Genomic DNA, 49,574 nt, shown 5'->3' on the forward strand with positions numbered 1-49,574 from the left:
GTCTCCCTTATTCCTGGGTGCAATTGACCTGTCGCGGGATCATTAAACACCACTTCAAACTCAGTATGTTGACTGACTTTGACCATCCCCCAATCTGTATTGATGCCTTCTTTTAAGTTTTCCCCATGTGAAAAAGTGTTATCTTCAAAACGAGAGCGGGATAAAGCCGTACCGGAACGAATCGATGTATCATGGTTAGAGTCAATCATAAATATATAGTTATCACCCGATTCACTATATATATGACCCGCTTCTCTTTGAATTATATCGCTGATAACATCATTTGGCACACGACCACATAAGCAACCTTGTATCCCTGTTTCATCACTAAATGGCTGATAAAACATGAGGGTTACTGCATCATGAAATTTTGAACTTGAAGCACCTAATTGAAGCGTTCTGCTATCTTTATAAGGTCCATGTAAGTAAGGTTGCTGGCTGCCATGCTCTAACGCTAATCTTGAAACCTGGATATCACCGGGAGGAATTTGATGCGATGAATGAAGCGTATTGCCCTCTAAATCGACAACAAATAACTCACTAAAATCTTGCCCTCGGGTTAACAGCTGCTTTAGTGTTTGAGCCCTTTCTTGGCTATCTTTCGAGGAGAGATATAACGCGGCATCTGCTAGGAATGACCACTGATTCTTTGCCCAAGTTTGTAGTAAGTTCACTCGTGTATTAGCAATATTTTGGAAACTAACTTCTAACTCTTGAGTTCGTGTACGGTTTAAATAACACGCTTTACGCATTGCTATCTTTCCCGTTGTTCCAAACCAAGGAAGCCATCGATATTCATTATGCGTAAGATTCATCGTTACCCTGCAATAGTTAAATTTTCACCCTCTTATGCAAGCAAATATCGCGCCATCAATATTAGCCTATTCCATTGAAAAACAAGCACATTCACCGACATCTAGCACCAATTAAGTGCAATAACTCATTACTTGCACCATTAAAATGCAAAAAATCCCCACTGCAAAACAGTGAGGATTCTACTTTAATAACTCATTATCAGAGCGTTTTTGATATTACTTATTCAGTTTTTCTACGGCTTTCTGAATCGCTGGACCAATTTGGCGCTTACGGGATGTTACGCCATCTAAACGAAGCCATTCAGAGTCAGACTTAAGAGCGAATGCTTGCTCTGCAACAAGAGCATCACTTTCATCAATCCACATTAAGTTTGCTCGTTTATGCTTAGTGTCCGTCACAGAGAAAAATAGGTGATCTAAACCAGTGGCTGTTTTGTGTGCTTTCATTGCCGCAACAAACTCGTCATGACGGTCAAGTAGCTCTTGTGCTGTCAATGTTTCAGCAACACCGATACCAACTTGTTTACCACCATATTCGAAGGTTTTGTAATCCATCGTTAGGATATCTTCAGCTGCGACATTTTTCAGATCTGATTTGGCATTAAGCATCTCTTGACCAAATGCATTGATATCTTTAATGCCCGCTACTTTTGCTAATTTTTCAGCATGCTCACGGTCATAGTCAGTGGTGGTTGCTGACTGAAAAATCACAGTATCAGATAAAATACCAGCCAATGTCGTACATGCAGTAACGGTGTCAAAAGTAACACCTTGCTTTTCTGCAATGTCAGCAAGAATGGTCGCAGCAGAACCCCAAGCTCTAATATCCATCGCTGTCACATGTGATGTTTCTACTGGCTTACCAGCAATCGTATGGTGATCAATAATCGCAACAATGTCTTCTTGATTAACTGTCTCATGTAATTGAGTTTGCTGATTAAAATCAACTAAACCAATTTTCTTATCACTAAAATCATTTAAGACCATAGGTGCTGATGCTTTACAGTAATCAACAACAAATTGACTTTCAGGGTTAATCGGCTCTGGTACCACTGCCGTTCCACCGTAAATAAAAGCAGCGGCTAAAGCTGAAGTCATGCTGTCTGTATCTGGGCTTAAGTGACCCGTCCATACAAGATCATCAACAACATTATTAGCAGGGCGCTGTAAGTCAAAAGCAAAAGCAGTCGATGAAGCAGATAAAATTAATAGAGAAAGCAGTGTCTTTTTCACGATATACCTAAAATAGTCAGTGGCTTGAATTGCCGTTACTATAAGAATATCGCATGTCATTTTTATTACGGCACCGTTGCACAATGATGACAAGTATATAATTCTGTCTAACGTAGCCTTTTCATAACTCTTTCACCATCCAAACATCACAGCCATTATGAATGGTGCCTGCCAATGGAGCCTCTAAGTGCGTAAACCCCTGCTTTTCATATAATTTAATTGCTGATGTCATCGTAGCTAAAGTATCTAAATAGCATTGTTGATAATTTTGAGCTTTAGCAAATACCAGACTCTGCTCTAATAATTGCTGCCCAATACCTAAACCGCGAGCTTTAGGTAATAAAAACAGTTTACGCAACTCACAAACCGATAAATCATCACTAAAAGGCGCAATACCACCACCGCCAACCACTTCTCCTTCTAAGATCGCAACAAAATAAGCACTACCCTGTTCAGCATGATAATGGTTGCTCATATGACTCACCTCACTATCCGATGGACCAAAACCCTCACCGATAGCTTTAAACTCAGTTCCAACTGTTTTTATAATATCAGCGATAACAGAGTCATTTTCCATTTTAATTTTACTGATTTTTATACTCAATATTCACCTTCCCCTTTTCGTTTTCTTGTATGAGATTAATTTGTACATCTGTCTAATTGGAATATAATCTAACCCATTCCAATGTAAGCAATCCATCCTAATTATCCTGAGGTATTTATGCAACATTCTCTTAAATTGATAGCAACTGTATTAATCAGCACGATTGTTATCTTCAGTTCTGCTGCTTTTGCTAAACAAGACAGTTACACTGAAGCCAAATCTAACTTTCAAAAAGCACCTGAAACACTTCATTTTTTTGACCAAGCTTATGGCTATGCCATTTTCCCAACAATTGGTAAAGGCGGTATTGGTATTGGTGCTGCTCATGGCAAAGGGAAAGTATACAAAAATGGGCAGTATGTGGGCGATTCAAAAGTGAGCCAACTATCGATTGGTTTACAATTTGGTGGTCAAATCTATAGTGAAGTAATTTTCTTCAAAGATGCTGCAGCATATAATGAATTCACTAGCGGTAATTTTGAATTTAGTGCACAAGCTTCTGCTGTCGCAATCAATGTGGGCGCTACTGCACAGGTGGGAACAACTGGTAATTCTGCAACAGCAGGACAAGATGGTGGCGCTAATCATGCAGCTAAAACAAATTATGTCAATGGTATGGCGATCTTTACAGCAGCGAAAGGAGGACTCATGTATGAAGCTGCCCTTGCTGGTCAATCCTTCTCTTTTAAAGCAAAATAAAACTTAATCCCAGAAAAGCAAAGTGACTTAATGTATATCAAATGGTCACTTTGCTTTTTACTGTGAGTAAGATTATATCAATCGTAGTAAGTCGCTTATTAAAACGCTACTTCTGATCTCTGAATTTGCTTGGTATTATTAATTTAAATGATTGGCAGCATATTCAGTTAAAGCCGACGATAAACCTTCTAGCTCAGTACTAACATTTAAGCTGGTTGGAAAGTAGAAAGAAATACCTATTTTTAAAGTATTTGCCACTTCTTTTATTTTTAACTGAACTAACTGATTACTATCCACTAACGGCTGAGCTAAGCTACTACTCATGATTGCCCAACCATCATGCTGTATTAAGGTCAATAATACATCATTATTACTAACAAGCCTTTGATCGGCTGAAAGAGAAAATAACTCCGGCATAGAGTAGTAATGGTTTTCACTAATATACTGCTTGGTTATTTTTAAATCACCTAAGGTTACATCCTCAAGATCTAATAGCGGGTGGTTAGGGTGGCAATAAGCTGAGTGTTCATCAGTACCAAGGTTAATAAAGTTAAAAATGCCTTCCGCTGAATGGGTTTGCTTATTTTGCATAATCGCTAAAGCATTTTTATTATTGGTTAATGCATCAATCACTTCATCTCTATTACGATGTAACCAATTTAATTTGATATGCGCAAAATGCTTTTCCATATATCGCTCTGCATATAAAATCAAAGCATTAGGTACTAAAATATCATGGTAGATATCAAAATGTGTCAACTGTGTTTGATAGCGATCGATCAAACGGGTATTTAACTGTTCTGTGCCTTGTACTAGTAATTTTGCTTGGCGGTAAATTGCAAGTCCACTTTCAGTAGCAACCGCTTTTTTACCCTTAATTTCAAAAAGTTGAATAGCATAACTATCCTCAAGCGCTTTAACTTGCTCACGAATAGTTGTGCGATCTTTATTTAAAGCCTTCGCAGCCTGACTGTAGCTTCCCTCTTCAAGTGTTGCACAAAATGATGCTAAGTGCTCATATGAGAACATATCCCTCTCCAAATGATGGCTTTAACCCATCAATATGAATAATTTAGAACGATTATAACTGGTAAGTATTCTTTTGTCGATCACTAGAAGACGCAAGAAAAATAGAATGAACGTTCAATACGATCTTTTCATTAAGACGAATAGTAAGCTAATCAAGTGCTAACCACTTTTCAGCCTCTTCTCTTTCTAAACGAGAAAATGCTTTAATTTCAAGGTTAGGGATTAATTTGCCTTCCAGTTCACTCATCACCTTTACCCAAGCTTGATCAGACAAAACAGCCGCTTTTTTATATTGCTTAATGATCGTAAACAGCTCTGGCATTCTTTTCAGTTCAAGCAAAATAGCATCTAAGGTCGGTAGTTGGTAATCAATGATATCGCAGAGCATTCTCCCTTCTGTTACCCCTTCAGATCCACTCACAAACTGATCCAAAGCGATGAGCATATCTTGTGCGTTGAGCTTGCCATCCATCTCAATATCAAGTCGGTTATCATCTATACGGTTAACGATAAACATAAGTTACCTCTCTTAGATAAATTCGAGCAACACCTATCTCTTACTCAGAAAGAATACCTTTTACATCATAGGCATTCATAAATAATAATTCAGTTGTGATTATTTGCTATTAACTTGAGTGTAATTCATCAAATTTGTGTAAAGTTCACTCTTTTATTTTTCATAAAATGGAAACACCACAACCTAACAGTAAGCCGTATAACATAAAAAAATGGCATATTTACATTTTATTGCATAAAAACGAGACTCAAACCCTATCTATAAACTGTTAATATTTGTAACATGCCGCCATACTTTATTCTATGGGCTCAAAATGAAAAAAATTAACTTTAGGACGATTGACGGTATTTTTATCAAATTGTCCATTAATGATAAAATGTGGATGGTTTTTGCTCTATTTATGATTGCGTTAACCTTCACCGCTAGTTCTCGTTACTTCTCAACCCTTGACCAATTTGAACAGCAGTCAATAACGGCTGTTGAATATAAACTTGCAGGGGTTTTAAGTAGCAGTGATATCAACACCTCTGTCGTACCAAATCTACGCCCGGCTTCATTCGTTGCTGATTCAACCTTTGTTAATGGTATCGCTACTGCCACGGCACAACACTCATCAGGGCAAGCTTACACTTTGTCAGAAAACTTCTCTTCTGCTCAAAAGTCATTTAAGAGTGCAGCCTTTACTACTTTTGCACTGACTTTCCTTTGGGTTATCCCTTTTGCTGTCTTTGCTTATTGGGTTGCTACCTTTATTGGTGGTGCTTTGTGGGATATCTACAGCACCAGCCAAAAGATTGCCGCTGGTGATTTAACGTCTCGTTTAGGGTTTCACGCTGGTAGAGATGAGTTTGGCACTATTGGGGCTGAACTTGATAATGCGATGAATACACTATCAGAGTTAGTTACCACGGTTAAAAATAACGCCGTTACCTTAGAGGATACCTCGGATGCTTTTGAGCGTGATACCCAAGAAAGTAGCGTACAAATAACCAACCAATACGCATCATTGGATTCAGTTGCTACCGCAATGGAAGAGATGACAGCATCAGCAAAAGAAGTTTGTTCTATCGCAAACCAAGCAACGTCACAAGCCGAGCAGGATGCAGCACAAGTGAATGATAGCCGTCAACGTGTTGAACGTGCTATTGAAGAGATTGCCCATCTATCTGAATATATTGGTCAAGCATCAAGCTCTGTTTCTTCTTTAAATGATAATACTTCACAAATTAGTGAAGTAATTACCACCATCAACGGCATTTCAGAACAGACGAATTTACTGGCACTAAATGCTGCGATTGAAGCGGCGCGTGCTGGTGAGCAAGGGCGTGGTTTTGCTGTTGTTGCCGATGAAGTAAGAACCCTAGCAAGCCGTACTCAGGCAGCGACAGTTGAAATTCAAACCATGATTGAACAACTACAGTCTGAAAGCCAAAATATTGCTAAAATTACTGATCAAACCGTTGAACAAGCGAAAAGCAGTCGTGAACTGATCAGCAGCATTGGTAGCGACATCAACTTTATTGCTGATTCTTCTCGTACTATCAATGATATCAGTGTTCAAATTGCCACTTCAGCTCAAGAACAAAGCGCAGTTGCCAATGATATTGCAACTGAGCTATCAGAGATCAGAACTCAATCAAATACCATCAAAAATGTTGTCGAGCAATCTTCTTCAGGTGTTGGTAACTTATCTAATACCACCCGCGCATTAGGTGATGTTTTACAACGCTACCGTACTTAACTTTCATGGGTAGCTAACTTGAATAAATAGACCTCGCTTTAAATTGGTCCATCTTTAAAAGATTAGCCATACAGCAGACACAAATAAGCCAGCATCTACGCTGGCTTATTTTTTATATGAGTAAGTAAGTTTAGGTGTAAATTAATTAACAATTACCTTTTTTTGCTTGCCCTGGAGGACAAAAGCCTCCTGTTGAATGTTTCTTATCTTTACCCTCTTCTTTACTCACTTTCACCTTCACATCATCAACCTTCCCTTCGACACGAGTTAATTGACAACCATTTAAGGCAACCAGTGTTATTGCTAAAACCACTAACTTCTTGATCATCATAGATACCTTAATGCATGTCTCTATTGGTTAAAAACTATAAAAGCCAACCTAACTTTAAAATACGGGTAAATAACGATCCTTGTATCAAAAGTAATTAACTCTCTTCACCTTTCTCAAACCAGCGGTAAACAATACCCGCTAAGATAGCGCCGACGATAGGTGCAACCCAGAATAACCATAACTGCGAGACCGCCCAATCCCCTTGAAACAGTGCAACACCCGTACTTCTGGCAGGGTTTACAGAGGTGTTCGTCACTGGGATACTAATTAAGTGAATCAAGGTCAACCCTAAACCAATCGCTATCGGTGCAAACCCCTGTGGTGCACGCTTATCTGTTGCACCTAATATGATAATTAGGAACATAAAGGTCATCACGATTTCTGTTGTCAGCGCAGCCACAAGCGTATAACCACCTGGCGAGTGCTCACCATAGCCATTAGAAGCAAACCCAGCCCCTGCGTCAAACCCAGCTTGCCCTGATGCGATAAGATATAAAATAGCCGCCCCCACTATACCACCAGCGACTTGCGCCACAATGTATGGAACCAATTCAGATGAGGAAAAGCGCCCTCCAGACCAAAGTCCAATTGAAACCGCTGGATTTAAATGACAACCAGAGATATGACCGATTGCATAAGCCATGGTTAGCACCGTTAAACCAAACGCCAACGATACCCCTAATAACCCTATTCCAACCTCTGGAAACGCTGCAGCTAATACCGCACTACCACACCCACCAAGCACAAGCCAAAATGTGCCAATAAACTCTGCAGCTAACTTTTTCGTTAATTCCATATTTATCCCTTTCGATGCTATCAATAAACCCTTTTTCTAAGCATAGACGGACTCTATAGAAAGTTATGAATTTTCTTATCATAATAAATTAGCAATAAAATTAGAGCCTTCCTACAAGATGAAATACGCTACTGACTATCAAGATCAAATACAGCACTTATCGATGCTGAAAATATGATCGTCTCTTGTAGATACTGCCCAGGACGAGACGCTTTACTTGATAATGAACTGGCTTGAAAACGCTCAATATCACTATTTGCACCATAGCGATATCGGCTTTGATTGGATGTTGAATTAATACTATAAACATCGCCTAATTGCGCACCAAATGCATTCGCGAGTGCTGTTGCTTTGTCTTTAGCATCTTTGACCGCTAATGCCATCGCCTCTTGCTCCAACTCAGTGGGCTTTGATGACTTAAGCTCTATATTGCGGATTTCATTAAGTTTCACCGTTAAAGCAAAATCCATCACATCATTTAATTTATCGAGATTATTCAAGGTTATCTTCAAGTCACGCCTAGCGGTATAGCCCTCTAATTTTTTCTGATTTTTAATCGCATAGGTATAGTAAGGTTGAGTGGAAACATTCGAAGCGGAAACATTTTCTTCATCAATACTAAAAGCACCTACGCCATCTAAAAACTGATTGACCCTATCATCCACCTCTTTTTTAGCTTCAATGCTGGTTGCTTTCATACTGGTTACTTCTAAATAAAGCACCGCGATATCAGGCTTAGCACTCACTTGAGCCGAGCCAGTAATAGAAATGTGTCGATGGTTAGGTAAATTAGAATTCGCCGTTAAAAACGGTGGAAAGAGTAGAAAAACAGCCAATAGTAAACATCTCATTGCAATAGCCTTATTCATTTCATGTATTTTGAGTGTAGCTAAACTTGCTCAACATGTTCATTTGAAAACAAAATATCATCATCTATTTCACCACCCTCGCCTTCCTTCGCTTGAACACGTAGAATAGCTCTCCACAAAAAATCAATAACAAGGGCTAGCTTTGCACACTCTCGCACAACTTCTTAATGGTCAATTAACGGGCACCATTCACCTTAAATTATCTGAACAATTAACGGAACTACCAGCAGAAATATTGCAGCTTGCAGACACCCTTGAAATTCTCGATGTCTCAAATAACCAATTACTTGATTTACCTGCCTTTATCAGTCAGCTTCCACACTTAAAGATTGTTTTTGCCTCTAATAACCTATTCACTCATTTACCGCCTGTACTTGGTCAATGTGATCAGTTAGAAATGATTGGTTTTAAAAGCAATCAAATCAAAACCGTTGCAAAAGAAGCGCTGCCAGCAAAGTTACGTTGGTTAATACTTACCGATAACCAACTGACATCACTACCAGATGAACTTGGTCATCGCCATCGCTTACAGAAACTGGCACTCGCTGGTAACCAATTAACGCACTTACCTGAAACCATGGCTCAGCTTGATAAGCTAGAATTGATCCGTTTATCAGCAAACCAATTAACAGCGTTCCCAGCGCAACTTTTAAGACTACCTAAATTAGCTTGGCTGGCTTTTGCCGGTAATCCGTTTTGCCATCACAGCGATACACAGGGCGCGATCCCATACGTTAAGTCCGATAGCTTTGTGCTGAACCAAGAATTAGGCAGAGGCGCTTCAGGCACGATTTATCATGCACACTGGCATAATAATCAATACAACTTACCTGAAGAGGTGGCAGTGAAAGTGTTCAAAGGTGAAGTGACCAGCGATGGCTACCCACACGATGAATTACAAGCCTGCCTACAAACAGGGCAGCATAAGAACATTGTTAAATCCATTGCACAGGTTGAAGAAGGCAATTACCGCGCTCTTGTCATGGAGTTAATTCCAACTGATTTCTTTAACCTTGGTCTTCCTCCAACGTTTGAAACCTGCACTCGAGACACTTTCCCTGCAGACTTTTCTCTTCAAGTTACTAAAATTGAAAATATTGTTGAGCAGATGTTTAATGTCTTTAATCACTTTCATTCCAATAAAGTTTGCCACGGCGATCTCTATGCGCATAACGTTCTTATCAATAAAGACGCTGAGATGATTTTCGGGGATTTTGGTGCGGCTTCGGTTTATGAATACCTTAATGAATCACAACAGAAAGCGATTCGAACCATTGAAGCAAGAGCCTTTAGTCATTTTATTGATGACTTACTGTCTATTTGTGTCGAAGAAGATAAAGCATCGGCAAGCTACCGCCATTTAGTCAACCTTGCTCGCCTATCTCGTTAAGTATCTGATAAAAATAGAAGGGAGTTGGATTAGCATCATTTACTCCCTTTTTACGCTTTAGCGATTTTTAACACCTTAGTCACTTTCTTTGTATGAAAAGCCTAAAACACCACCTCTTGCTTTATATCCCTCTAATTGCACATCAAAAACATGATCTAAATCAATGTTACTTATAAGTAAAAAATAAATTGAACTTTTTATTCCTTTTGTACCTTGACAAAAAATACCGCATAGAATCTAATACGAATTATTCTCATTACCACTAACATTAAGATTACAGATTATGTCAGGAACTACTTTTTTTAATCGACGACCTCTTGCTGCTGCCATTGCTGTTGTTTGTTCGTCAATCTCATTCAATGCCCTTGCTGAAGACCTATCAACTGATACCGATGAGCAAATGGTTGTTACCGCAACCCGTACAGAAACGTCATTAAAGCAAGCACCTGCTTCTATGTCTGTGATCACTTCAGACGATATTGAAAATAACCCAGGCATTACCCTGGCAGATATCGTTGCAGAAGCGACCAGTGTTGAGTCTGACTTCGATAGTACTCGTGCAGGGCGTCAAGTTATCTCAATTCGTGGTATGGACTCAGACTACACACTGATCATGGTTAATGGTCGTCGTCTAAGTTCAGCAAGTGCCATTATTCGTGGTAATGATTTTGATTTATCCACTATCCCTCCAGACTCTATTGAGCGCGTAGAAATCATTCGTGGTCCAATGTCAGCGCTTTACGGCTCTGATGGCATGGGTGGTACGATCAACATTATTACTAAAGCACCAATTAATGAGTGGCGCTCAACCGTTAGCATGGATAACGCAACTCCTGCTGATGGTGATGGTGGTCAAGAATACTCTGTTGGCTTTACTACCTCTGGTGCATTAGTTGAAGATGAATTATTTGCTCGCCTTTCGGTTAACCAAACCAGCCGTACAGCTTGGATGCCATACTCAGGTGAACATAGTTCTGGCTTTGACCGCTCTGATATCACGGCATTTGAGGCACGCGATACATTAAGTGTACTTGGCTCTTTAAGCTGGCTTGCCACTGATAGCCAAACGCTTGATTTTGACTTTGGCTACAGCAACGATCAACGTGATTCAACAGCTGAAAGTGCTTCAGCGATTACTTTCTCTGACGCAGAAATCATTCGTAACAGCCAAGCAATCACACACAGTGGTTACTGGAGCTGGGGTGATACGCAAATACGTTACTCACGTGAAAACGTAGAAGATAAAAACGCGGCTACAGTTGGTAATTCAACTCGTTCTATCGAAGAATTAACTCAAATTGTCGAAGCTTCAGCTACGATGTATTTAGGTGAAGATCACACCTTAACTTTTGGTGGTGATTACCAACTAGGCCAGTTAACCAATGAACAAGACTTCAAAGATGGCAAAGTCGAGACTTACCAAGCGGCATTGTTCATTCAAGACCAATGGGTTGCAACCGATAAACTCACGGCAACGATCGGTGGTCGTTTAGATAAGCATGAGCAATTTGGTGAAGAGTTTAGTCCGCGTGTTTATTTGGTTCACCAAACGACCAACGATCTCGTGATCAAAGGCGGTATTGGTAAAGCATTTAAAGCGCCATCACTCACGCAAAATAACCCTGGTTATACAGTAACGAGCTGTAAAGGCTACTGTGATTTAAGTGGTAATCCAGATCTGAAACCAGAAACAAGCTGGAACTATGAAATTGCTGCATTGTACTCACAACCGCGTTGGAACCTTGAAGGTGCTTTATTCCGCAATGAAGTCGACAACCTGATTGATCGCGATGAAACCTATTGTGACAATGGTTCTGAGTTTATTGAAGGTAAAGGCTGTCTAGTTGATGGTTCTGAAGACGAGTATGAAATCGCAAGTCGTACTTACACTAATATTGCAGAAGCGGTTGTGCAAGGTGCTGAGCTAGCTGGTCAATTCTATATCAATGACGAGTGGAGCCTATCAGGTAACTACACCTTCTTAGATACGGAAGATAAATCAACAGGTAATCAACTACTTGGTCGTTACAAGCACTCTGGTCTAGTGAAAGTGAACTGGGAACCAACTTACGACTTAACCACGTTCATTACCGCTCGATTCCGCGGTGATCGTGAAGTGGAAACAAATATAGATCAAGACGCTTACACAACGCTTAATGTTGGTGCACTATATCACGTAAACAGTTCAGTTCGCTTGCGTGCTGGTATTACTAACCTAACCAACGAAGCTGTTTCTTCTGAGCTAGAAAGTTTAGGTTATGTTGAAAAGCCACGTACTTACTATGTAGGTATGACTGCTGACTTCTAAGCCAGTAAAACACTAAGTTGACGATAAGCCTATGCCAATGACTTGATTGGTGTAGGCTTTTTTATGTCACTAGCAACAACTTGGTTACGTCCATTCGCTTTAGCAGCATACAGATTTTCATCGGCTTGCTTTATAAGGTTATGAATGCTTTCACCCGGTTCATAGACACAAACACCAATACTTACCGTGACAGGCTCAGCAATCGAAAATTCATGGCTAGCAATCAACAATCTTAGCTTATTAGCACAATATTCCGCTTGTTTGATACTCAATTGTGGGCAAAGAATCAAAAACTCCTCCCCTCCCCAACGTGAAGCCATATCAGTGTATCGTAAGTTAACACTGAGTAGCTCAGCAATATCTTTTAATACAGAGTCACCCGCGAGGTGACCGTAGGTATCATTAACTCGCTTAAACCTATCAATATCAATAAGCAAGATAGAAAAAATCATTCCATCGGTTATAGCCTGCTGATATCGAGCATTTAATTCTAAATCAATTTTATGACGGTTATTTAAACCCGTTAATGAATCTGTGATTGAAAGAGACTCTAGAAGAGAGTTTTCCTGCTCTAAGCGGGAGTTATTTTCTTTAAGGGATACCGAGGTTTTATACACTTCTTGTGAGGTTAAGTGATTTATTTTATCTGATATTTGCTTTATTTCATTGTCGGGGAATGAAAAAGAATTGTCCTGGCACTCTTTTCCTACCGCTGCACTACTGATTTTTTTATGCAACTGTCGAATAGGCAGTGAATAATGTGTATGAAAAAATCGGTTTTGTGCCAAACCAAATAAAATAGCAATAAAAATTACAGCAGTAGCATTCTTAAAAATGTTTTTTAATATTGGCGCTATAATTTCTTGCTTATCAATAACAGTGACAATAACCCAATCTATTTCATCACCATGTCTATAGTAGGCAAGTTTTTCAACCCCATTAGTTGAGTATTCAATCATACCCTCTGATTCGCTATAATCACCACTATGATAAGCTGAAGCAGATAATTCAACCGCATCAAAAAAGTTATGATTTAATTTCAATACGTTGGGGTGAATGATTGCATCACCACGTGGTGTCGTAACAAAAGTATAAGCACTGTTATAAATAGAATCCTTGCTAGTTATCTTATCCAAAATAACATCAATTCGGCTATCAATAGCAATCGCACCAACGGTGGTATTTTGTTCATCGACAATCACTTTTCCTGTCGATAACAACCAAGTTCCATACTTCACATCACGATAGGCTAAACCTGTAAATATTTCCGGCTTCGCATCGATAGCAGCCTTATACCAAGGTCTATTGGTGGGATCGTAATCCTCGGGTGTTTGGTACCCGGATATAACCATGTCTTTATTAATATAACCCGAGTACACATGGGTTATATTTTCATTTATGCGAGTCCATAAACGGTATTCATCCAGCAATTTATTTCTTGCTTCTTCATTACCATAATAAACATCCAGCATATTTTTCGAAGACGATAAGTACTCAACGATATTATTTATCTCTGAAAAGTAACCTTCAATAAAGTAAGTCGTTGCTTGATTTTTTTGTTTGATAAAGCTGTGCGCTTTTTCAATACCAGAACGATAAAGAGTGTATGATTGAAACGTACCAAAGAACAATATTGTCAGTAAAGTAAAGAAAGCGGCTGTTTTTGATAGATCTGTCCATACCGACTTGTTCATATTGCATATCCTTTGCCATCTTAACCAAACCTATTTATTGGTATTTTATTCAATAAATAAGTAGCACACAATGACTATGCATCTAGATTAATAAAAAAAGACCTAAGAAGCTTAGGTCTTTTTATCAATTTCAAAATTAATGTATTTTGTACTGAATCATCTCTTTTACAAAGAGCTTTAGATGGTATAGCGCTTTAGATATAAAAAGCTTCTACCGTACCTTTCAGTTTAATCAAGATTGGTTGTCCACGACGATCCAATGCTTTAGGTGATGGGATCTTTACCCAACCTTCACTAATGCAATACTCTTCAACATCGGTACGCTCTTTACCATTTAGACGAATACCGATATGGTGTTCAAAACACTCTGCCACGTGGTGTGGGCTACGAGGGTTGCCAGAAAGGTGATCAGGTAAAGCTGGTTTAGTATCGCTCATGAGAATGACCTATAAAAATAAAAAGTGCCGTATTGTAGACAATATATCACGAGTGCTCAATAGATATAAAATTTGATCGCTTGGAATACGATTATCAGATCAATCGCCACTACCCAACCATATTAATATGACCGGCTGCTTTAATTTTCACATGCACCATATTGCCTTGCAGATAACTGAGTGGGATCTCACTACGCTCTATAATCGTGACACTGTCACCACAAGCGCCTGCTTCAATAGCAAGTTGCTTTGCTGCCTCTTCTAGTTGCACGATAACTTGATCACGTGATGACGGTTCAATAGACACAATTTTGTCAAACTGACCCGATATTTCCCCAAGAGCAACACCAATAGCGTTCGCGACCTCAAAATGCTGCGGGCGAACCACTTGACTCACGCCTTCCAGATGATCAGGAAATAAGGCACTACCGCCCCCAACCATAATGACCGGGATACTTGCAGCAGAGGTCTTCATTTTATCAATCCCCTCTTCAACATCGCGGATCATTTGTTGATAGACTTGCTCGGCCTGAACTTGACTAATACCAATATCATTTTGTAATAAATGCTCGGCTTGCCACTGTAATTTGCCTGTTTTTAACGCCACATCGGTCAATGTCAGTTCATCACCACCAAAACTGCGCGCAGTCTGAGTTAAGGTATGCCCAACACTTTCCGGCCCCAGAGTTATAACGTCAAATGATCGATTATCAACCGCTGCCTGACTCGGCTCAATACGAACTTTCGTGCCACCACCTATCGCCAGCGCCAAAATATCTGGCATTCGAAAGTTTGTTCTAACTTCACCGATTTCCACCACCAAACTCGACTCACGTGGGTAACCATGCGTCAACACACCAATATCTGACGTGGTTCCACCAACATCGACCACAATAGCCTCTTTCAACTTGGTTAAGTGACTCGCACCTCGAATGGAATTGGTTGGGCCACAAGCGACCGTTAAAATAGGGTACATCAGTGCAAATTGTTGCGACATTAAGGTGCCATCGTTTTGCCCAAAATACGGCGTGGTATCAATATTATGCTGACTCAATGCCGCGCAAAAACCATCAACAAAACGTTTAGCTGTTCCTTGTAAGGCCGCATTAAGAATCGTGGCATTTTCTCGCTCAAGCAAGCCTAAACTGCCGACCTTATGTGAGAGTGAAATATTCACCTCTGGCAGCTCATCTCTCACCCACTGAGCGACTAATAACTCTTGATCACCATTGACTGGCGAAAACACACCGCACAATGCAATCGAATCCACCTGACCTTTCATCTGCTGACAAATTTGACGGATTTCGCTTTCTTGAACATCAGCAATTAAATCACCGTTATATTCATAGCCACCATGCGCTTGATAAAAGTGATCGCCTAACTGCGCCTGCCAAGATGGACTCCAACCACAAAGCGGAGGCACACTGTCACCACTTGGTAGCGATAAACGGATCATACCTACCCTATCAAGCCCTTTACGCTCAACAATCGCATTAGTGCATTGCGTCGTACCCAACATCGCGTGCTTAACTTGTGCTCCAGTCAGATCGGCTTGTTCTAAAAGGGCGCTTATCGCATTATCAATACCTGTGGAAATATCGGCGGTGGTGGCCGTTTTAATTTTTGCCAACACCTTCAAATCAGCATCCAGTAATACACCATCGGTATTCGTACCACCCACATCAATACCTAAACGGCAGTAATCTGATGTTTTATCTTTCATGCTTGCTTCCTTTTAATGCCGATTTCAGATCTTCAATAGGCTGATAGACAACGCTATAACCAAAGTAACCCGGACCTGCCACTTCAATGCCTTTTTCGCTGCGCCATTTAGGATCACAAGGGTACGCAATCAAATCGATACGCTGACCATAACGTAACTGCTCGGTAGTAATCGGTTGACCCGTTCCATGATCAAGAATCGAAATAAGATCAGGCGTCGATGCCAGTAGATTCTCTTGATTCATCTCTAAGCGACTGCGCCCTTTATGTGCCAGCAACAGCTCATTTTGAAATTGAACAAAGACACAATCCACGCCGGTATCTTCAAACTGAGCAAGCTTCTCAATCACGACACCACCCGTTGCAAAGCCACCGTCCGTTTCACGCTGAATATCAACAATCTTGCCACTAATTAAAAGATGACCACCAACAATATCGAGCACCGCTTGAGTACCACTCGTATTATTGTCATTAGCAGTACGGATCGCTTCACCGATTTTTCTCGCTTGCGTTAAGGTTGCCGGTAATGCGCTGCGTTTAAGGTCTCGCCCTTTCATTGGGTAGTCACACATTGCCGCTGATCCCCCCATCTGTTCAGTGATCGGGCGAGCCAGTTTTTCAGACCAAATACCATCAACAGGATAAAGCGTCACAACATTACCGCGTTCATCGGCAAGCGTATTCGGTGCCGACGGCAAATCATCCAAGAAAAAAGTCACCATCTGAGCTTCAGGAAAAGCACGCCCCATCGCATCACAATCCACAACAGGAATATTCTTTTGCGCAGCGACTAAAATAGGAATAAGAGAATTAAACCCACCCACTTCAATCGGAAAAGTAGCGGCGACTTTGGTTGCTAACGCCTTTTCCATTGCTTCAAACGCCACCAGCATTTGATCTTTCGAATTCAACTTTTCAATCGCAACCGTAGGCGCACCAATCATCGAAGCAGGCACCGTCATCCAGTCATCTTCTACTTCATCAAGCGAAATCATACGCACTGGCTGTTTCGCGGTCGCAATCGCCATTTTCGCCATCAGGGAACCACTATAAGGGTCACCGCCACCACCAGTCCCTAATACCGTCGCTCCCAGTGCGATATCATCAATCATTTGTTCGGTAATAATCACTACTGCTATTCCTTATTGCTTATTACTTAAAGCGGTCAACTTAACCAACACCAGATAACAAAAACCCGCAGACAAAATACCGTCTATTGCTGAAATGCTGGTCAAAGAAAATACATCGAAAAACTCAGGCGCCGTACAAGCACTAAATGTGGTACCAAATGCCCAAGAGACTAATCCAGTAAACAACCAAGCCGGCGCTTTTTGAATATTCTCAAAGCTCATCTTGGTGCTATCAATTAAGTAGTATTGGGCAATATACACACCAGCAGCAGGGGCAATCGTGACACTGAGTAGCATCAAGAAATCGGTAAATTTTTCCACCATGCCTAATTGAGCAATACCAATACCAACCAGCGTCATAGCCATCACTAAGATAGGACGTGGGATCGTTGGCAGCACCATAGACATACATAAACCGCCCGACGTAAGATTGCTACTGTTGGTCGTCCATTGCGCAAAAACCAAGACAATAATGGCAGCCATCCCTAAGCCCAAGGTAAAGAACACTTCAACCAAGTCATCTGTGCCGGTCATTTTCATCAAAATCAATGCAATCAGAATAATGGCACTGTTTCCTACCAAGAAGCCGATACCCGCACCGAGAATGGCGTCTTTACGTGTTTTCGCATAACGAGCAATATCTGGCGCAGCAACAGCCGCAAGGATCCAAATAGACATAACAAAAGAGATCGCCTGGCCGAGCGTAAGAGGCTCATCGATAACCGGTGTAACGCCGCCCTGATAGTCCGCCGCTAAGAAAAGACCAATCGTAATTAACGTCACCATCAATGGAACCGAATAGGTACTGAGTTTACCAAGCGCGCGAACACCATAAATCGCCGTTGCCATCATCATTACACTGCCACTCACAAGCGCGGTTAAATGTGAGATAACGATGTCGTACTTCAATAGCGCATCAACCATAATGTAGGCAAAGAAATCGGCTTGAAACGCGAACCAGCCAACCAGCGATACGCCATTAATAAACCCTAAGATCTTACCGCCATTACGTCCAAATACTGCGCTACTGACTAGAGGGGTAGATACGCCAGATTGAAAACCAATATTGGCACACAGCATCGCAATAACCGCTAGCAGACCAGAGCCCATAAAAGTAGCCATTAACGCTTCTTCAAAACCAATACCGCTGCTTAAGATAGAGCCTAAAAATAGCCCAGAGATATCAATGCCTATCGCCAACCAAATCAGGCTAATAACCCACCATGAGCGTTTCGCTTGCTCTGGCACTGGCTCCAACTCAAAATCGTCTATCGCTTTGTGACCCTGCTTTGCCGCTTTTTTATCTATATACGCTTCTGTTGTCATGACGCCATCCATGCATTGTTATTCCGTTAGTATGAATAAATACTACTTATCTATTTGCAATTTATAAATGAATATAATTTAATACAAACATAATAAAAAACAAATGTAACCATTATATGATTTCAAACAATAGGTTAGATAAAAGAGATATCAAAAGGCTAGAGATTTTTTGTGAGATAGTCGAGCAAGGTGGCATTAATCAAGCCGTCGCCAGCACAGGAATGAGTCAGCCAGTGTTAAGTAATCAGCTTATCGCGTTAGAAAAAAGCTTAGAATTAACATTGTGTCAACGTGGGCGTAAAGGCTTTAAGCTAACTCATGAAGGTGAGAAAGTTTATAACTATGCAAATCAGCTAAAATCAACCTTAACCGATTTTGCCTATAAATTACGTGGCGTTCAAACCGAACTGTCAGGGCATGTGCGTATTGGTTGTCTTGATAACACGGTGAGCTTACCTAACAACCCGCTGCCTAAAACCATCGAGGCCTTTTATCAATTGAGTAATAGTGTCGAGGTGAGCGTCGAGGTAGGTGACTTTACTCAGCTCAATGAAAAGCTCGCCAAGAACCAGATTGATATGATGATTGTGGTGTTGGGTTCCCATCAGAAGTCGGCTTTTCAATATAAATTCCCACTATTTGATGAGCACAGTTACCTCTATGCGCGTCGTGATCTGGCTGAAAAAATCATGGATAATCACTTTTCGTTGGATGGCTGTCGGATCAATATGGGCGGCTATGCAAGAGATGAGATGTTTACGCTACTGGATATTGAGCAATACGATGCTGTAAAACCCTTTGACGGCTGGCACGTGGAATCCGGCGTTATTCTCACCTTGGCCGGCACACACCTTAGCTTTCTCCCCTCTCACCTTATTGATCGAGGGCATTATGATCAGGCGCTGATTGCCTTACAACCCGACAAGTGGAGCCTAACTAGCCAATTCTATCTCGTATTAAAGCAGCCGATAGATTCCCTACCACCAGCTGCACGTGCGTTCTTTGATCTACTTGAGTGTGTGGATGGGTGAATATAATAAATTACAAAAGATCACTAAGCCAAATAGAGTGACTTGTGTAAAGATCTTCATTTCTTTCTCCGCCAACTTCAAGCGAAAAAACGCCAAATTGTTCTGTCGCTATATTTAAGTGCTGAGTCGGAACTCCTAACGCTTTCCATTGCGGGTTTGCTACAGTCTTTGCCAACAGATAGGTCACCTCATGAGCAACCTGTCCTTGCTTGCTATTTCTCGACGTCGCGATATTCACTGCCCTTTGTGGAATAGTTGACGATAAGTTTTGATTAGGTATTAATTGCTCCAAAGTGACTTTAACAACGTCCATGTCTTGGATACTGTAAGCGACTCCGCGACCTTTAGGCGTTACTTGGATGCTTTGAGTTTTACGACTAAATTCTTCGAGTTGCTTCTTCTGTGCTGATGTCATTGTGCTTGCAGGGACCGAATCCGGATATACTTCGGCCAATTTCGTTAATACCTTCATCAACGCTTGGCTCATAAGGACAGCTCCACTAATGGCTGAACCTCTTCTCGCTTCTCAATCTGCTCGAAAATTTGCCAACTATTACGGCTAATGTGGTTCTTGCCATTCGCTTGATGGATTGGCACACAATAACGCGCCGTGGTTAACGGTGCTGGCGAAGCAAAAATCAATGCAAAACCAAATTGATCAGCAATCCTCAATGTATTGTTCAAGGCGAGCGGGTAGATATTCCAGAGACCATTCATCCACAATAATCCAAGGCGTATGTGGCTGCTCCGAAAGAGAGTTAAAAAGTGCTTGGTCATCAATTTTCTGTTTTTTTAGTTTTTCGACACGACGATCATCACCAAAGAGCAGACTTAACTTCTCCGTAATCTCACCTATTTGCTGTGCCAATTCATTGTACTTCTTGTCTGCATTCTCAAGAGCTGTATTGATCGCTACCAACTGGATCTCAAATGTCTGTCTTTTCTCGTTTCGCTGTGCCTGGTCTTTTTTAAATTGTTGCAGCTGCTCGTAGTCCCTCAAGTCCTGTTCACACTGTTTGACTGCGGTATTTAATTCGCTCTTTTTCCTCTCAGCAGCTTCGCTTTCTCTACTTACTTCAAGTATTTGTTTTAGTTCTGTTATTTGCTTATTGACATCGTCTATTTCCTCCACCAGCTCCTGCTCTGTTTTTTGAACATGCTGAGGAATAAGCTCCTCAAGGGAAAGTTTTAAACCTGAAAGCGAAAGTTTCTCAGAAGATTCACCATTGAGCATGTTTCGAAGCTGCTTGATGTCAAACGAATACTGCGAAGGTGGCAGTTGCATTACCCGTTGACTAAGTACTTTGTTTAGCTTTTGTAATTCATCTACATTAAGCACTTTAGAAAGGTGAAGGTATAAATTATCACCCAAAGGCCGATGAATATTTGCATGTTCTCTCTCGTAGCGAGGATATGACCATCACATTTAATGAACTTGATATATTCTTTCAAGCCAAGGTCAAAAGCTTTATCAAGATTGGCAAGAAGTAATAGCCCAATTGCGTAAAGCATTACCTTCAGGTATTACTTTACGCTAATCACTGGCTTTAACTACGAGTGACTCTAAATATCAAGTTGATGCTCTTGAATAACCTGTTCCCCTAACTGACCAAACACCGCTCTGACAGCTGAGTGAAACTTTCTAAGCTGGTTACAGGTATGTCCCAATCTCGCATCACATCGCTCGAAAGGGGTTAGCTCGGTTTCAGCTAATAACTTGATAGATTCAAGATCGGCACTCTCAAGCAAAGGCTCTAGGTATTCTTCAATGTCCTCTAGCCACTGTTGCCTCTCTGCTTTTAGAAATGGAGCATTTAGGTTTAACAGGCCAATCGTATCCCGCGCTTTCTTTTGCTCATCGGCTGACAATGCCAGGTTTGGGCTAATTTCACCATTGCCAGAAGAGTATATGAAATAATCTCGACAATTAGCCTGATGTGGCGATACAAATGACACTGTATCAAAATTATTCCCTTTAAAATGGCCTCCAAACTGCAACGGACCAGGAAAGTGCTTTAAATCTTCACTAGCTAACGAACATAGTAACAGGTTGCCATAGTCGAAAGTGTGTTCAGGAAACATACTCTTAGGTCTCTCGTGCTCAATATGAATCCCCATATTCAGCTCAAGAGCAAAATCCGTCAGGTTTAGCTCTGTGTAACAGCAAAGCCCGTATTGTTGCTGTAGTAACTGGCGGCTAAGCTCAGTTTTACCATTAAAGTTTTTCCAGCGCCGAGTAGCCTCTTCACTTGTTGCTGGATTCCCGCCCTCTATTTCCTGCTCAAGCTTTACGTTGGTTGCATCATCAGGCTTATCTATGTATCTCATTTACCCAACAACTCCCTGCGCTTCAATACTCTATCAGCATGAACTAAATCTTCGTGTTCCTTACCCAGTAAACCTTCCAACTGTGCACGCACCTTCGTTGCTTCGTCATCCCTTCCTAGTCCAGAGTTTATTAACTGCATATACTCTTCAAAAAGCGCCACCTGACGAAGTGGAGGTCGAGCATCGACATTGAGTGTTTGTGTCAAGACATAGTTACTAGGTTTTCCTAATGTCTCTCCAATTGGAGGTAACGCTTCGCTCTCTCCTTCCGCGATATCTGGTAACACTCGAATTTGCTCTTGTTTCACTGTAGACAGCACTTGAGGGCTGTGTGTGGTCACAATGAACTGTATGTTGGAAAATGCTTCAGATAAGTTCTGAAGAACTAGCTGTTGCCACTGAGGGTGTAAGTGCATATCTACTTCATCAATAAGTACAATACCACTTGTTTCTTTCACCGCATTTTCAGCTAAATGAGGGTTAAGTCTAACGGCTCTATAAGCAATATCGGCGACCATTCCTAGCATATTACGCACGCCATCACTTAAGTATGAAACCGGTACATTGCCTTGATCTTTGTGCGTAGCAATCACTTCTTTAGTTGTTGCGCTATATCTAATGTTTGACCACCCTGAAGGAGCTAATACAATATTTACAGCGTTAGTAATTGCCTTTAATAACTTGCCTCTAATTGTAGTGCCATGAGTAACTGCATCTTCAAGACCATGCTCCTCTATGATTTGCATTTTTCTCTCATAGTCTGCAATCGTTTCTGCTCTTAACCACTGAGCAAATGCTGAATAAGTCGACTCAGGATCCAAACAATCCAAGTAACCATCTAGACGGCTATTTATTTGATGGGCTGGATTCTTCTTTTCAGTTAATCTTTTCTCCTTCCAAAGCCGCCCAGTTCCGTAATAGCTCAACAAAGGTAAGATTACTTTTTCATTGTTCTGTACTGACTTCTGTAAGTCTTGAGCAACTGCCTTGAGTTCTTTAACTTGGGTTGTCCGTCCCTTTAGTGTATTTCTAGACCGTGACCAGCTATTAGGGAATTGATAGTCATCCCCCCCGTGAACGGTCACTTGAACTTCAACAGGAAATTGACGCTCCATCGTGAACTTTGCAGATCCTGAAAGAACATCCCCAGCCTCTAGTTCATCAGCCTCGATAGTATGTTTAGCGATTCGAATATCAGAATTGAGGATTCCACGATCTTTGCTTGTTTCAAACCCACCAGCAAACTGCCCATAGCCAATCGCAATAGCATCAAGAATAGACGTTTTACCAAAGCCATTTAGACCGACAAGAACATTAACGCCAGTGCCAAACTGACACTCGAAATGTTTGAATGCTCTGAAATTTTTTAGTTCTAGTTTATCTATTTTCATCATTTATCCATAAGCTGTTCTAGTCGGTGCGAGATTACAGCAATCTTTTATTCATTTTATCACTAATATCGTGAGCGCCTTGAGCATCCCATACGCAGAGACCACTGTAGACCATATATAGAATCATCAAGTGATATTTTCAATTTTCTTTGCTGACTGCCAGCCCTAAAGAAGTATATTATGGTGTATTTTTAATCATTACATGCCCATTCAATCAGTTTACAGTCTTGGTGAGTTAGATTAAATAACTTTAAATTCAGATGGTCGGCACACACCTTAGTTTTCTCTCCTCTCACCTTATTGATCGAGGGTATTATGATCAGGCGCTGATTGCCTTACAACCTGACAAGTGGAGCCTAACTAGCCAATTCTATCTCGTATTAAAGCAGCCGATAGATTCCCTACCACCAGCTGCACGTGCGTTCTTTGATCTACTTGAGTGTGTGGATGGGTGAGGGTTATGTGTTTTTATATGACTTATCCGCTACCATTCTGAAACTAATAAACGGCTTCTGACACCCTTTATTTGCAATCCCATGGCTTCAAATACTTCTTCAAAATCATCGCATTGTGTTGCGACATTAGGTAACGAAAGCGTCGCTTCAGTAAAAAATCGCTGCTGATGCACAGGATCACTACCCCATGCTAGTTGCCACCAATCTAGAATTCTTTCTTTTGAGTCGTATAGTCGTTTACTCTTGGGTACCCTGTCACTTTTACTGCGGTTCTCTGTTGAAGTCGCGGGTAATAAATTCCATCGGTCATTGTTTGGCCAATAAGCAAAAGGAAGGCAATGATCTACATCGTATTTACCCTTTAATAAGGTATTACTCCATGCACTTTTGATAATTGCACCATCCCCTCTTAGCTCATCCACACGCTTACGGACATCTCGGGTATTACGTGATGCATCAATCCACACTAGGCAGTCATAGTATGTCTGTAGAGAGATACTTCTGTCTCGATTCAGTTCAAAACGCTGCATTTCTTTAACCCACTGGTTTACCACCAACTGCTCTATCCAAGAATGATAGATCCGAAAGCAATCCCACAATTTTTCATCCAAAACAAACTGCCCATACCCTTCTAAAAACTCACTATCTAAGACAATAGAATCTAAACGCTTTCTACGCTTTTTGGGCGGCTGAATTTCAAATAGCTTATTTTGCTTATCGCCTTGGTAAATAAAGGTAACAGGTCCTGCTTTTATCGTACTTAACGTTTGAGTAAACAGTTTTTGAATCGCTTCTGCATCATTACCTAAAAACAGAGACCCGATAGAGAAGTCATCAGCAGCAAGGTGTTTGAGTTTATTCCAACCATCCTCTTTCACAAAACCCAACCCTTTCGCTGTATTCGAATTTTGTTGAATTCCTCTCCCCTCAATATCGACATCAATCAGGCGTTTGAACTGTCGTACCCAATATAGCGCTACCAAGCCTGCTGAAAGTGCCACTTTTCCATCGCTACGGTCTAACACCGCACCAGGGTGAGCATCAGCTATACGAAGTAGTGTTCTTAGTAGAGCTAGCTTATAAGTTGCTGATTTGTTGTCATTAATGATTATTCGACGAACTGTGTTTAGATTACCTGAACCATCATCAGGTAAATTGAGCACTACAGTCTGCCAAGACACATCTGTCCGCTGAAGGTTGTCTTTACTCCCTGATACCAACTGAAGCTTCAACGCGTGATCTTTTGACATCTTTTCTAGTTCTTCAACCGAAACAGGAAAACCTTCACGCCCATCAGTAAACGCCCCATGACGTAAGCTAATAACTAATTTTCCATTTGGTGACAATAGATTTGATAGCTTACGAAATGCTCTTTCACGTAAGGAGGGGGCTAAATGCATCCACACAGCACTAACCAGTATTAGGTCAAAACGCATCCCTAAACTTTGTACACTTTTTAGTATGGGAAGTGAATCATCAAGCCAAGTGACGTCGGGACCAGTACTCTGCTGCCCTATCTGACGTAATGCATTACACGGCTCTACGGCTATAACTTCACAGCCTTGCGCATTCATCCATTTGGCATCACGACCAGAGCCAGCACCAACATCTAAAACATTAGATCCAGCTTCAGGCCAATACGGCTTCCACGCTTGGTGGACAGATTCGAATTCAAGACCATTATATTGGTCTGCTAACTCACTAGCATTTTGACTATAGAAGGAAGAAGTTGAGTTCATGGAAAAGCACCGTATATCATTGTTAATACATGATATACGGCTAGATTGTATATGGCGAGAGCTTAATAAAGAAGCTAAGCTTATTTTATTATAAGATGACTAGGTCCCAGATCTGTTTGTAACAGTCTAAACTCACTATTGCCATTTCTGCCCTTCACGACATTCCGATAGATGCTTAAATGGAAATGGTCGTACTGTCGCAAGCTTATTGCGGACAAAGTAGCTCCTTGTTAAATCTAAACAAAACTGCTTTAGATTCTCTGGACCTTCAAGAAACCTAATATGATTGAATTGTCCACGACTGAACTTAAAACCGCCCTTTTCAATCCCAGCAAAATAAGCTGAATTTTCCTCATCGTAGAAGTGCCCAGTTAACGCACCTAAGTATTCGTTTTGCTGCCCTTTGAGTGAGTAATTCAGCATTACACCGCTCTCTTCGAAGTAACCATCAACCAGAGTTTTTTCAGCGGTGGATCGGTAGCCAACCTTAGCAATGTTGAGATCTTCTTTGTAAAACTCTTCCTGCAAAGGGTGTGCCTCCAACATAGACTTGAGCTTGTCATAAATGGGATCGCTTGAGTAGGTAGGATTTGAAAGGAACTGATCAATATACTCGCGTTTTAAACCCTGTTGGTTACCGCTCTTTAAGTGCTCAAGTACTTCAAAAAGCTTTTCAGCATCTGGGATAGCAGCAATTTTTTCATGAACAATGGTACAAATTTGAGGTGGTTGCTGCGCCATGTCGATCACATAGTTCAGCGTCTCAAAGAAACGCTGCTTTTCAGGCAATTCAATACCAAGCTCTTCAAAATAAAACTCATCTTGCTGTTCATATTCAAAATTCCCGTTATCACACTTCAAAATATGGAAAACCGAATCCTGATTGGTCTTTTTAGAGGTTTCTATCTCGACAAACCAATAGTTCCCCTCCAACTTTTGAATGAGAAACTCGCCTTTCAAGCACTCTAGTTTAATCGCCATTTCTTTTACAACTGCATCAATAATCGGGCTCAGTTCATTTCCTTTTGCTTTTGGGCGTACAGAGGTAATCGTCGAATTGTAGATACTTTGCGTCACGCGCTCTGATGTATAGAAACCAGACTTGGGATCGGCTAGCTCTGCTTTCTCATAGTCTTCAGCGCTATCTAAAACCACGATTAAAGGCTTTTTCTCATCAAGATCTACAGCATCAATAAATTCAACCTGCACTGGCCATTGCTGCCGTTTCAACTTCTCAAAGCCATCCTCTTTCAAAGATGCATTCGTAATCTGTAAGCCACCAGCATCATCGATAAGCTTATAGATACGTTGATACACCTTTTCGACATCACTCTTTTTGTAATGCTCACGCCAACTTGCATTAATAGGCTTTAATTTAAGTGATAAACAACCAGAGAAATGCGTATTCATCAGATCGATGAACTGAAAAATAGCCCCGGTTTTCGTCTTTTGAAGCGAGACCAGCTCTTGACCGGAAATATCAATAGCATTAGTCGTGAACTTTTTCTTACCTGGACTATGTACAATAAGGTTGCCCCTAGCGTTTCGTCGCAATAGCCCACTTTCCATATCAAAATCATACTTGGCTTGTTGTTCAATATAACCTGCAGGTTTCTTGTATACCGTTTCTATCGGTGAAAAAGTGGTACCGTTCATCGATATAAATAATGAGTTAAAGCGTACACTCTCCTTAAGATCAAACTTTAAACATTTGTATACAATATGCTCGTAAAACTTGTCTGGCTCGACAAAAAGATACGTCTCACCAAGCCCTGAGAAAAAATGACTTGGTGCTACTTTGCCGAGAGCGCGGACAAAAAGACGCCCTAATAGCAACTGATCGCAGTCTTCAAATTTAACACTTTCAAAGGCAATTTCTGCTGATTCTGACTTAGCTTTATCTTTTTTGTCGAGCAAAATCCAATGGCAGCGAGAGTGTCGAATAAGCGCTTTTGGCGTAGACGCTTGCTCAATTAAACTCAATTGCTTCGCGTAATCTATCTTCCCATTGCTTCTATTCAGTGACACTTTATAAATAACATACTTTTGCTTTAGTGCCTCAACATTAAAGGTTAGGTTAATAAGGCTGGTTAAACTTCGGCTCATCTTCTTCACTCCGAAAATTGGTTTAGTAATTCGATTAACTGGAACATTGGCGGGACATTGTTCGATCCTGTCATACCGTCGATAATTCCCGGAATTTCAATAACATCAGCAAGCTCTGGGCGAATATGCTCGACACAATGTTCCTCATGAGTGACAAATTTGCGTGAGTTTATTCCTTCCGAACCACTCCAGATAGTATTGATATACATGGCTTGGACGTGCTTGTTTGCAAACTTTTTTGGAGGATGTTTCTTAATTTTATCCAACTTGGTTTTGCACTTATCCAAGGTATTATCGTGAATCAAACAACCTAATTCTAAATCCCAATGTTTAACATCAATCAAAAGGATTCGATTGCCAAGTTCGATATACCCATCAAACCACTCCACACATCCGTCAGGCATAGTTTGGATTTTGTAGCCAAACTCCTGCAGGATTGCGCTAACCGCTTCCTCACCAAGAGCTCCCATATAGAGATCAAACATCGCTGGCGCCAACACAAACTGCCCGCTTTCAAATGACGTAGCAAAGTTATTTATTTCAAAGTGAGTTGAAATAATCTTGTTTCGCATCAGTAAAGGAAGCTTTGCTGAAACTTCAGATACTTCTCTTAAGCCAGACGCATCAGCTGGGTTAACGAAAATTTCCGTAATCCCTTTTTCATCAGAGTAATCTATTCGATAGCGGTATTGCCCCATATCATTATTAGAATTGATGTAATAACGCCTCTTTTCTCCGATAGGTCGCTGAGTCATTGCAGGTTTCTCAAGCATCCATTTTCGCAGCTTATCATACTGATCTATCGCATCAGAGCTCTGATACTCATAGACATTACCTATTAACCTTTGAATATGAGCATAATTACGAGATGCTTTGGGATCGTAATCTATATACTGTTTTTCCTGCATAATCACTTTGTGCTGTCTTTTAACTTCAGTAATCAATGCTTGATATTCGTAGGAAAGATAAGCAAGGTCTCTACCATCATTGGCTAACGTTTTAATAAAGCCAGTCTCAGCATCGTACATTATCGTGATCTGCTGTTGTTTCCACTCGGTTCGACACATTCGACCCAAAGCTTGCTCAATAAAGCGGTAAACAGCGTATCGATAATCTTCACTTCCTTTATAAGTTTTAATTATCGCATTGACTGTCATAGCACTCACCTTTGACGAAATTAAGGACTTAAGTTGACTCTTAGCATCATTAGCAGCAATAATCCCTTTTTCATGTAGCATTAGAATGTCATGTATATTCTTCTTTATTGCTAAATCTTTATCTTCAGGAGCTGAATCTTCTCTAAGATGGCTGCCAATCAGACTTTTCGGTTCCTCAAGATACATCGAATCAATATCCGTTTTATATTGGAAAGGCTCGCTTTCAATTTCTCCAACATAAATGAAATTATGATTATTACCTATGCTATACGATGGCGATAACCCTGCACCTGTCGCTTGGTAATTAGTGATCACCACAACTTTTTTATCTGTCGTTTCTAGCAGATCAAGAACGCTCTGAAATTGTTTATTTCGAAATGATGCGGCATTGATATTTTCGAAGATAGTTACCCCGAACTCCTTTCCTACGAATACCATAAAGTCAGTATACTCTTGACTTTTATAACTATTATTAAGCATACAAAAATGATATCGATTAGTTGGGTGCTCTGAGAATTTCTTTATAGAGTCTACAAATTTTGTCATTCTTCCGAGAGCAAAATTAAGACTTTTTGGTTCTGCGGTACCTAACAATCGACACAGTTCAATATCTAACAATTGTGGTACGTATGCGACACCTTTAAATTTCTCATAAAGAGAACGTATACCACCCCAGTTGACCCGCTGCGAAATAGATCTAACATTGATCTGAATGTCATTTTCGGCATACCTTCGCTTAGCATAATACTCTTGCTGGATAGCGACCTTTTGTGATGGGTTCAAGACAATGAGGCTCTCAGAAAGCGCCTCCTTTAAATACCCAAGATCAAAATTATGAATTGCTGAAGCACTGGTTGCTGTCGCACTGATACCGAGTATTTTGGCACCACCCATTACCCAATGAGTAAGTAAACCAGACGAAGTTAACGCCAGATCAAACGTCGTCGCTTTACACGTATTATCTGCATCGCTAAATCTAGAGATATTCGCTATTTCATACCCGCTATCATGGAAACTATAAGCTTTGTGATCACGTTGAACTTTAAAACTCAGACGAGTGGATATCAGAGACATAATGTTAGGGGTCATCTCAACTAAACCCAAGTTATTCAGTATCTTCGCTACTAGATTTTCTGTTGTATAAGTTTTGCTATCAGGTAATGCTTCAATATTTTTTTTCAACGTAACGACTGCACTTAGCATAGCCTTGCAAAAGATTCGAACTAATTGCGCTCCGTTATTTATAAACTGTATCGCGCTTTCATCTCCCTTTGGACCAATCTCGTGGCTACCATTTTTATTATTTATATGAGACTTCAAATCCTCATGCTTAAAGTTGATAGCATGAATAGACATTCTATCCGTCAGCAAAGTAAATACTTGGTTTTGGTTTTCGCTTCCCTCTTGAATAGTCGAATCTGCGATAAAGGGCCTATATTGCACATGCCATTTACATTTATACTCATCAAGCGCTACTCGAAATTGATCAAAACACTTATCAACACCCGCAAACTCGGGAGCGCCTTGAATGATGAAACTATCAAAACTTGCATAGAATTTTCGGGTTAAAGTTATGATATCGTAATCAGAGACAGTGTTAATAAGGTGGGTTAAGAACTCACTTTGTTGACGATCGAACTCATCGAGTATCAGTAGTGAGTTACTTAGTAAGTCGCTAATTCTATATGTACGTTCAATTCCATGCCACGGATACAGTAGTTTTGATGTAGTAAGAAAAAGGACTTGAGTTTGCTCTGTATCAATCCGTCGCGCAGGAAACACTTTATCGAGTATCGCTTCAACTGAGTTGCTCAAACTTCCCTTACCTCGAAAGTAAGATCTAAGCAGTGTATAAATACTTTGATAATGCCTACGCAACTCATCTTCTATGACCACTAAATTATTGCTGCTTTCTTTAGCTTGAGTAAACAAAGTGATTCTATCGCGTAAAGACTTCAACTCTCTTATCTGCTGAGTATTTAAAACCTCCGAGATAGTTAGCCAATCACCATCAGAAAGAAACTCAATGCACGTGGCTTGTGCTGGAATAAATATAACATTCTTCGATAGATCTAATTTCTGTGCTGCACTCAAAGATCCGTGAGATTCAATCCTTTGTAATAACTCGTTATACGCCTTTTTGACGTTTTCTCTTAAGTTAGTCGAATAGATTAGTGTTTTCTTTGAGTCAGCGATTAAATGCTCAACTTGCAACGCAAAGACTTGATGGGTCTTACCCAAACCGGTATGTGCATCAACTAAAGCTAAGAACCCTTGATCTGTATTACACGGCTCAGGTCCCGCGATTTCTGAATATGTTTCTAGTAAAGCACTCATTATCTATTACCCTTTGAGTATAAAAGCTAACAAAAGTTGACTGGTGATATTAATTTTCAAATTAAATCCATCATATACTAGAATCATTTGATGCGTTAGAGTAAATTATTACAGTTCATTTTGATAACTTGGTGCATTCTGATATGGAAACAACACAAGACAAACGCCTTCGACTTATAGACTTTTATCTAATGTTCTACGGAAAAGTAAATCGAGCCGATCTGATGAAGCATGGTGAAATATCCATTGCTACCTCCAGTCGTGCCTTTAATCAATATCGTGAAGTGTTTGGTCAAAACTTGGTGTTTGATGTAGGAAGAAAGTGCTATATCCGTTCTGATAGTTTTCAGCCTAAGTTTGAGCATAATGCTTTTGCAGCTCTAAGACTTTTTGCATGGGGTATAGAAGAGAATCAAGTTGACATCAACACCTATGGCGTTATCAACTCGGAAAGAATTATTGAGAATTTATCGCCAACAATCGTCTCTTTAGTAACGCAAGCCATTGTTGAGAGAAAGGCACTCGTTGTCGATTACAGTTCATCAAATGGTCAAAAAACTCGTACTTTCTCTCCCCATTCTGTTTTTTTTGGCTTGGGATCATGGCATGTAAGAGGTTGGGACTCAAAGGCGAACGGTGGTAAAGGTAGTGGTCGCTCCTTTAAAGTCAGTCGAATAGTTTCAGCCCAAGCGACAGAAAATCCACAGTACGTCACTCAGCAAGAAGACAAAGAGTGGTTAACAGCCGTTACATTGAGTCTCGCTCCCCACACACAACATGTGAACCGTGATAATTTAATATGGGAACTTCAGATGAATGGAAAGCCTATTCGTAATCTAACAACCAATGCTGCGCTTGCAGGGTATGTATTAAATGATCTTCGAGTTGACTGTTCGCAGGATGGAATATTGCCTCCGAATGTATTTGGATTACAGTTAATGAATAGACATGAGTTAGAGGATGTGGAATCAATACAAGCTCTTGCTCCCGGCTATTAACGGTCAATTTGAGACAGTGTAGGTATTAAGATCAAGCAAAAAAAGATACCTCGGTCTTGTTTGCCTGAATCATAACCCTTTAAATAACTCACCGCGATGATAACGAAGATAAGGTTTGTGCTCAGTCATAACATTAAACTGCATATCTTCTTTTAAGCCAATGACCTCTGGAGACTCTAAGTAACTAGATATTAATACTTTTCCATTATCATTAAAGGAAATAAAACCAAGGTCAAAAGCTTTATCAAGATTGGCAAGAAGTAATAACCCATTAAACCTATCTAGGCGTTCTTCATTACTAGAGTTTCGCCAAGGTTTAATGTGAGAAGCTAATAACAACTGAGTATTACGATAACCAGTAACCGCACAGCCACCCCACATCTGTATAAGTTTTGATCTAAACTGCCCTTGTCCAACCCTCGTATTGACCAAAATAGTTTTCTCGGTTTCAGATAGAGTCTTATCGGTCATCACCTGCTTGATATCTGCATTAACATCCACTTGAGATAAATCAGCTAAAAACTTATGGTAGTGGTTCAATGCAGCGCTATACATGCCTTTACCCTTAGAGTCACGAATTTTAAAAACCTCTAAATTTCGAGCCTTTTCTTCATAACTTACAAATTCTCGATATGAATTGATATCCGTCAGCGAACCTTCTATTTCACCGGTATCCACCAACCAATTTGAAATTGATCCTCTTATTGCTCCAAGGTAATTACTCGCTGTTTTTTCAGACTTACCAATATCCATCAACCATTGATGATACAACGAAGCTAAATCTGAAAAGTTTGAAATCAATGCCTCTTTGAGATCATTTGAAACAATATAGCTTTTCATATAAACAAATAGTTCATCATCAATATAAGCATGTGCAATCGCCTTAGTTGAGTAGCGATTGGTTGATGCTTTGTCGTAACCATCATGATAAGAAAGATGCCAAAAGCCTTCACTTCTTAAATGGAAGAAAGGATTTTCAGGTGTTCTTCTATCTTTACCTTGGGCTAGATTATCAAAATGGTGACTGAACTGATCTTTTAGTGTTTGATTAAAAATAATCTTATTGGTAACAATGTGCCCTACTTGGATCAAATCCATCACTGCTAGCAGCATACATACTTTATGAGGGCTTTTTTTACCACCAACACTGTTCATCTTCAGGTTTTGAAAACTCTCTAGATAATATTCGAGCGCCATAATCTACCTTCTATCCATGCTAGACATTCCCACTACTACAAATGACTTAAAGCGAGGAGCCTTATTTTCAGGCCCTGTAGAACCACAATAATTGAATGTTAAAATGCTAATTTCATTATCCTAAACAATATACCTATTTGACTTTATGGTATATGTGTTTGTTTATTCTGGTGATGAAGTAATAAATAATCTTGGGTAATTGTGATGTCTATCCCGATCAATATGGCTTTGATTTGATGAAATATTAGTATGACTCAGTAAAGCAGGCTGAACTAGAAAGGATATGGCTACTCAAACAATAACCAATAGATTTCTCTATATTGCAGGCACAAAAAAAGACGCCCTAGGACGTCTTTCTTCAGAATATGGCGGTGAGGGAGGGATTCGAACCCTCGATACCTTGCGGTATACACACTTTCCAGGCGTGCTCCTTCGGCCACTCGGACACCTCACCAAATTTTGTTGTTAACCACTGTTTGGTCAACGAGCGTTAATTTAATGTTTATGTGCTTGCTGGTCAAGTAAAAACATTAAAATATAGCTTAAAATAAACTGTTTGCTTAATTAGTGGCTTATTCGTTTAAAAACAAGCCATTTATCGACTTAAGATACTTGGTTTACGTAGGCTGGAACTTTAAACCACAGGCGACATTTATCTAAAAATACGCCATACAATACGCCAATAGCGCACGAAACAATGGCATTACTCGCAACAGCGGTGACGATTTGCTCTGGTGATGCGCCAACCACTAATAAAATACACGCGTAAACCGGTGACTGGAACAGAACATAAGCCACAAGATCTGAAATCAACTTCATTTTTGAATCAGATGAAACTCGGTTGCCTTGGCGTAATACCCAATCACGGAAGACACCATAAGGCCATGCAATCGCAATATTGACAGGAATCGAAAGTAAACGTGACTCTAAAGACTGCTCAAATGTCATGCCAGAAATAAAAATCTCAATACACATTCCCGACACAAAACTAAACACGACCATAGCAAAAGTATCCGCTGCTGCATGACGAATACAAAATGGTGCACGAACTTTCATCTTCTCTTTCCCCGATATATAAAGCTTACAATTTTTCAATTAACGATACAGAAAACCACTCTTTTAAATCAAAGCAGTTTATGGCGCTATTAAAACATACATTAAGCAGTTTATCTGACTGAAGTAAAAATGAATTTATAGATCTATCACTATTAAGCAACAAAATTGTAGTGTTAAAAACTAATTACTCATTAATGATCCACAGAACAAGCTATCAGTAGTAACGCATGGTTAACTTGAGATACAAAAAAGCCCCTGCTACTTACATAACAAGGGCTTAGAGAGGGGAATTAGCAGAAAATCAATCAGTGTTCGCCAGCGAAAACGCGGATCAGAGCTTGGTCATATTCACTGAATCATCAGGTTGGAATTGGTAAAGCTTTGTCATGGCTAGATATAATGCATCATCGAGCTCGCGTTCGTTGATTGGTTTAGCGACAATGCTATCAGCGCCCGCCCCCAGCATTCTATCGCGCGTCTCTTTGAACACATCGGCCGTACAACCAAAGATCAATACATCCTTCATAGGACCCGGCATCTGCCTGATCCCTGATATCGACTCTACCCCATCCATCACTGGCATATGGTTATCCATCAAGATTAAATCAAACGCTTCCTCCATCACCGCTTCTATTGCCAATTGGCCGTTAGTCACACAGCGACAAGTAAAGCCTTTATTTTTCATGAAGGTTTCAATAATGATGGTGTTAGTTCGGTTATCTTCAACAATGAGCACTTTTAACCCACTATAATCGAGCTTATGGTGGCTATTTTGTTCGATCACAATGGGCATACAAGTTTCAACCGCAACGTGAACTTCAAAGCTGGTACCGATATTTAATTCACTGGTTAATGTCATATATCCACCCATTAACTCGACAATCTGTTTTACGATAGCAAGCCCTAAGCCGGTACCTCCAAACTGACGCGTGGTTGTCGAATCGACTTGTTCAAAAGGGTTGAATATGCGCTGCTGAGCCTCTTTAGGGATGCCTATACCGGAATCTCGTACTCGGATTAATAGATAGGTTGTCCCCTGCTGCTCATACTCTGATAAAAAGACTTCGATAAAGCCATGACTGGTAAATTTAAAGGCGTTATTGAGTAAGTTAAACAGTATCTGTCTAAGTCTTGCTTTATCGGATAAATACCAACGATCTTTGGCGATGTCAGAGTAGACTTTAAAGCCCAACCCTTTTTCCTGACAAAGTGAGAAGTAGACACTATTGATGCTACCTATAAGCGACTCTAATGGAAATTGTGTTTCATCGAGTTCGAGTTTACCTTGCTCTATTTTAGAGAAGTCGAGGATCTCGTTGAGTAACTTCATCATGTGATCACCCGAGTCATACAGCATACGTAGGTATTTCTTCTGGGTATCATCTAACTCTGTTTTTAAGAGCAGTTGCGCTGTCCCTAGCACCCCATTCATCGGCGTTCTTATTTCGTGGGAAAGCGTTGCAAGAAAAGCGGTTTTGGCATCGGTTGAAGCTTGAGCCTTGCGTTTTTCCGCTTCTAAATAGACGGTCTTATTATTAAACGCCTCGATCAGTTGGCCAATCTCATCTTTACTGGAGTAATCAATATCGATAATACCGCCAGCTTGAGAATCCCCCACCTTGTGTCCAATATCGGTTATCGGTTTGAGTAAGTAGCGATTGATCAAGTAATAACCGGCCATTACGCACATTAATAGCATTGGAATAATCGCTAACTCTATATTAACGACTTGTGAGAACACTTCATCATCAACTAAACGCTCTGAATTAATTACCGACAATTGCCAATTAAATTCATCGAATCGATAATGACTGATATAAATCCCATCATGTATATCAAATTTATGCTCGGTTATTAGCGTGCCGTAGTTATCACGAACGACTACACCTAATTGATATTCTTCGGCATGTTTTTTTACCAAAGACATCAATTCTTTTAGGGAGAGATCGATGGTAACAACGCCAGCAAAGCGCTCATGATGATAATACGGCATAGAGGCAGTGATCATTTGGACATGTGTGAAGGAGTCAATATAGACATCAGACCAAACAACGGTTTGCGAAGGTTTATTTACCACTGCGGTGTACCATGACTCTTCATGATAAGGCGAGGATTGCGGGTTGTTATAGGAAAAGATTTGATCGACTTGACCGTTATGACGATTGAAAAACAGGCTGGACAGGCGCTCATTGGGATCGATGCTATAAGGTTCTGGCCAAATTCCGCCACTGACAACCGCGCCAATATCACCAGAGAAGAGCTCGATTAAAAGTTGACGTAGGTGGTTTTGTTTTGCGCCAGATGGAACCAGTTCAGTATTGGCGATAGCCCTTAAACTGTACAGCAATCCTTGTGAATTACTTAACGGACCGTCTATTTTACGAGCCAGTAATTGCGTTCGTAAATCTAAATGGTTTTGTAGTTTTTCTCGTACTGGAGGTTCGACGACAACCTGTGTGATCCCACCAATCATTGCGATAATAAAACAGAGGTAAACGGCTAATGCAATGATGCTTTTTTTCTTGAGGGAAGCGCTAATATCCATATTTAATCTACATTTATTCCATTAGGACAACACTATAGTTTATAGAGTCGGACATCAAGGCTTTTTCCCTTAGCCATAGATTGGTAAACTAAAGGTATTCCTTCATTATTAACCATACGGTATTTTATTTTGACATTAACAGCAATTCTTTCGTTGCCTGAACTTGAAGGCAAACTGCTTACTGAAGCAAAAACTCAAGGCTTTGTTGCTGCCATGGCTGCGGCGCCTAATGTATTATCACCTGAAGAGTGGCTTCCTTTCTTATGGGGTGGTCAAGAGACGGCACCATTTACTGACGGTGAACAGTTAGAGCAATATATTGAGTGCATCATTAGCTTATGGAATGATTACCGCCCTGCTCTACTTGATGGCGAATGGCTATGGCCTGAAGGCTGTGCGCTTGATGATGCTGAAATCGTTAACGAAGCTGGACGCGATTTCTGTGAAGGCTTATTACAAGGTTGGCAAATCTCGCGTGACGATTGGGAAACGCTAATGCCTGAAGAGAGTGAAGATAATGCGCTTCTTGGTGGCGTTTTATTGTCACTAAGTATGTTATTTGATCCTGAAACTTCGATTGCGACTTTAGCAGAACAAGGCATCGATGGTTTGGAGCAGTTTGAAGAGATCTTTAATGCCGTACCTGTGATGCTTTGTGGCTTAACGCAGCGTGGTGTGACTTTGGCTCAACAGCAGTAACCTTGGTTTAGTAACAGACAATCTCTGCCAAAAGCAATAAGTAAGCCTCTACCCTTTTGACTGATAAGAGTTGATAAACTAGAGGCTTATACTGCTTATTTTGAGGCTATAAACGCTCCCAATCAAACTGCTCGACGCGCTCATCAGCGATATAGAACAACTTACAACCTGGTGTGACTTCCATATCTAAACTTGGGTTAAGCTCCATGCCTTTGTCTTTATCAATTGCGATTAATGTCGCCTGATACTCTTTCTTTAATAGCATGAAAATAGACTCGACGTTTATCACGGGCTTATCTAGTGGGTAAGTCGTTGAATACTGTGTCATGCCTCGTGTTGAACTTAATAGCTCTTGATGTAAGGCACTTGAACCTGGATCGACCGCGGCTTTAGCCAGCATTTCTGCACCAACGGCTGGGATACATTCTGAATTAGGACAGTGTTGACGTAGAAGTTGGCTTAATGCTTCGTCTTTGAAGGAGACTAATAGATGGGCATTCGGGTTTCGATTAGAGCAATATAAGGCAGCGGAAAGCGTGACATCATCTTCAGGGTTATCAATAAGAATACAGCTGGCTTGCTCTAAATGGGTTTTGTCCATCTCTTGCCCATCGGTATAGCTGTTCACTTTAACAAACTCAATCTCACCGGGCAGTGGGTTTTCAATGTCTGAGCGCGTACACAATACAATCGGTCGCTTACCTGTTTCTTCATGTTGTAGCATGCGAATAAGATGGATGGTTCGTTGCTCATTCCAGCCTAATATTAAAATATGCGCTTTCACTCTGACACTCCGTTTTCCTAATAATCCTGATCGCCAATAATGCACGGCTTGACTGGCCATTTTTCCTAACAGCGCAGCAAAAAGGCTTAATCCACCGGGGATAATAACCAGTATCACCACCCATTTACCTAACTCTGTTTCTGGTGACATGTCTCCATAACCGACGGTACTGGCAGTCACGGCTAAGTAATAGAGAAAGTCGGTAATGGTTACCGTTAATGCCGTTTCGCCCGCCATTTTTAGCAAACACCACGACAACACTAGGTAAATTAAAAACAGTACTAAGAGATTTTTACCACCAAGATCGTGCAAGTTGGATTTCAACCACCGCCTTAGTTGTAACCAAATGAGCATAATGTTCTCACTGTGTATTCAATGTCCTTTAAGTGTATATGCTAATTGATAATCGAAAAGTGGCCGATGAAAAAAAACCAGCGAAGATATCGCTGGTTTAGGTAATGTGATCACTTATTTACAGTGATTAGCCGGCAGTAGAAACGCGCTTAAGCATTTCCCTTCACTTTCAGGTTGAGTTGCTCTGCAAAGTCCAGCATACGATTTAATGGGATCAAGGATTTCACTCTGATCGCTTCTGGAACAAAGACTTCATGCGTCTCTCCACCTTCAACCAATGCAGCTTCAATCGCTTTTAGTCCATTCATCGCCATCCACGGGCAATGTGCACAGCTACGACATGTAGCACCTGCACCTGCGGTTGGCGCTTCTACCAACTCTTTTTCCGGTACTAGCTGCTGCATCTTAAAGAAAATGCCTTTATCTGTCGCAACAATCAGTTTTTGCTGAGGTAGCTCTTTTGCTGCTTTAATTAATTGGCTGGTTGAACCAACGGCATCAGCAAGTGCAACCACACTGGCTGGTGATTCAGGGTGAACAAGGATTGCCGCCTCTGGGTATACCGCTTTCATGTCTTTTAGTGCTTGAGCTGAGAATTCATCATGCACCACACACTCACCTTGCCATAACAGCATATCAGCGCCGGTTTTATTGGCAATGTAAGAGCCTAAGTGACGGTCTGGACCCCAGATGATTTTTTTGTCATCGGCATCAAGGTGGTCAACAATTTCAAGGGCAATACTTGAGGTTACAATCCAATCGGCACGCGCCTTGACTGCTGCAGAAGTGTTGGCATAAACCACAACGGTATGATCAGGGTGAGCATCACAAAATTGAGTAAACTCTTCAGCCGGACAACCAAGATCCAGTGAACACTCTGCGTCTAAGGTTGGCATTAGAATGCGTTTTTCTGGTGTTAGGATCTTGGCAGATTCACCCATAAAACGTACACCAGCGATGATAAGTGTGCTGGCAGTATGGCGATTACCAAACTTTGCCATCTCTAAAGAATCACCGACAAAACCACCGGTTTCTTCCGCTAAGGCTTGGATTTCTGGATCGGTATAATAATGGGCAATAAGAACGGCATCTTTTTGTTTTAATAGTTCTTTAATCGATGCAATGTGTGCTTGTTTTTGCTCATCAGTAAGCGGCACAGGTTTTGCGGGAAATGGGTAGACGGTATCGATTTTATCTAAAATATGCTTCATAACTCAAGCTCTATGCTACTGCTAATAATCTCTCGATTGTACACCCTAAAAGGCGTGATAATCAAAAGAGAATCACCTTGATAGAATTAGTGAGGCATAAAAAAGGCCAACCATGTCATCGATGACATCATTGGCCTCTTTAAATCACACTAATAATGACTATAAATGTGTACTTGCAATTTTCGCTGACGCTGAGCCAGGGTACTCACTGATCACTTGCTGATAATATTTTTTAGCCTGCGCCGCATTATTATTACGAGCAGAGATATCACCCAGTTTTACGAGTGCATCAGCGCGTTTATTCGAATCAGAATAAGCAACGACAGCAGCAAAACTCTTCACTGCATCTTTATCTTGTTTCTTAGCAAAATAAAGTTGCCCTAACCAATAATGGGAGTTAGGTGTAAAGGTTGAGTCAGGGAAATCTTGCTGAAACTGTTGAAATGCTGCGATAGCACCGGTGTAATCACGTTGCTTTAAGATTAAATCAACCGCATTTTGGTAAGCGGTCTGTTCATCAGCATTAGTACTAAAAGTACCCGTTAATGCAGATTCATCTTTATCAACAACCACTGGGGCTACTTGAGAGTTTTTAACTTCATTGCGAATACGATCAAGTTCTATAAATAGCTCTCGTTGGCGATCCAACATTTGTTTCATATCGTAGCTATTTCTTTCAAGTTCACCACGAAGTGTGCTTATTTCTAGCGACATATCACTTAATTGCTGCTGCATCTCTAATTGGACACGGTTACGATTAAGTAATAAACGTTCAAGACGTTGAACTTCTGTTTCCGAAGAAGCTGAAGCCGTCGCACTATTGTTTGGGGTACTGTTTAGATCAGATACTGGGGCTGGTGCAGCAAATGCGATATTCGCTGCACTAGCCAGTAACGAAAGCGTCACAGCACGCTTTAAGTTACCGAACATGAGGCTCTATCCTCAATTAGTATACTAGAACTGCGCGGCGGTTCTTAGCATAGATTTCTTCAGATTGACCTAATAGAAGAGGCTTCTCTTCACCATAGCTTACAATCGAAATTTGGTTTGCTTCAACACCCAGTGCTTCAAGGTACTTTGATACAGCTTCAGCACGGCGCTCACCTAGTGCGATGTTGTACTCAGGTGTACCACGTTCATCAGCATGACCTTCAATCGTTACTTTGATTGCTGGGTTCTTGCTTAGGTACGATGCGTGAGCTGAAAGCATATCTTGGTAATCGCTTGCAATTGTTGAGTTATCAAAAGCAAAGTAGATTGTTTGTGTTTCACGTAGTGCTTGCTCTTTAAGCTCTTGCTCAGAAAGTTGGTCATTAGCATCAATCGGTGAAACAACCGTTGTATCGATGCCAGTTTCAGCGCCAGGTGCGATTGCTTGGTTTGTTTCTGAACCCGTTGTCGTTGATGACGCGGCTTCATCTGTTGAACTACATGCTGTCACTGCTAATACAGGGAGAGCAATTAATAGTCCCTTCAGTACTTTGTTTAGTTGCATTTTATTTTCCTTTTTAAAAACTCATTATTACAAAAACATAACTGTCTAAAACAGTAATTATAAGAATGGAGACCAGGCTGGCGCTCTTACTCGTCCATTGGTAGCCGGCAGTTGAGCTTTAAATCGCCCATCAATCGAGACCATAGATAGCACATTGGTTTTATTATAAATTGAGCTATAAATAACCATTCCACCATTTGGAGCAATACTTGGTGATTCATCTAAAAGTGTGCTTGTTAAAATTTGTACAGCACCACTATCAAGATCTTGTTTCGCTAAGTTGAAGCCTGAATTACTGCGATTGACCATGATCAAAAAACGTCCATCTGGTGTGATTTGACCACCTAAGTTCTGACTACCTTGCCAAGTAATACGCTTTGTTGCGTTATCGGCAAGATCAACCTGATAAATTTGTGGTCGTCCACCGCGATCTGAAGTAAAGATCAGTGATTGACCATCTGGATGCCAATACGGTTCTGTATTGTTTGCACGCCCTTGAGTGATCTGCTTGAGTTTACGAGTGGCTAAATCCATTGTGTAGACTTGCAAACTGCCTGTTTTAGATAAAACCAAAGCTAAACTTTTCCCATCTGGTGAGAATCTTGGCGCACCATTATGACGAGGGTATGACGTTAATTTTTCACGTTCACCGGTATAGATATTCATCATGTAAATTTCAGCTTGGTTATTCTGAAAACTTACATAAGCCAAACTTTTTCCATCTGGTGACCAAGCCGGTGACATAAGTGGCTGCTTAGAACGCAAAACAAGACGTTCGTTATAGCCATCATAGTCAGCAACTCTTAATTGGTATGGGTATTCATCTTCGTCTTTCACAACGACATAAGCGATTCGAGTCAAAAATGCCCCACGCTCACCCGTTAGCTCTTGATAGACAAGATCGGCAATGCGGTGTGCGTACTCACGCAGACGAGGGCCTGGTACTGTCGCACGCTTATTGAATAAAACATGGTCTTTTGACAGGACTAATTCACCGCTGTCACTCAATGCGCGACTTTGCCCTTGTGTGAGTTGCCCTCGGACAATATCAATCAACTGATAACTCACCACATATGCACCATCGGCATTTTGGCTAATCGTACCGGTAAGCAGTGAATCCACCCCTAAAGATGTCCACGCATTAAAATCGACATCACTATCTTGATAAGGCGTTTGCGGCATTTTACTCGTCGCAACTGGGCTAAATTTACCACTGCGCTGTAAATCAGAAGAGATGATCGCAGACACATCATGAGGTAACGCTTCGCCCCCCTCCCACTTAAATGGAACAATGGCGATAGGTCTTGCTGAGTTAATACCATCAGTAATAACCAACTCTAAAGCTGCATTTGCGTATTGAATGCTACTTGTCATTATAACAAGCAGACTTAGCATTAATTTCTTTAACACAATTTTATCCTTGTTACTCAGGTGCCACGGTTAAATTGATATTTTTTAATTGATTCACTATTTCAATATCACTTGGTAATGGAAAAGCGCTCACTTGGGCAACGGCACGTTTGGTTGCAGCGCACAACTGATTATCTCCACCTAGAATCGATAAGCTACCAACGATTGCGTCCGACCCTGTTGGTATCAGGGTTAGGTTAACCATACACGACTTTCCGTTATACCTATCTTCTAGTAATAAGTTTTGTTGGATTAGTTGGGTATAAATCGCCCCATAACGCTGAGTTTCTGATGATATAAATTGTTGACGCGCTGAACTATTTCGTGATGTTTCACTCTCTAATCCGGCAAAAATATCATTCATCGCGGCTTCTTGCTCTTCACGTTCTTTTTTCAAACGCTCAAGACGTTGCTGCTCTTTTTTCGCTTTTTCAGCCGCCTCTTTCGCTGCCTTCTCTTTCGCTATACGTTCTTGCTCTGCTCTTTCTGCGGCTTCTTTCTCTTTACGAGCTTTTTCTGCTGCTTCCTTAGCCGCTTTTTCTTGTGCGATACGCTCTTTTTCCGCTTTAGCAATCGCCGCTTCTTTCGCCACTCTTTCCGCTTCTGCTTTTGCAATAGCCGCTTGTTTTGCTACTCGCTCTGCTTCCGCTTTTTTCAGTGCCGCTTCTTTAACTTTGCGCTCGGCTTCCGCTTTCTCAGCACGTTGTTTCTCTTGAGCGGCGCGAGCTTCTTCAACTTTACGTTGCTTTTCTTGCTCAACACGTTTCTTTTCTGCTTCACGAGCCGCTTTAGCTTCTTGAGTTTGCTGCTCTTTTAGCTTGCGGATATTTTCTTCTCGCTGACGACGCTCTTTTTCTAATCGTTCACTTTCACGGCGCAACTTATCAAGGCGATCTTGCTCCTTTTTAGCCGCTGCTTCACGTTGTTGACGGATCTCATTAGCTTGCTTACGAACGGCTTGTGGATCAATCACAACAGCTTGAACCATGTTACCCATCGGCTCTGGCTTAGAGGGCATCCAATCCGCGCCCCACAGTAAAACGACAATCAACACTGCATGCATGAAAAAAGAGATGGCGATTGGCTTGCCGTAACTTGATTGATTCGTTTTTCTTCTAGTCTCTTTCATAATGGGTTCGAATCTATTCCTTTATATCCGTTAATAATCCCACTTTAGGAATACCAGCTCGACTTAACTCATCCAATACTAAAACGATGTCTGCATACGGCGTTGCAGCGTCACCACCAACGGCAACCGGTGCTTGGGCATTGACCGCTCGCTCTGCTTTGACACGAACAATAACGTCATCAATTGATAAGCCACGTTGCATTTCATCATTGTTAACGCTTAAACCAAGCAAACCATGCTTATCAATTTCGATAATAATAAAGCTACTACTATCATCACCCAGTAAATCTTGTGCTGATTGCGCCGTTGTTGCTTCTGGTAATTCGACATCGACCCCTTGAGTAACAAACGGTGAAGTCACCATAAAAATGATCAACAGCACCAGCATGACATCAATATAAGGAACAACGTTAATTTCCGCAGTTAATTTGCGCTTTTTAGGTTGATATCCTGCCATGAATTATTCCCTACCCGCCATCACTTGACGGTGTAAAATACTGTGGAATTCTTCTGAGAATGTCGCGTAGTTATGCTCAAGTTTAGAGACTTTGTTACTTAGACGGTTATACGCCATTACTGCAGGAATAGCGGCGAACAGACCCATTGCTGTTGCGACGAGTGCCTCTGCAATACCTGGAGCAACCATGGCTAACGTTGCTTGTTTAACAGCACCAAGCGCGATAAAGGCATGCATGATACCCCATACCGTACCAAATAGACCGATGTATGGACTGATTGAACCAACAGTTGCTAGAAACGGCAGGCTGGTTTCCAACTCGTCAACTTCACGAGCAACTGAAACGCGCATTGCTCGACCTGTACTTTCCATAATAAAGTCAGGAGAAGCGGCATTACTTTTACGTAAGCGAGCAAATTCGGTAAAACCAGAGTAGAAGATTTCTTCTGTACCAATTAGAGAGTCTTTGCGTTTTTTTACATCTTGGTAAAGTAGTGATAGATCAGTACCTGACCAAAAACGGTCTTCAAAAGCTTCAGTATTATTTACTGCATTTGATAACACTTTACTGCGCTTGATGATCATTGCCCATGAGACAACAGACATCCCCATAAGCACCAACATAACCATTTTAACGAGTAAACTAGCTTGTAAAAAAAGATCGAGAATAGATATATCAGCAGTCACTGTGGGTAAACTCCAAAATTATAGATTGAGGCATCGCCTTCGGTTTCATTTTCTGGTTATCAATACATGCTACCTTAACTTGAGCCGTACACAATACAACACCTTCATGATTAACGATTTCCTGACAAAATACTAAGGAAGCACGTTTCAATTGAGAAATGGTCGTTGTTACTGTGAGTTGGTCATCAAGCTTTGCACCTTGTAAGAAATCAATATCAATATGGCGTACAACAAAACCGATATTTTCAGCCAGTAAAGTTTGCTGAGAAACACCGATAGAGCGAAGTAATTCCGTACGCGCCCGTTCAAAATACTTCAAATAGTTGGAGTGATATACCACCCCACCCGCATCGGTATCTTCATAATAAACGGTGATTGGCCATGTAAATAAGGTGTATTTTAAACTACGCAATGTTACAACCAAAATAAATTAATATACTAATCTTTTACTATAACTCAACTATTTACGATTAAAACACTATCAATATGCTTTTTTTGAATTGAGTCCATAAAAAAAAGGCCATCTGTATAAGATGACCTCAGTTAGAGTAAAAAACCAACAACTATATTAAGCGTATAATTGTTAAATAGAGCAAGATAGGTAACAAGAAGTATGGACTGAACAATAATTGCCAATACCAATTGATTGGTTTAAAGCCAATGCCATACACCATACTGGAGCAAAGTGCCCAAATAAACAGTGGACCAATGATGATGTTAAACCCGCCAATACTGGTCGCGTATACTTCTGGATCCCACATAACTAAACCAACATGCATAAAGCCTAATAGTAATGCGACAGCTCTTAGCACTGCATTATCCATCGGTGTATGCCATCTAGTCACTTGCTCGGTCATGTTACTCACTATCATTATCCATCATTTCTGAGTGCTCTAACCAAAGAGCATTAATAATACCGAATGCACACGCTAGCAATACACCCAGAATCCATGCGAAATACCACATACTTTATACCCCTTAATAAGCTGACGTGTTGTTGTCTTCGATAAACTTCTTATCTAAACGACCAAACATTTTGTAATAAGTCCAAATCGTGTAACCTAAAATAATTGGCACCATCACAAAAGCAACTGACGTCATTAAGTTAAGCGTTAGCTCACTTGAAGTAGAATCCCACATCGTTAAGCTATGATTAGGTACTAAACTTGACGGCATTACAAATGGGAACATTGCTAAACCAGCGGTAAAGACGACGCCCGCATTGGTTAAGCTTGATGCGATAAAGGCAAACGCACCTTTGTCAAAGCGAGAAGCAATAACCGCAATAATAGGCATAACGACACCGAGAATTGGTGCTGCCCACATTAATGGATATTGTTCAAAGTTAGCCATCCATGCACCAGCTTCACGAACCACTTCTTTATTCAAAGGATCCGATTGTGCCGCTTTATCTAAAACGCTAGTAATAACATAGCCATCAATGTGCTGGATCCAGAAGCCACCAGCAACAAACGTCGCAGCAAGCACTAAACCGGCAATTTGAGCAATATTACGTGAACGCTGATGAACTTCATCGGTCGTTTTCATTTGCAGCCAAGTTGAACCTTGCAGCACAATCATTGACAAGCTAACCACACCACATAGCAAAGCAAATGGGTTCAGTAACGCGAAGAATGAACCGTGATACGTTGGCATCATAAAGTCAGATAATTGAAATGGCACACCTTGCAGCAAGTTACCAAAGGCAACACCAAAGATAACTGGTGGAACAAAGCCACTGGTACAAATCGCGCCATCCCATGCTCTACGCCACTTTGGATCCTCAATTTTTGAGCGATAATCCAAACCAAGTGGACGTAACCATAGTGCCGCTAAAGCAATTAACATCGCAAAATAGAAACCCGAGAATGACGTTGCGTACACCAAAGGCCACGCTGCAAACAATGCACCACCCGCTGTAATTAACCAAACTTGGTTACCATCCCAGTGCGGAGCAATCGTATTGATCATTACACGACGTTCACTATCTGTTTTGCCGATAACCGGCACTAAAGCACCAACGCCCATATCAAAGCCATCGGTAACAGCGAATCCAACCAGTAATACACCGATTAAAACCCACCAAATAAGACGTAAGATTTCGTAGTCAAACATAAATAATCCTTGCTTATACTTCTACTTGACGACCAACTTTGTCTTCAACAGAGTTAGCTTCTTGTTCAAAGTGGTAACGACCTGTTTTCAGGCTACTTGGTCCTTTACGAGCAAACTTCACCATGAGGTAAACTTCGGCAATTAAGAACACCGTATAGAGCGCTAAAATTGCGAATAGTGATGTCCACAATTCACCTGCGGTCAGTGCTGAAACAGCGACATCAACCGGTAAGATCTCACCAACGGCCCAAGGTTGACGACCATACTCAGCAACGAACCAACCTGCTTCAATCGCAATCCATGGTAGCGGCATGCCATATAATGCTGCTTTAAGTAACCACTTCTTCTGACCAATTTTTTGGCGGCAGGTTTGTACAAAAGCAAAACCAAAGATAAACAGCATCACTACGCCACAAGCAACCATGATGCGGAACGAGTAAAACAATGGCCAAACCGTTGGAATGGAGTCGTCAGCCGCTGATTGAATTTGCGCTTCAGTGGCATCCACAACGTCATCGGTATAGCGCTTGAGCAACAAGCCATAACCTAAGTCGTCTTTTACCTCATCAAAAGCGGCTTTGTTTTCTTCTGACTTATCACCAGAACGTAACTTAGCCAGCAATTCATAGGCGTACATACCATTACGAATACGGTCCACATGCTCTTCACGTAAATCACGTAAACCGGTTACCTGTGTATCCAATGAGCGCGTGGCAATAATACCCATGATATAAGGGATCTTGATTGCGTAGTCGGTTTCCATGGTTTCTTGATTCGGAAGACCAAGGACGGTAAAGGAGGCTGGCGCTTCTTCTGTATGCCATTCGGCTTCAATTGCCGCTAGCTTAACTTTTTGCACATCACCCAACTCATAGCCTGACTCATCGCCTAGTACCATTACTGATAAAATCGCTGCCATACCAAAAGAAGCCGCGATAGCAAACGAACGTCGAGCAAAAGCAATATCTCGGCCTTTTAGTAGATAGTATGAACTGATACCTAATACAAACATGGCGCCTGCGGTATAGCCTGATGCAACGGTGTGAACAAATTTAACTTGAGCGACTGGGTTAAGAACAACCTCAGAGAAGCTCACCATTTCCATTCGCATCGTTTCAAAGTTGAACTCAGCCCCGACCGGGTTTTGCATCCAACCGTTGGCAATCAAAATCCATAGAGCAGAGAAGTTTGACCCGAGCGCGACTAACCATGTTACGGCTAAGTGCTGGCGTTTCGACAGTCGATCCCAACCAAAAAAGAACAGACCAACAAAGGTCGATTCGAGGAAGAAGGCGACTAATGCTTCAATGGCCAATGGCGCACCGAAGATATCACCGACATAGTGAGAATAGTAAGACCAGTTAGTACCAAACTGGAACTCCATGGTAAGGCCGGTTGCCACACCAAGAGCAAAGTTAATACCAAATAGCTTACCCCAGAACTTGGTCATGTCCTTATAGATTTGCTTATTGGTCATTACATACAACGACTCCATGATGGCAAGTAAAAATGCCATACCTAAAGTCAATGGAACAAACAAGAAGTGATACATCGCGGTAAAAGCAAATTGCAATCGCGATAGATCAACGACATCTATCATGGTAACTCCTTTTGCGTCGGCTGAATGACGCGGTTTACACTTTTACAACGCTAGATGTAATGTATTAACTTTATATTGGTATAAGTAGTCAAAAGCATCCGTTGCTGTAATTATGCATTATGATGGTTATTTAATTGTTATAAACATAGTATTATTGCTGATGCTAATATTACTGCTAAATACAATTTGTTTCAAAAGATTTATAACTAAAATTAACTTTGACGCAGATCAATAAAATAACAGCATAAAAATCCAAGCGTCATTCAAATTGACTTGCGTCAAAAAATAAACATCATAAAATGCAACGAGTTACACCAAAAAACCTTGCACTACAAATAACCAACACAAACAAAACCAACCCATAACTCAATGGCTGCATATTGGCAACAATAATCACCCACAAACACAACTCAGCGTCTACAATATCGCTACTTACAATCTATGTTTGCTGAAATAAATAACAAGCGCAATGTCACATTTATTTGGCAATGATAATTATTACGCTTAAGGTTTAACATTATTTAACGAACTATTGATGCGATCCATATTTCCAGCCCATTAATACTTGTTACAACCTTCGGTAAATATGTTAAATGGCATATTACAGGTACAAAAAAGCCGATACCTTTTAATACCAATTACATTAATTTTG

General features: G+C 40.8%; 43 protein-coding genes, 1 tRNA gene and 2 pseudogenes (1 of these 46 cut by a window edge). 8 read left to right on the top strand and 38 right to left on the bottom strand.

Going from position 1 to position 49,574, the window contains the following annotated elements; genetic code table 11:
* The 3 genes from BCU68_RS03010 to BCU68_RS03020 all read right to left on the bottom strand — a co-directional run.
* Positions 1–815, bottom strand: the 5' end (the start) of a protein-coding gene (locus tag BCU68_RS03010) for a methyl-accepting chemotaxis protein (protein ID WP_102563327.1). 1,309 nt of this gene lie to the left of the window's left edge; 815 of the gene's 2,124 nt are visible here — the first part of the coding sequence; it begins with the start codon at positions 813–815; its stop codon lies off the left edge, out of view.
* Between the two features lie 216 nt (positions 816–1,031).
* On the bottom strand, positions 1,032–2,048 hold the full coding sequence (locus BCU68_RS03015) for a manganese-dependent inorganic pyrophosphatase (RefSeq protein WP_102563328.1): 1,017 nt from the start codon (positions 2,046–2,048) through the stop codon (positions 1,032–1,034).
* Positions 2,049–2,169: 121 nt separating this feature from the next.
* Positions 2,170–2,652, bottom strand: a complete 483-nt coding sequence (locus tag BCU68_RS03020; RefSeq protein WP_102563329.1) for a GNAT family N-acetyltransferase — start codon at positions 2,650–2,652, stop codon at positions 2,170–2,172.
* Positions 2,653–2,769: 117 nt separating this feature from the next.
* Between BCU68_RS03020 and BCU68_RS03025 the strand changes: the two genes are divergently transcribed.
* Complete coding sequence (locus tag BCU68_RS03025; protein ID WP_102563330.1) at positions 2,770–3,351, top strand: YSC84-related protein; 582 nt, start codon at positions 2,770–2,772, stop codon at positions 3,349–3,351.
* Positions 3,352–3,489: 138 nt separating this feature from the next.
* Here the strand turns inward: BCU68_RS03025 and BCU68_RS03030 are convergent, their stop codons facing one another.
* Together BCU68_RS03030 and BCU68_RS03035 are read right to left on the bottom strand one after the other, a co-directional pair.
* Positions 3,490–4,380 carry a LysR family transcriptional regulator gene (locus BCU68_RS03030; RefSeq protein ID WP_102563331.1) on the bottom strand — a complete coding sequence of 297 codons (891 nt, stop codon included), beginning with the start codon at positions 4,378–4,380 and terminating at the stop codon, positions 3,490–3,492.
* Between the two features lie 148 nt (positions 4,381–4,528).
* A complete protein-coding gene (locus BCU68_RS03035) occupies positions 4,529–4,897 on the bottom strand; it encodes an STAS/SEC14 domain-containing protein (protein ID WP_102563332.1) in 369 nt (122 codons plus the stop codon).
* 313 nt (positions 4,898–5,210) lie between these two features.
* Between BCU68_RS03035 and BCU68_RS03040 the strand changes: the two genes are divergently transcribed.
* Positions 5,211–6,638, top strand: coding sequence for a methyl-accepting chemotaxis protein (locus BCU68_RS03040; protein WP_102563333.1), 1,428 nt, complete (start codon positions 5,211–5,213; stop codon positions 6,636–6,638).
* Positions 6,639–6,783: 145 nt separating this feature from the next.
* Here BCU68_RS03040 and BCU68_RS03045 read toward each other — a convergent pair whose 3' ends face one another.
* The 3 genes from BCU68_RS03045 to BCU68_RS03055 form a co-directional block, all read right to left on the bottom strand.
* Positions 6,784–6,966, bottom strand: a complete 183-nt coding sequence (locus BCU68_RS03045; RefSeq protein ID WP_102563334.1) for a hypothetical protein — start codon at positions 6,964–6,966, stop codon at positions 6,784–6,786.
* Between the two features lie 97 nt (positions 6,967–7,063).
* Positions 7,064–7,765: an aquaporin Z gene (gene aqpZ, locus BCU68_RS03050; RefSeq protein WP_102563335.1), complete on the bottom strand. Its 702-nt coding sequence runs from the start codon at positions 7,763–7,765 to the stop codon at positions 7,064–7,066.
* A gap of 128 nt (positions 7,766–7,893) precedes the next feature.
* A complete protein-coding gene (locus BCU68_RS03055; protein ID WP_102563336.1) occupies positions 7,894–8,616 on the bottom strand; it encodes an SIMPL domain-containing protein in 723 nt (240 codons plus the stop codon).
* Between the two features lie 160 nt (positions 8,617–8,776).
* On the opposite strand from BCU68_RS03055, the gene BCU68_RS03060 reads away from it, so the two are divergent.
* Together BCU68_RS03060 and BCU68_RS03065 are read left to right on the top strand one after the other, a co-directional pair.
* On the top strand, positions 8,777–10,024 hold the full coding sequence (locus BCU68_RS03060; RefSeq protein ID WP_102563337.1) for a leucine-rich repeat-containing protein kinase family protein: 1,248 nt from the start codon (positions 8,777–8,779) through the stop codon (positions 10,022–10,024).
* Positions 10,025–10,307: 283 nt separating this feature from the next.
* Entirely contained in the window at positions 10,308–12,332 is a 2,025-nt protein-coding gene (locus BCU68_RS03065; protein ID WP_102563338.1) for a TonB-dependent receptor, read from the top strand.
* Between the two features lie 29 nt (positions 12,333–12,361).
* Here BCU68_RS03065 and BCU68_RS03070 read toward each other — a convergent pair whose 3' ends face one another.
* From BCU68_RS03070 to BCU68_RS03090, 5 genes are all read right to left on the bottom strand, one after another.
* A complete protein-coding gene (locus tag BCU68_RS03070) occupies positions 12,362–14,026 on the bottom strand; it encodes a diguanylate cyclase (protein WP_102563339.1) in 1,665 nt (554 codons plus the stop codon).
* A gap of 194 nt (positions 14,027–14,220) precedes the next feature.
* Complete coding sequence (locus tag BCU68_RS03075; protein ID WP_102563340.1) at positions 14,221–14,463, bottom strand: DUF3297 family protein; 243 nt, start codon at positions 14,461–14,463, stop codon at positions 14,221–14,223.
* A gap of 109 nt (positions 14,464–14,572) precedes the next feature.
* On the bottom strand, positions 14,573–16,186 hold the full coding sequence (locus tag BCU68_RS03080; protein WP_102563341.1) for a hydantoinase/oxoprolinase family protein: 1,614 nt from the start codon (positions 16,184–16,186) through the stop codon (positions 14,573–14,575).
* Positions 16,176–17,315 carry a DUF917 domain-containing protein gene (locus tag BCU68_RS03085; protein ID WP_102563342.1) on the bottom strand — a complete coding sequence of 380 codons (1,140 nt, stop codon included), beginning with the start codon at positions 17,313–17,315 and terminating at the stop codon, positions 16,176–16,178. The genes BCU68_RS03080 and BCU68_RS03085 overlap by 11 nt, the downstream gene beginning before the upstream one ends.
* 12 nt (positions 17,316–17,327) lie before the next feature.
* On the bottom strand, positions 17,328–18,653 hold the full coding sequence (locus tag BCU68_RS03090; protein ID WP_102563343.1) for a cytosine permease: 1,326 nt from the start codon (positions 18,651–18,653) through the stop codon (positions 17,328–17,330).
* A 104-nt stretch (positions 18,654–18,757) separates the two neighbouring features.
* On the opposite strand from BCU68_RS03090, the gene BCU68_RS03095 reads away from it, so the two are divergent.
* Positions 18,758–19,672 carry a LysR family transcriptional regulator gene (locus BCU68_RS03095; RefSeq protein WP_102563344.1) on the top strand — a complete coding sequence of 305 codons (915 nt, stop codon included), beginning with the start codon at positions 18,758–18,760 and terminating at the stop codon, positions 19,670–19,672.
* A 10-nt stretch (positions 19,673–19,682) separates the two neighbouring features.
* On the opposite strand, the gene BCU68_RS03100 is transcribed toward BCU68_RS03095, so the two are convergent.
* From BCU68_RS03100 to BCU68_RS03115, 5 genes are all read right to left on the bottom strand, one after another.
* On the bottom strand, positions 19,683–20,159 hold the full coding sequence (locus BCU68_RS03100) for a hypothetical protein (RefSeq protein ID WP_241901256.1): 477 nt from the start codon (positions 20,157–20,159) through the stop codon (positions 19,683–19,685).
* A complete protein-coding gene (locus BCU68_RS17115; RefSeq protein ID WP_241901257.1) occupies positions 20,156–20,344 on the bottom strand; it encodes a hypothetical protein in 189 nt (62 codons plus the stop codon). The genes BCU68_RS03100 and BCU68_RS17115 overlap by 4 nt, the downstream gene beginning before the upstream one ends.
* The gene (locus BCU68_RS03105) at positions 20,331–21,044 is read right to left on the bottom strand and encodes a hypothetical protein (protein WP_241901258.1); all 714 of its coding nucleotides are present in this window, start codon (positions 21,042–21,044) and stop codon (positions 20,331–20,333) included. Before BCU68_RS03105 ends, BCU68_RS17115 begins: the two co-directional genes overlap by 14 nt.
* 191 nt (positions 21,045–21,235) lie before the next feature.
* Positions 21,236–22,000, bottom strand: a complete 765-nt coding sequence (locus tag BCU68_RS03110) for a retron system putative HNH endonuclease (RefSeq protein ID WP_102563345.1) — start codon at positions 21,998–22,000, stop codon at positions 21,236–21,238.
* A complete protein-coding gene (locus tag BCU68_RS03115; RefSeq protein WP_102563346.1) occupies positions 21,997–23,394 on the bottom strand; it encodes an AAA family ATPase in 1,398 nt (465 codons plus the stop codon). Before BCU68_RS03115 ends, BCU68_RS03110 begins: the two co-directional genes overlap by 4 nt.
* Before the next feature lie 263 nt (positions 23,395–23,657).
* On the opposite strand from BCU68_RS03115, the pseudogene BCU68_RS03120 reads away from it, so the two are divergent.
* Positions 23,658–23,846: pseudogene (locus BCU68_RS03120) on the top strand (LysR family transcriptional regulator); the annotation flags it as partial.
* Positions 23,847–23,875: 29 nt separating this feature from the next.
* Here the strand turns inward: BCU68_RS03120 and BCU68_RS03125 are convergent.
* From BCU68_RS03125 to BCU68_RS03135, 3 genes are all read right to left on the bottom strand, one after another.
* Positions 23,876–25,585 (bottom strand): methyltransferase domain-containing protein, encoded by a 1,710-nt coding sequence (locus BCU68_RS03125; RefSeq protein ID WP_102563347.1) that lies wholly within the window; start codon positions 25,583–25,585, stop codon positions 23,876–23,878.
* Between the two features lie 135 nt (positions 25,586–25,720).
* Entirely contained in the window at positions 25,721–27,691 is a 1,971-nt protein-coding gene (locus BCU68_RS03130; protein WP_102563348.1) for a hypothetical protein, read from the bottom strand.
* Between the two features lie 5 nt (positions 27,692–27,696).
* A complete protein-coding gene (locus BCU68_RS03135) occupies positions 27,697–31,185 on the bottom strand; it encodes a hypothetical protein (RefSeq protein ID WP_102563349.1) in 3,489 nt (1,162 codons plus the stop codon).
* A 143-nt stretch (positions 31,186–31,328) separates the two neighbouring features.
* Between BCU68_RS03135 and BCU68_RS03140 the strand changes: the two genes are divergently transcribed.
* Complete coding sequence (locus tag BCU68_RS03140) at positions 31,329–32,183, top strand: WYL domain-containing protein (RefSeq protein ID WP_102563350.1); 855 nt, start codon at positions 31,329–31,331, stop codon at positions 32,181–32,183.
* A gap of 69 nt (positions 32,184–32,252) precedes the next feature.
* Here BCU68_RS03140 and BCU68_RS03145 read toward each other — a convergent pair whose 3' ends face one another.
* The 4 genes and pseudogenes from BCU68_RS03145 to BCU68_RS03160 all read right to left on the bottom strand — a co-directional run.
* Complete coding sequence (locus BCU68_RS03145; protein ID WP_102563351.1) at positions 32,253–33,380, bottom strand: HNH endonuclease; 1,128 nt, start codon at positions 33,378–33,380, stop codon at positions 32,253–32,255.
* Between the two features lie 366 nt (positions 33,381–33,746).
* A tRNA-Ser gene (locus BCU68_RS03150) sits at positions 33,747–33,834 on the bottom strand.
* A gap of 149 nt (positions 33,835–33,983) precedes the next feature.
* Positions 33,984–34,436, bottom strand: coding sequence for an L-alanine exporter AlaE (locus BCU68_RS03155; RefSeq protein WP_102563352.1), 453 nt, complete (start codon positions 34,434–34,436; stop codon positions 33,984–33,986).
* A 352-nt stretch (positions 34,437–34,788) separates the two neighbouring features.
* Positions 34,789–36,948, bottom strand: a pseudogene (locus tag BCU68_RS03160) (ATP-binding protein); the annotation flags it as partial.
* Between the two features lie 162 nt (positions 36,949–37,110).
* On the opposite strand from BCU68_RS03160, the gene BCU68_RS03165 reads away from it, so the two are divergent.
* The gene (locus BCU68_RS03165; RefSeq protein ID WP_102563353.1) at positions 37,111–37,680 is read left to right on the top strand and encodes a UPF0149 family protein; all 570 of its coding nucleotides are present in this window, start codon (positions 37,111–37,113) and stop codon (positions 37,678–37,680) included.
* 106 nt (positions 37,681–37,786) lie between these two features.
* On the opposite strand, the gene BCU68_RS03170 is transcribed toward BCU68_RS03165, so the two are convergent.
* From BCU68_RS03170 to cydA, 13 genes are all read right to left on the bottom strand, one after another.
* Positions 37,787–38,818, bottom strand: a complete 1,032-nt coding sequence (locus tag BCU68_RS03170; protein WP_102563354.1) for a potassium channel family protein — start codon at positions 38,816–38,818, stop codon at positions 37,787–37,789.
* A 149-nt stretch (positions 38,819–38,967) separates the two neighbouring features.
* Positions 38,968–40,029, bottom strand: a complete 1,062-nt coding sequence (nadA, locus tag BCU68_RS03175; RefSeq protein WP_102563355.1) for a quinolinate synthase NadA — start codon at positions 40,027–40,029, stop codon at positions 38,968–38,970.
* 159 nt (positions 40,030–40,188) lie between these two features.
* Complete coding sequence (gene ybgF / locus BCU68_RS03180) at positions 40,189–40,959, bottom strand: tol-pal system protein YbgF (RefSeq protein ID WP_102563356.1); 771 nt, start codon at positions 40,957–40,959, stop codon at positions 40,189–40,191.
* Positions 40,960–40,975: 16 nt separating this feature from the next.
* Complete coding sequence (gene pal / locus BCU68_RS03185; RefSeq protein WP_102563357.1) at positions 40,976–41,524, bottom strand: peptidoglycan-associated lipoprotein Pal; 549 nt, start codon at positions 41,522–41,524, stop codon at positions 40,976–40,978.
* Between the two features lie 57 nt (positions 41,525–41,581).
* Positions 41,582–42,934 (bottom strand): Tol-Pal system beta propeller repeat protein TolB, encoded by a 1,353-nt coding sequence (gene tolB / locus BCU68_RS03190; protein ID WP_102563358.1) that lies wholly within the window; start codon positions 42,932–42,934, stop codon positions 41,582–41,584.
* Positions 42,935–42,947: 13 nt separating this feature from the next.
* Positions 42,948–44,063, bottom strand: coding sequence for a cell envelope integrity protein TolA (gene tolA / locus BCU68_RS03195; protein ID WP_102563359.1), 1,116 nt, complete (start codon positions 44,061–44,063; stop codon positions 42,948–42,950).
* A 13-nt stretch (positions 44,064–44,076) separates the two neighbouring features.
* Positions 44,077–44,520, bottom strand: a complete 444-nt coding sequence (locus BCU68_RS03200; protein WP_102563360.1) for an ExbD/TolR family protein — start codon at positions 44,518–44,520, stop codon at positions 44,077–44,079.
* A 3-nt stretch (positions 44,521–44,523) separates the two neighbouring features.
* Positions 44,524–45,207: a protein TolQ gene (gene tolQ, locus BCU68_RS03205; RefSeq protein ID WP_102563361.1), complete on the bottom strand. Its 684-nt coding sequence runs from the start codon at positions 45,205–45,207 to the stop codon at positions 44,524–44,526.
* Entirely contained in the window at positions 45,197–45,619 is a 423-nt protein-coding gene (gene ybgC, locus BCU68_RS03210) for a tol-pal system-associated acyl-CoA thioesterase (RefSeq protein WP_102563362.1), read from the bottom strand. The genes tolQ and ybgC overlap by 11 nt, the downstream gene beginning before the upstream one ends.
* A 151-nt stretch (positions 45,620–45,770) precedes the next feature.
* Positions 45,771–46,073, bottom strand: coding sequence for a cyd operon protein YbgE (ybgE, locus tag BCU68_RS03215; RefSeq protein ID WP_102563363.1), 303 nt, complete (start codon positions 46,071–46,073; stop codon positions 45,771–45,773).
* Positions 46,066–46,173, bottom strand: coding sequence for a cytochrome bd-I oxidase subunit CydX (gene cydX / locus BCU68_RS03220; protein ID WP_102563364.1), 108 nt, complete (start codon positions 46,171–46,173; stop codon positions 46,066–46,068). The genes ybgE and cydX overlap by 8 nt, the downstream gene beginning before the upstream one ends.
* A gap of 12 nt (positions 46,174–46,185) precedes the next feature.
* Positions 46,186–47,322 (bottom strand): cytochrome d ubiquinol oxidase subunit II, encoded by a 1,137-nt coding sequence (gene cydB / locus BCU68_RS03225; protein ID WP_102563365.1) that lies wholly within the window; start codon positions 47,320–47,322, stop codon positions 46,186–46,188.
* A gap of 13 nt (positions 47,323–47,335) precedes the next feature.
* Positions 47,336–48,922: a cytochrome ubiquinol oxidase subunit I gene (cydA, locus tag BCU68_RS03230; protein WP_102563366.1), complete on the bottom strand. Its 1,587-nt coding sequence runs from the start codon at positions 48,920–48,922 to the stop codon at positions 47,336–47,338.
* Positions 48,923–49,574: the final 652 nt, after the last annotated feature.

Source organism: Vibrio sp. 10N.286.49.B3 (assembly GCF_002873395.1).
GTDB lineage: Bacteria > Pseudomonadota > Gammaproteobacteria > Enterobacterales > Vibrionaceae > Vibrio.

What these genes read in the sequence shown, in the direction of transcription:
- BCU68_RS03075 (WP_102563340.1), bottom strand. Translation starts at nt 14,463, where the DNA reads ATGAGCGATACTAAACCAGCTTTACCTGATCACCTTTCTGGCAACCCT.
- BCU68_RS03135 (WP_102563349.1), bottom strand. Translation starts at nt 31,185, where the DNA reads ATGAGTGCTTTACTAGAAACATATTCAGAAATCGCGGGACCTGAGCCG.
- BCU68_RS03070 (WP_102563339.1), bottom strand. Translation starts at nt 14,026, where the DNA reads ATGAACAAGTCGGTATGGACAGATCTATCAAAAACAGCCGCTTTCTTT.
- cydA (WP_102563366.1), bottom strand. Translation starts at nt 48,922, where the DNA reads ATGATAGATGTCGTTGATCTATCGCGATTGCAATTTGCTTTTACCGCG.
- BCU68_RS03200 (WP_102563360.1), bottom strand. Translation starts at nt 44,520, where the DNA reads ATGGCAGGATATCAACCTAAAAAGCGCAAATTAACTGCGGAAATTAAC.
- BCU68_RS03100 (WP_241901256.1), bottom strand. Translation starts at nt 20,159, where the DNA reads ATGAGCCAAGCGTTGATGAAGGTATTAACGAAATTGGCCGAAGTATAT.
- nadA (WP_102563355.1), bottom strand. Translation starts at nt 40,029, where the DNA reads ATGAAGCATATTTTAGATAAAATCGATACCGTCTACCCATTTCCCGCA.
- BCU68_RS03055 (WP_102563336.1), bottom strand. Translation starts at nt 8,616, where the DNA reads ATGAGATGTTTACTATTGGCTGTTTTTCTACTCTTTCCACCGTTTTTA.
- BCU68_RS03140 (WP_102563350.1), top strand. Translation starts at nt 31,329, where the DNA reads ATGGAAACAACACAAGACAAACGCCTTCGACTTATAGACTTTTATCTA.
- BCU68_RS03155 (WP_102563352.1), bottom strand. Translation starts at nt 34,436, where the DNA reads ATGAAAGTTCGTGCACCATTTTGTATTCGTCATGCAGCAGCGGATACT.
- BCU68_RS03080 (WP_102563341.1), bottom strand. Translation starts at nt 16,186, where the DNA reads ATGAAAGATAAAACATCAGATTACTGCCGTTTAGGTATTGATGTGGGT.
- BCU68_RS03125 (WP_102563347.1), bottom strand. Translation starts at nt 25,585, where the DNA reads ATGAACTCAACTTCTTCCTTCTATAGTCAAAATGCTAGTGAGTTAGCA.
- BCU68_RS03045 (WP_102563334.1), bottom strand. Translation starts at nt 6,966, where the DNA reads ATGATCAAGAAGTTAGTGGTTTTAGCAATAACACTGGTTGCCTTAAAT.
- cydB (WP_102563365.1), bottom strand. Translation starts at nt 47,322, where the DNA reads ATGTTTGACTACGAAATCTTACGTCTTATTTGGTGGGTTTTAATCGGT.
- tolA (WP_102563359.1), bottom strand. Translation starts at nt 44,063, where the DNA reads ATGAAAGAGACTAGAAGAAAAACGAATCAATCAAGTTACGGCAAGCCA.
- BCU68_RS03090 (WP_102563343.1), bottom strand. Translation starts at nt 18,653, where the DNA reads ATGGATGGCGTCATGACAACAGAAGCGTATATAGATAAAAAAGCGGCA.
- BCU68_RS03170 (WP_102563354.1), bottom strand. Translation starts at nt 38,818, where the DNA reads ATGCTCATTTGGTTACAACTAAGGCGGTGGTTGAAATCCAACTTGCAC.
- BCU68_RS03110 (WP_102563345.1), bottom strand. Translation starts at nt 22,000, where the DNA reads ATGAGATACATAGATAAGCCTGATGATGCAACCAACGTAAAGCTTGAG.
- BCU68_RS03095 (WP_102563344.1), top strand. Translation starts at nt 18,758, where the DNA reads ATGATTTCAAACAATAGGTTAGATAAAAGAGATATCAAAAGGCTAGAG.
- pal (WP_102563357.1), bottom strand. Translation starts at nt 41,524, where the DNA reads ATGCAACTAAACAAAGTACTGAAGGGACTATTAATTGCTCTCCCTGTA.
- BCU68_RS03035 (WP_102563332.1), bottom strand. Translation starts at nt 4,897, where the DNA reads ATGTTTATCGTTAACCGTATAGATGATAACCGACTTGATATTGAGATG.
- ybgF (WP_102563356.1), bottom strand. Translation starts at nt 40,959, where the DNA reads ATGTTCGGTAACTTAAAGCGTGCTGTGACGCTTTCGTTACTGGCTAGT.
- BCU68_RS03025 (WP_102563330.1), top strand. Translation starts at nt 2,770, where the DNA reads ATGCAACATTCTCTTAAATTGATAGCAACTGTATTAATCAGCACGATT.
- BCU68_RS03130 (WP_102563348.1), bottom strand. Translation starts at nt 27,691, where the DNA reads ATGAGCCGAAGTTTAACCAGCCTTATTAACCTAACCTTTAATGTTGAG.
- BCU68_RS03115 (WP_102563346.1), bottom strand. Translation starts at nt 23,394, where the DNA reads ATGATGAAAATAGATAAACTAGAACTAAAAAATTTCAGAGCATTCAAA.
- BCU68_RS03030 (WP_102563331.1), bottom strand. Translation starts at nt 4,380, where the DNA reads ATGTTCTCATATGAGCACTTAGCATCATTTTGTGCAACACTTGAAGAG.
- BCU68_RS03040 (WP_102563333.1), top strand. Translation starts at nt 5,211, where the DNA reads ATGAAAAAAATTAACTTTAGGACGATTGACGGTATTTTTATCAAATTG.
- aqpZ (WP_102563335.1), bottom strand. Translation starts at nt 7,765, where the DNA reads ATGGAATTAACGAAAAAGTTAGCTGCAGAGTTTATTGGCACATTTTGG.
- BCU68_RS03145 (WP_102563351.1), bottom strand. Translation starts at nt 33,380, where the DNA reads ATGGCGCTCGAATATTATCTAGAGAGTTTTCAAAACCTGAAGATGAAC.
- BCU68_RS03065 (WP_102563338.1), top strand. Translation starts at nt 10,308, where the DNA reads ATGTCAGGAACTACTTTTTTTAATCGACGACCTCTTGCTGCTGCCATT.
- cydX (WP_102563364.1), bottom strand. Translation starts at nt 46,173, where the DNA reads ATGTGGTATTTCGCATGGATTCTGGGTGTATTGCTAGCGTGTGCATTC.